Origin of the sequence: Flavobacterium rhizophilum (genome assembly GCF_046000485.1) — a bacterium.
GTDB classification, from domain to species: Bacteria; Bacteroidota; Bacteroidia; order Flavobacteriales; family Flavobacteriaceae; genus Flavobacterium; species Flavobacterium rhizophilum.
Window position 1 is genome coordinate 115,343 of the sequence record NZ_JBELQB010000009.1, and the last position, 57,671, is coordinate 173,013.

Sequence of the window (57,671 nt, forward strand, 5' to 3'; positions counted from 1 at the left end):
TTGCTTTTACGTCCGTCAATATAGTGCGGAACATTACTCATGCTCTCCATGCCTCCGGCAACAACCACATCATTCACGCCTAGCTGTATCTGCTGGGCTCCTGTAATCACTGCCTTTAACCCTGATGCACACACCTTGTTTACGGTAGTAGCATCAGCCTCCACAGGAATTCCTGCAAAAACAGCCGCCTGTCTTGCCGGAGACTGACCCAAATTTGCCGAAAGCACATTACCCATATAGACAGCATCAACTTTATCAGCAGGCAGCCTAACCTCATTCATTACAGCCTCTATGGCTGTTTTTCCTAACTGTGTTGCTCCCAAGCCCGAAAGGCTTCCCAGAAAACCTCCTGTAGGGGTTCTTTTTGCGGCAACTATAAATACATTTTTCATATTTTTATTTATTTTATACCGATCGGTATATTTTATAGTAAAAAAATTTATATCGCTAATTCATCAATAATTTTTTCCGCGTGGCGCATCGCTGCTTTAAGCGTATTTATTTTTCCGGTAACCTTTACAAGCATCACTCCGCCTTCTATAAGTGCCAGTAATGTCCAGGCAAAAGCATCGGTATCCACATCAGGGCTTATCTTTCCTTCTTCCTTACCTGTATTTACAATTCTCACAATACTGCTGTGCCATTTCCTTATGGCTTCAACAACATTTTCACGCAATTCAACATGGGTATCATCTACCTCTGTAGCCGAATTAAGTACAGGGCATCCCCAACGTAAAACAGGATTCTCGGTAAAGTTTGAAAAAATGGTAATGTAGACCTTAAGTTTCTTAATAGGATTGGGTTCGTTGTCGATGCGTTCCTTAACCCAGTCTGACATCAATCCGAAGTTATAATTAAAGGCAGCCACCGCAACTTCATCTTTATTCTTGAAGTTCCCGTATATACTACCTTTAGTAAGACCTGTAGCTTCAGTTAAATCGGCCAGCGACGTACCGGCATAACCTTTCCTGTTAAAAATAGGTGCCGTTTTTTCAATAATAAACTTTCGTGTCCTTTCTGCCTTAGTCATATTAACTTAAAATTGAGAAAACAAAACTATACCAATCGGTATAATCTACCAAATTTTTAACGCTTTTTTTTAGAACCTACACTGCAAAAGCTATTCAATAATTTCGTAAATTGCAGAGACCGCACTACGTTTGATGCGGGTAATTTAAATGGAAAAAACTTAAATTTCAGAATTATGCAAATTAACATAAACACCAACAACCACGTTGAAGGAAGCCAAAGAATGAAAGACTACTTTACAGGTATAGTAGCCGATTCATTAAAACGTTTTGAAGATAAAGTAACCCGAGTAGAAGTTCACGTAGGTGATGAGAACAGCCATAAAGAAGGCGACACTGATAAAAAATGCACCATTGAGGCACGTATCGCGGGCATGCAGCCTGTTGCTGTTACAAACCACTCTAACACAATTGAAAAAGCTGTAGACGGAGCTATTGACAAAATCAAAAAAGTACTCGATACTACTTTTGACAAAATGAGAGCGCACTAATAAGCTAAATAATTTACCATGAAAAAAGCCGCCCGGGATACCGGAGCGGCTTTTTAAGTTAAGTATGTAAAGTATAGTAGTTTTTAATTAAAAAGCGGTACTAAGCGATAGTGAGAAACCGGTACTTTCCGGTACAAAACGACACACACCGCCTACACACACAAGTCCGCCACGTTGTCTACCATAGTTAACTGCAATCCTTGAAGCACCTATACGGTAAGCACCACCAAAGTTGTAATAATGATTTCTTCTTGACTCATCATCATTACCATAGTTAATTATATCCCAAACGTAAAACGAATACTTGTCGTTAAGGTTAAGCTCTACAGTACCACCTGCCCAGTTTTTAAAATCAGCATCGGCCCACATGTGCTCACCTTCCACACGAATAGATTTTGATGGTGAGAAGTTATAAGTAGCCTCAGCAGCAACTATATTGGTATTTACTTTTTCACCACCCTGTAGCCATTGTTTGTTATAAAACTGGTTTACATAATAGAAACCTGTATGCCAGCTTTCAGATAGTTTTTTCTTTACTTCAATGTTATAATCAGAATAGTATTTCTCACCTACACCGAAAAATTTGGTATCATAATCAGAAGGGACGAACCTGTATGAACCCGGAAGGTTATACCAGCTTGAAATATTAACCCCTATGTTAGTACCATATTTACCCCCAAGGGCAGTTTCTGGCGCTATATCATAAAATATATCAATCTGTCCACCGGTCTCGCCCGCCTTCATGATTTCAGACCCCTGAAAATCAACTTTTGCCTGAGCCTGATACACATAAATATTAGCCAGGTTAGAGTGATGTTGCTTTGTTAACGCAGGTACAAAGTTTAATACCTTATCATTAAAATTCAAACTTGTTGATTCAGTATTAACAATAGTTGGCTCTCTTTCAGAAAGGAAACTCATATTCTCAATTCTCCTGAAAGTCGCATCAATACCTAAACCGTTTGCAGAATATCCTAAATTAAGTAATACTGCACTACCCGGTTTGATAAAATCATTGTTTATTTTATTCTGCAGGTCAAGTACAGCATCCTTTTGCTTATAGTTATATTCTCCCGATGCATAAAAAGAACCGTGAATAAAGTTTACCCTACCGGCAAAAGCATTTGTAAGCTCATCAAAATTAGGATCGGTTATATATGTTTTCTCATAACGACCAACATAAGTAAGTCCTACAGAAAGATCTGACTCTTCAAAAGACAGCAACTTATCCAGATTGAAATCAGAGTCAAATCCGTATATTTTGCCTTTAGCTACATCAAAACCTGTTCTTTGCTGACCATAAAGGGCAGTTAACCTAACATTATCACTAGGCCTGTATACAACCCTACCACCCCTAAGGGCAGTATTAATACCTAAAGAACGATCTTCCCAGGCTCTTAAAAGTAATCCGCTACCAAACTGCTCGTAAAAATAACCGGCAGTAGCATCAAATTTTTCTGACTTATAGCTTAGATAATAGATACCTACATTAGTACCTTTAAAACCCGGATTATAGTTTAAGAGTGCATTTGGCTCGTAAGCCTCACCCTGCACACCTGCTGTCCAGTTTTTATACTGATAATTTAAATAAAGGTAGTTGTTAGACCTGATTGGATCTTCAGGGTGATCTATATTTCTTTCCTTATCGTTAAGATACCATTGGGAATTAGATTCAAAACTACCGTAAACCTTACCATAATCTTTTTTCTCCTGTTCTGTATCTTCCTGTGCAAACAAAGATGTTGTACATAACGATAATGGTAATAAAAGTAATAGTGCCTTTTTCATTAGCTTACAGCTCCTTCAGTTTGTTATAAAGTTCTTCTTCTGCTCCCTGGCTGTAACCATTGTGAACATATACCACTTTTTTGTTTTTCACAACTATAGTATATGGTACGTTTGCAATACCTAAAGCTCTTTTTAAGTCCTGATTAGTATCAAGAAGTACCTGATAAGGCCATTTTTTGCCATTAAGCAATGGTTTTACTCTCTTTTGAGTACGGCTATCATCTACAGATACTGCAATAACTTCCATATTAAGCTCTTTAGACCATGCACTATATTTTTCATTTATAGCGTCTAACTCCTTAATACAAGGTGCACACCAGGTAGCCCAAAACGAAAAAACGTAGATTTTATCTTTCTCAGCAAAATCACTTTTTACGTTATAACTCTTATTATCAGATGATTTGATTGTCACATTTGGCATTTCTTTTTGGGCATACATAGCTGTACCCGCCAAAAACAAAAATAACATAAGGATCTTTTTCATTTGTGTTTCAGTTTTATAATTACAGTTTTCCAGTTAGGTCGCAATATTAAAAATTTTTTAACAGTAATCAGCACTTTTTTTCTTAAAAAAATTCTCTAAAAACCTATCGAATTAGTAGAGAAATAGACTGATTAGTAAACTTTTAGTGTTATTTTTACTACTTTATCATAAAAAATCGTTCCAAACGTAACTTTTTTTGGATTTTTTTTTTGACATAAGTTTTTTTTGTATACTTTCGGAAAAAATTTTTCAATTATTTTTTTGTTAAAACTTATTTATTAAAAAGAAAACTCTAACTTAAAACTACCATTTTTCTATGAAAAAATTATTACTTTTAGGGTTAATGCTTGTAGGTGGTCTTACTGCAAATGCGCAGGAAGAAGGTTTACCTGACGGAACTCTGGCTCCGGATTTTACCGCTGAAGACATTAACGGAAACACTCATACCCTTTCTACTTACTTAGAAGAGGGAAAAACTGTTATTCTTTACATCTCTGCTACATGGTGTGGCCCTTGCTGGCAGTTCCACAACACGCACTATCTTGCAGATTTATATGAATCTTACGGACCAGGCGGATCTGATGAAGTTGTTATACTATATGTAGAAGGAGACCCATCTACTACTCTAGCAGACATCCAGGGAACAGGACCTAACACTTGGGGTGACTGGACAGCGGGAAGCCCTTTCCCAATTCTTGATAATGCTGAGATTGCTGACGATTATGAAATTGCCTTCTTCCCAACATTATACATGATTTGCCCAGAAACAGGTACTACAACTCAAATAGACAGAAATACTCCTGCCGGTTTTGTTGAAACTATCGAAGCAACATGTGGAGGTACACTTACAGGTATCCCAAGTCGTGCTGAAGCACGTGGTGTTGACAAAAGATTTTGTTCAAACGCAGGCGAAGCTAGTGCTATTGTACGTAACCTAGGTACAGAAGACATTACTACAGCTACTGTTGTTCTTAAAGAAAACGGTTCTGTAGTTGCTACTGCAACTTACACTGGTGATGCTATTGCTCAGTTTAGCAATGGAGTAGTTACTTTTGATGAATATGAGTTTGACGCTGAGGCTGATTATACTGTAGAAATCACTCAGTACAATGATGTTACAGCTGGCGAGGATGAATTACTTTCTGCAGAACCTACTTTTACTTATAACGCTGCTGATGAAAACCTGTCTGGTATAAACATTAAAGTTGATATCTATACTGACTACTACCCAGGCGAAATGTCTTGGAACCTGTTAAACAGTGCTGGTGAAGTAGTTGCTAGTGGAGGTCCTTACCAACCAGGAACTGAAGACGAGTACGGTGGGGGTGGTCCAGATGCTCTTACTGTTAAAACTGAATATTTCTTATTATCAGAAGATATCGACTGTTACTCAATTGAATTACTTGATGAGTATGGTGACGGATGGTCTGCTTACAACGAAGGTGATTTTGTAGGTGTAAAAATATTCTCTGGTTCTCAAAGCATATTTGAAGCTGCGGTAGGTAACTTCGGTCCTCGTGCTTTTGGAGAAACTATTTTCAAAACTACAGGTCAACTTGACAACCCTACATTCCAAGCTGCTAAATTTGCTGTTTATCCAAACCCAACATCAGGTATCCTAAACTTTACAACAGAAGAAACTGTTAATGTAACTGTAGTAGACCTATCTGGTAAAGTTGTATTTACAGCTAACAATATCAATGATGGTGATTCTATCAACCTAAACTCTCTTCAAACAGGTATGTACATCGCTAAAATTAACGGTGAGACTACTGAAAGAGTAGAGAAAATTGTAATCAAGTAATTTATTACAATAAATAACCTTACAGAAAAGCTATCGGTAATTGTAAAAGATTACCGGTAGCCTTTTTGCTTAAATAGCACACAATACACACTAAATGTTAAAAAAAATACCATGAAAAAAATTATTCTTTTTGCCGGGCTATTATTTTGCTCGTTAATAAATGCACAGGAAGTAACTGTACAGAGTGACGGTGTAGAAATTGAAGAAGGGGAAGTTTTTACTTTCAACCAGCTCCACACACTTTCTGTTCCACAGGAAGTTAAAATTAAAATAACAAATATATCGGAATCAACTCTTAACATACAGATGAGAATTGAATCTATAACAAACAATACAGAAGGACAAAATGTACAGTTTTGCTTAGCAGGCAACTGTTACTTTGAAATTCAGGAAGGAACAACTGTACCAGGTATTACAGGATCAACTCCTAACGGCTACATGCCTTTAGCTTCGGGAGCATCTAATGATGGTAATGTAGACCACTTTGCCAGCGGTTATGCAGGCGATACTACAGATGAACCTGTAGAATACGTTATTGCCGTTATTAAAGTTGATGCTGAAGGAAACCAAATAGGAGATCCTCTACGTACTTTTACTTACAAATATGATGCAAGTGCAATGAGTGTAGATGATTTCAACTCACTACAAAACATGGGTATCGCTGTAAATAATACTGTAGTAAAAGAGCAGCTTAACCTAAACTCAGCATACAATGCTACTATGCAGGTTTATGCTATTAACGGACAGTTAGTTAAAACTGCCAAAATCAGAACTGGAGCTCAGTCTCTTGATTTATCTGATCTAAACGCAGCAGTTTATATTGCTAAGTTTACAACTGAAGAAAACAAAACAGCCCAAATAAGAATTGTAAAAAACTAATTTGAGAAGACATTCTCTGCTAATTTTTGCATAATGAAACGTTTCATACTACTTTTTGCCTTTATTTCAGCACTGCTTTCATCGTGCTCGTCAGACTATACTATCCTAAAATCTGTAGGGTCTGTTATATTAAAACCAGACAGCTCGGTAAAACTGATTGATGGTACAATAACTTTCACAGTAAGCAGTGTAACCAATAACGAAAGTGAGGATATTACCCAGGAAGCCGTTATTTATATAGACGGCGAACCAATTACAGGCAACACTTTTTCTTCGGGAACAGTGGGTACTTTTGAGGCCAAAGCCATATATGCAGGCTTGGAGTCAGACCCTGTAGTTCTTACCTTTCATGATGGTTCTGAAATAAACTTTGAAAAAAGAGTACTTATTGAAGACTATACAGGTACATGGTGCGGATATTGCCCAAGAGTAGCACACGCTATTGAACTGCTAAAAGAAGAAACAGATAACGCTGTAGCCGTAGCAATACACAGGCCAACCTCAAACGAAGCCAGCCTGAACTACGATCCATATAACTATGACGCATCTGAGATTGAAGCCTTGCTAAGCACTGTAGGTTACCCTAAAGGATATCTTAACAGAATGACTTTATGGCAAAGTCCTGAACCAAATAACCTAAGCCAGGCTATAGGTCTTACACAGGGACTAAACCCAAAACTGGGTATAGCAATAACATCAGGTATTGAGGAAACTAATATAAGCCTTGATGTAAACGTTAAATTTGGCAAAGATTTTACAGGAAGCGGAATCAAATTAGTGGTATATATACTTGAAAACGGTTTAATATACGACCAGGTAAACTATACCTCTTATTATGGTGGTGACCATATAGTACACGGTTTTGAGCATAACCATGTGCTTAGGGAGTGCCTTACACCTCTTTTAGGTGAAGCAGTTACCGGAGACATGACTATTGCCAATACTTTTATAAAATCATTTAATGTACCTGTCCCTGCAAATGTAGAAAATGCAGCAAACCTTGAGTTTGTAGCATTTGTAACAGATGCCGATGGTAATGCCCTAAATGTTAGGAGCAATTACCCGGGTGAAGCTCAGGATTTTGAAGAATTATAAAAAATAATTTATATTTTTAAGCCTCCCATAAGGGAGGCTTTTTTATTTCTGCCAATTATGAACAGACGCCATTTTATATCATCTACAGGTAAAGCTGCACTAGCTACAGGAGCACTGTCGGGATTTAGTGCTCCCTTTTTGGAAAGCCTATTAGAAATCAACAATAAAGAACCTTTCTTTAAATTATCGTTGGCTCAATGGTCACTACACAAAGCTATACTGGAAACCAAAACACTTTCCAACCTTGACTTTGCCAAAAAAGCTAAAGAATTAGGGTTTCATGGTATTGAGTATGTATCACAGCTATACAAACTTGATGAGTCTAACCAAATGGCTTCCCTTAAAAAGCTGGTAAAAGAACTTAAACTAAGAAGCAGCGATGAGGGAATTAAAAATGTACTCATAATGGTAGATAATGAGGGAGAACTTGCTGCTGCCAGTAAAAAAGATCGTGATGAAGCCATTGCAAAACATTCAAAATGGGTTGATGCCGCTGCCGAACTGGAGTGCCATTCAATAAGGGTTAACCTTTTTGGTACTGGTACAGAGCAGGATTATAACCTTTGGCTGGAAGCATCGGTAGACGGATTAAGGCGGTTGTCGCAATATGCTGAAAAAAGTAATATCAATGTGATTGTTGAAAATCACGGCGGATTGTCATCCGATAGTAAAAAACTAACTCAGGTAATAAAAGCTATAAACCATCGCAACTGCGGGATACTGCCTGATTTTGGTAACTTCTGTGTAAAAAGACAGGGTGGTGAACGCTGGGGGACACCATGTATCGAAGAGTATGACCGTTACAAAGGCATGCTTGAAATGATGCCTTTTGCTCATGGGGTTAGTGCAAAATCATACGACTTTGACAAAAAGGGTAACGAAACCACTATTGATTACTATAAAATGCTTCAAATAGTAAAAGAGGCAAACTATACTGGCTTTATAGGTGTAGAATATGAAGGAAACCGTTTAAGTGAAGAAGACGGTATTCTTGCTACTAAAGCACTACTTTTAAAAGCGGCAAATCAATTAAAATAAGCTACGTATTCCTGTGGTAATGCTTCAATATTTTTAATTTTTACATCTTTAAAATAGGCTTCGGCTGCCTCGCTTTGCAGTTGTATTTTCCCTTTTGTAAGTGGGTAGTTCCTGCCATCTTCCACATAGCGGGAGTTTTGAAGCACCATCACTACCTTTCCGTTTACGATATGAAGACTTTTATCGCCAAAACATATAAGTTCCATTTGAGTCCACTCCCCTTGCTTACTTTCATTATCAATACTCCTCAGGCAAAAGCCGCCATACTCTGATCCCGTTCCTATAGGCAAAAAAGGCTGCTCATGTCCGGCAACGGCGTTCATCATCCCTTCGGGTAAAAAAGCCCTAATATCAATAGCCGCATTAGCTATGTTCCAGTAATCACCCATGTGTCCTTCCATAATCTGGAATTCCTGCGACAGCATCCAGGCACGCCAGTAATCCTTACCGCTCTCCCCTACCGAATGGTACAGTATACCGGTATCTTTAAGTTTATCTATACGTGGAGTCCATTTCTTATCACCCCATTTCACTTTTACCTTTAAATGATAGTTTTCAAACTCCTCTTTGGTGAACACACAACCATAACGCTCACCGCTAACTCTTAAAACAGGTTCTCCGTTTTCCTCTGTCACAGTAAACACACCTTCGGGATCATTATCATAACCCAATGGTTCAGTAGCATTACCAAGGCTGTCTGTGGGTATACTCCCATTATAATCTGTAGTATGTTTATAGCTAAGGTATTTACCCCATTGAGACATATTGTTATCCAAAAGATATTTCCAGCCCTGTTCTTCCTGTTCCTGTTTACAACTGGTAAAGCAAAGGGCTACTAATAAAAATAGTGTGATAATTTTTGTTTTAAACATATAAGATTGGTTTTACAAACCAGGGAATATACTCTTTATTTTTTTAATATGCTATGCTAAAACTATCATATACTACTACTTAATTTGCAAATCGTGCTCATAACTCTTACTTTTATGGCTTCATTACATTTATTATGCGTTACGTAATCGCTTTTTTCTTTCCGTGGCTTTCCCTGTTCTTTCAGGGTAAAATTCTTTCGGGCATAATATGTCTTATCTTACAGATAACCATAATAGGCTGGCTTCCTGCATTTATATGGGCCTTTACCTCTTTAAACAGAATGTATGCCGACAGGAGAACCCGAAAAATTATAGCGGCGATGCCTAAACGGTAAACTCCGATATTATCCCCTTACCTCAGGGATCAATATATATTCTTTAACTATCATCTATTAATAAAAAATGAAAAAAGTAATTTTCGCCTTATGTTTCTGCCTGGCAGTACTCGCAAATGCCAATGCACAGGAACTTAAATCCCCGAACGGGAATTTTAACCTCAAATTTTTCCTTCAAAACGACGGAACCCCTACCTACTCACTTACTTACAAAGGCAAAGAAGTAGTTAAACAAAGTAAATTGGGACTTGAGCTTAAAGACGATGAAAAATCCTTACTTAACGACTTTACTTTAACTGACACCAAAACCGCAACGTTTGACGAGAACTGGACTCCGGTTTGGGGAGAAGTTAAAACCATTAGAAACCATTATAACGAACTTGCCGTATCACTTAACCAAAAGGGTACCAACAGGCAAATGGTTATACGTTTCCACCTGTTTGACGACGGACTTGGTTTCCGTTATGAGTTCCCGCAGCAAAAAAATCTGGTATACTTTATTATTAAGGAAGAAAGAACACAGTTTGCCATGACGGGTGACCATACCGCTTACTGGATTCCTGGTGATTATGATACTCAGGAGTACGATTATACCATATCCAAGTTAAGTGAAATAAGAGGCCTGATGGAAAAATCGATTACTGCCAATGTATCGCAAAAATCATTCTCTCCTACAGGGGTACAAACCTCACTTATGCTTAAAACTGATGACGGAATTTATATTAACCTTCACGAAGCAGCTCTTATAAATTATGCCTGTATGCACCTTAATCTTGACGATAAGAATATGATATTCGAGTCATGGTTAACTCCCGATGCTCAGGGTAACAAAGGCCATATTCAGGCTCCGTTCAACACACCATGGCGTACTGTTATAGTAAGTGATGATGCTCGTGACATTCTTGCTTCAAAAATCACCCTTAACCTTAACGAGCCTTGTAAACTGGACGATACATCCTGGATAAAACCGGTTAAATACATAGGTGTTTGGTGGGAAATGATTACAGGAAAAAGTACTTGGGCTTATACCGATGATTTACCATCTGTACAGCTTGGCGTGACTGACTTCAGCAAAGTAAAACCAAACGGAAAACACGCTGCAAACACAGCTCATGTTAAAGAATATATAGACTTTGCCGCTAAACACGGTTTTGATGCCGTACTTGTAGAAGGATGGAACGTAGGTTGGGAAGACTGGTTTGGTCACTCTAAAGACTATGTTTTTGACTTTGTAACGCCTTACCCTGATTTTGATGTAACGGGAATTAGGGATTATGCAAAATCAAAAGGTGTAAAAATGATTATGCACCATGAAACCTCATCATCTGTTCGTAACTACGAGCGACACATGGATGCAGCTTATAAATTTATGAAAGACAACGGTTATGATGCCGTAAAAAGCGGATATGTAGGTAATATACTTCCAAGAGGGGAAAACCACTACAGCCAGTGGATAGTAAACCACTACCAATATGCTCTTGAAAAAGCTGCCGAATATAAAATTATGGTTAATGCTCACGAGGCAGTGCGCCCTACAGGTATTTGCCGTACATACCCTAACCTTATAGGTAACGAATCGGCCAGAGGTACAGAATACCAGGCTTTTGGCGGAAGCAAGCCTAATCACGTTGCAATGCTGCCTTTTACCCGTTTAATTGGCGGACCTATGGATTATACTCCCGGTATATTTGAAATGGAAATCAGCAAGTTTAGCCCTAACAACAACTCACATGTAAACAGTACACTGGCTAATCAGCTGGCATTATATGTTACTATGTACAGTCCGTTGCAAATGGCTGCCGATTTACCGGAACACTACAATCAGTTCCTTGATGCTTTCCAGTTTATTAAAGATGTTCCTGTAGAATGGGACGACAGTAAATACATTGAAGCAGAGCCTGCAGAGTACATCACCGCAGCACGTAAGGAAAAAGGTACCAACAACTGGTTTGTAGGTAGCGTAGGCGGATATGATGCCCGTACCTCAACCATTAAACTTGATTTCCTTGATAAAGGAAAAACATACATTGCTACTGTTTATGCCGATGCTGACAATGCACACTACAAAACCAACCCACAGGCGTATACCATTACAAAAGGTATAGTAACCAGCAAAACAAAACTGTCTCAGTTTGTTGCTCCGGGTGGTGGATATGCGATAAGCATTATCGAAGCTACAAAAGCGGAAACAAAAGGTTTAAAGAAGCTGTAATATAGCTCAAATTAATATACAAGAAGCCCTTCCTATACGGAGGGGCTTTTTTAGTTTAAACCTTGTTACAAAAACAACTAAATGTTAAATTTAACTTTTTAATTACACTCCCTTAAAACCCAAAACCTTTCCAGAAATTAGATTTGTGGCTTAATACTACCACTAATTTAATTTTATCATGAAAAAACAATTTAAAAACCTATTAGGTCTTTTCTTTATCGGATTATCAGCTTTAACAGTATCGTGTAGCAGTGACGACAATAACACAACAGAAAGCCAGTATGTAACAGGTGAAAACAAAATTGACCTTACAGGCGAAGACAATATGCGCGACCTTGGCGGATATGTTGGTTTAAACGGAAAAAGAATTTTATACAACAAACTGTACCGTTCGGGCGAGCTTTCTGCCCTTACTCCGGATGATCTTACCATTGTAAATGGTTTTGAGATCAGGAACATTATTGATTTACGTACGGAGTCAGAACGTAACGAAAAACCGGATGTTAGCATACAGGGAACAACTCGTTTTGAAATTTCTCTAATTGAGGATTTGGGGGGAGCTAATACAGGCATGGAAGACGTTATGGGACTAATCCTGCAGGGACAAATGACTGCTGAGGAATTAATGCTTCCTGCTTATGCTATTGATGATACTAAAATTGAGGGTTGGAAAACTATTTTCAACTTACTTGAGGAAGGTAAAACCTCTCTTTGGCACTGTACAGCCGGTAAAGACAGGGCAGGTATGACTACTGCTCTTGTGCTTTCTTCACTGGGTGTAGACAGACAGACTATTATAGACGATTTTATGCTCTCAAACACTTATTTAGCCGATTACAACAATCAGACTATAAGCTATATCAACTCTCAGTACGGAGAAGGTGTTGGCGAGCAGCTTTTACCGCTTTTAGGTGTAGAGGAAGAATATATCCTTGCTTTCTTTAATGATATAGAAACTAACTACGGTAGCGTAGAGAACTTCCTGCAGGTACTGGAAGTTGATGTTACTGCTATGAGAAATAACTATCTTGAAAAATAGTAATACACACATATTAATAACAAAAAAGCTCCCTAGAAAAGGGAGCTTTTTTGTTATTCTTCTTTTAGTTCATCTATAACTTTTCTTATCTCTTTGGCATACTTACCATAAAAATAATGTACCCATACCTCTAGCATAACTCCCATCATTAAAACAGAAAACACTATAACTATGAACATTGTTATTATAAACGAATCACTTAAATTGTTGATATCAATACCCTGTTCCTTATAAAACAGAAGTCCCACCAAAAAGAGCACCAAAAACGGAGTTATAGCAAAACCGAAGGTTTTGTAAATTTCCATATTGAGGCGAATATCAAAATAAGTTTCATATAAGCTATCTTTAGTTCTAAGATCGGTTTTGTTTATCCTTTTATAAAACATAAATAACTTTACCAGATAATAAATACTTACCGCCGTAAAAAGACTGTATATCAAATAAAATAAGAAAAAAGTTTCTTTTGGAAAATCATATAGAAGAGGTGTAAAAGCCACAAAAACAATAGCGATTATCTGATAGATAAACTCCTTTTTTAAATTTTTCCTGATCTTGTCCAGTGGCGTATTTGCCGACTGTATTTTCTTTAAACTGTCGGGCATTATTACCTCATCGGTTTTTTCATTATCCCAAGCCGATTGTATATCGTTAAAATCCATATCCCTGATTTTTAATAATTTCTTTTAATTTTTCTTTTGCCCTGTTAAGCTTTACCCTGGCATTACCTTCACTAATTCCTAAGTTCTCTCCTATTTCCTTATGCGAAAACCCTTCCAACTGATAAAAAATAATAGCCTTATCAATCTTGTCCAGTTTTTGAACCGCCCGGTAAAAATGCTCCAGCTGACTTTCCTTAATGTCATCTTCGCCTTCTTCCTCCCTTATATCATGCGATACCATACTGTGAGTATCAACCTTTCGTTTTTCCTTCCTAAGGAATACAATCGAAGTATTGATGGCCACACGGTACATCCAGGTGGAAAAACGGCTCTCTCCCCTAAAGGTGCCATAAGCCTTCCAGAGCTGGCAAATAATTTCCTGGAACAAATCCTGCTGATCGTCCGGATTATCCATGTACATTTTAGAGACTTTATATAAAATCCCCTTATGTTCACTTATTTTTGCCAAAAACTCCTTTTCGTTCCCTTTCAAAGCACTACTATTTCAACACAGGTTTTACACTGTATCCGGCATTTCTTAATAAGTTAATAACTCCGTTCTCGCCCGGTAAATGACCTGCTCCTACCGCAAAAAATACCGGTTGTGCCTTCATAAATTCAGGCATTATTGTAACCCAGTTTTTATTACGGTTATCCAGCATTATGGTTTTTGCCTCAGCATCCATAAATTTCTCATCAGTAATCATTTCATATAGTCCGTTAAGATTCTCCTCTTTGTATATGGCAACCATCTCATCAAAGTATGAAATATCATAATATTTTAACTGATCAATAAACTCCTCATCAGTGTACGATTCACTGAACCCTGTAACCTGAGCCTCCACTTTTTCCAGTCCCAGTATCTCCCTTTTGTTAGCCATTGCCTGCTGTATAAACTCTACCTCATACATTTTTGGCGGACAGTTTAAACTTTTAAACATTACTACACTCATAATACCTATTAGCGTATAATTCTCAAACTGACTCGCTTTTACACCAAGTTTGGTTTGTAAAAAATTGTCCAGTGTTGCATAATCCTCTTTACTTAATCTTTCACTAAGAGGTGTGGTTGAAGTAGTCATGCTTTGCATAGCCATTAGTTCAGACGGATCGTCAAAATCGAGTTCCAGTGCCAGCTTATCGGTATTTTCAAACGCTTTTTCTACCTTTTCCTTAATAAGGAAATCGTCTTCACACATCATGTGCATGGTTCCGTACAAATACGAAGACTCGGTTAAACCGTTACCCGATATTTCCCATAAAAGTGAATTCTCTAATTTTACTTTTTTCTCCTGAGCGTGCAAATTGCCCGACAAGACTGCCGCTGCAAAAACTACTGCTAATTTGATTACTTTTTTCATAATTGATTGTTTTGGTTGACTGATGATTAAACTTCCTTATTATTTTTAAAATAATGCGTAACTGTAGGTGTAAGCCCCTTCATTAAAAATATTACTGAAAAGAGGAATAACAGACTCTGAAAATGTTCCTCAAATACAAAATGACTTACTAAAGTATAACTAAGCCCTGCTGCTCCTAAAAAGACAAGCAAAAGGCTAACAATACTATTTTGCTGTGTTACTTGTGACTTATTTTTCATAATTGTTTTGATTGATGTTATATAGAGTAAGTAACAACAAAAAGCAAACGTTACAGAAAAATGTATTATTTTTTTTAAAAAACAGAAAACCCCGATAAATACCGGGGTTTGTGCTTTATTATCTTCTGTTTTTCGCCTGGGCCTTATATTTCATTACGTCTTTTACAATCGACTTATCTTCTTTATTATAATCTATGAGTTCTGAAGTTATAGAGGGATTGGTTTTCATTTCCTGTGAAATCACCTCATAGGCAATATCTCTAATATCCTCTTTAAAATTGTCCCGTTTTCGGTATTCAAGTCTTATGACATTTAAAAAAGGCTGCCTTTGATTGATTTCCAGTCTTTCATAAACCTTATTTATTGCCTTTACCGCATCTTTATCTTCATTTATATTATTAAGATAATTGTTAAGACAATTAAAGGCATCTTTATTATTGTTCCATCCCTCAAGTAACATATCCTGTCCCAGTTCCGGCTGCTGCATTTTATCCCTGTATATGAGTGATGCCTTAACATACATATTATTTTCCTTATAACCATCTGCTACTATAGTATAATAACGATTAGCCTCCTCTTTTTTATTAAGCAGTATATAAACATCGCCTGTTTCTTCATTCATGTTTAAATCCTTGTATATCACAAGTGCTTCGGTATACATTCTCCCTTTTACAAAACATTCGGCTGCTTTTTCTTTTTGCGTGCATTTATCCCTGTAAATTACTCCGGCTTCGGCATAATGCTCTCCTTTTTCAAGAGCTTCTGCTGCTTTAATATTATTTTTAAGCAACTTTAAATATACCTGGGCGGCTTTTTTATATTCCTTTTGATTAATATATTGATTAGCCAGTTCCTCATATTTTTGTTGTAATGTTCTATAACGGTCATTATCAATTTGCGCAATTCCTCCTCCTACTGGAGCAGATGAATCTGAATTGATAAGCCCCCTAAAAATACCGAAAATGATCATGAAAAGCATTATATATACTCCTCCAAAACCTTTTTCTCCTTTACTTTCTAAAACAGAGCCAATAAAAACAATCAGTATTATGGTTATAATAACAGCAACAACATATTTACCTATTCTTGATATCTCAGAAAAACCACCACTAAAACCGCCACCTCTTCCAAAAGTAAAAATTCCACCAAATCCCCCCCGGCCTGTTCCCGCCATACTTAGGGGAACTCCATACTTTAAAGCCAAATCAGGATTTTTTTCAAGAAACTTTAATAATTTATCCATTTCCTTCTGGTTGCCTTTCATTATTTTTTTGAGGTTAAACGGAAGGTCATCTAATTCATCACCCTCTACATCATCAAGTGATTTCAGTAAATCTTCGGCGTTCCCTTCCAGAGAAAGAGAACTTATAAATTTAGGAATCTCTACCCCCTTAAGGGGGGTAATTATGTTTACCTCTCTTTCATGAGGTAACGCAAGTATAGCATTCCAATTAACCTGTTCCACCAGTTCTACCAGCCCGGTTTCCGGATGAAAAAAGTGGTAATTTTCATTAAACAGTTTCTGCCACTCTTCTTCGCTTAACCCAGGCTCTATAGCCGAATATTGAAGAATAAAAAGCTTATCATTTATTAACTGGCAATAAGAAGCACTACCTGCTTCTTTTAACTCATGAGTATCGTTTAACAGCACAACACAGCCATACAGTACATTTGCCTGTCCTGAAGGGATAGGGTATACCTGTACCGTCTCAAGATTTAAATTGACAACTTTAAGTCCTTCTAACCAAACTAATGGAGAGTCACCCTTAATAAGTAATCCCCTTTTAGGATGCTTATTTTCCTGAGACGGTTTTAACTTAAGCTCCATAATCTACTATGGTTTTTATAAATGGCTTTATATATTTACGGTCAAACTCCTCAATATTAATTTCAGTATATAAGCCTTCGTTTTCAGTGTTCAAAAAATACTTATTCCCGGCAAATTCATAATTAGAATATACTCCAAGATTAAACTGTACCGAAGAAGGCATGTATATTTTAGGAATTTCGGAATTACTGCTTATTAGTGTTAAAATTCCCTTTCTGTCTTTTATGATTTTACTGCCGTCCGGGAACAAAAATTCTCCGATGCCTCCTTTTAGGTTAGTATAAGCAGACTCTACCTTTTTCTGCCCATCACTCCTGTTTGCTTCAAGAATTATACGGCTATAGGTATGTGTTTTATTTATATATACCTGAAGGGCATGTTTTTTAGTTAATCGTAAATTACCCTGTCCGTCTATACATACACAATCAAGGTTTTTAATGACGTTGCTGCCATGTTTATACTTCAACATATTCATTTTTTTCTGGAAATGTGTATGAGTCTCTTTTACATTTCCAACGTCGTCGTTATTTTCTATAACAAGGCCACTATCTGTTTTAGTTATTATTGTATGGTTTGTCTTATTTGAATCGTTATTAAAAACAGCTACCCTATTTATATCTAGCCCATTTTTACCCATTACCATCTGAATTTTATAGTTTCCGTTTTGTACCATTACTAAATCGGTTTTATAAAAATCTGCTGTATTCAGGTTATGGTAGCTTACATAACATTCTTTCTCGTAAAACGACACTAATATATAATCATTATCTATTTTACCCAAGGTATGTATACCTCCGGCTTTAACCGAAAGATTTTCAAGAACGATATCACAACCTTTTTCCTCTACATAAGTCCCTTCATGTCTGTAATCACCTCCTCTATCCCTTTCAACAGAATATGTTTTATATAAGCTTCGGTTAGGAGTTAACATATAAATGTGATTATCAAGAAAAAATCTTGCTATTTCCTGCTGTGGCAATGGGAAGAGTAAAGGATAATCAACACTAACTTTCCTTTTTTTCTCCTTTCTTTTCTTATTGTATGAACTGAATTTTGGTTTGTTTTGCCATAGCTCTTCCAAGGGTAATTTTATGTGCTGAATTAATCTCCTGCCCTTATTAGCAATTTTATAAAAATCTACACTCCCGGAAAAATCAGGTTCAACTATAAAATGTAAATTAGAATAATACTCACTTAATACCTGCTGTAGTGCAGGTACTTTTTGCGCATCAGGAGTAGTGATAACAAAAACCTCAGGAGAAAAAGCCATAATATCTGATTCAAAAAAGGCTCTGAATCCGGTTGCTGCCGACATTTCAGGAGAAAGCACTTCTAAACCATCTATAACCTCATCAACCGTTGTATAGAGCACCTCATTAAAAGTATCGCTTATTACAAACAAACGACATTCAATATCGGTTTTGGGGTGTGTTGCAATAGCAAGTCCCATTGCAAAAGACAATACTTTTGGCGTACCCCAGTTCCTTATGGAAGCATCAATAAGTATAGCCCTGAAAAAAGTATCATTTTCGGGCGGTACTTCACGTTCAATGTACAGCGCCTCGTTATTTGCAAGCCTTGACATAAACACATCGTCATCATTAGCAAACTCTGAAAGTAGTAACCTACTGAAGTCTCCTTTATTGGTAAGATCAGATACACCTCCAAGCGGTTGCCTGCCACTGGCATAATGATGCATAGGTATTGTAAGCCCAGACCATAGTGTTTTAATAAGGCTCCCTACAGTAAATGTAGTTTCATTTTGTGTGAGTTGCGTTAACAGGTCGGGCTGTTCTTTAGCTATACCCTTTTCCTCAACATCATTAGCTATCTCATTAACTACAGGCAGGTCTTCTATCGCCCTAAGTATAGTTTGCGTATCAGGAAAGGTATCATTTAGCAACGAAAGCGTCCTGAAGTCTTTTTGAAAGACGGCATAACTTGACGATGTTTTTTGTCCGCACCTCACCAAATGATGCCTGTTTTCTCTATATTCTTTTATAATCCCATGGGCTTTATCTTTAGAAAGCCTGTTGTGGCAACCTGAAAAAACGGTTTGTAGTAACTGTTTTCTCTTACTTCCTGATTTATATAACTGTGGTAAAGCAATGATTTTTTTTAAAAATGTAAAGGCTCCGTTGCTCCATTCTTCTGATACTGCTCCTTTAGTTATACTGAAGGTTTGTGTGACTATATCAGATATTTTTTTCAGCGAATCCACAGGGTCATGGTTAGTAGCAATAATTACTAACAAAAGTGATCCAAAAGGCGGGATACTCTCTTCTGCTAAATACTCTAAAACTTCTATTATATAAGGCTCATAAGCTATGGTACTGCCATCCACTATGGTAACCGATTCAAACACACTGCTCTCAGAATGGATTTCTTTATCCCATCCCCAAAAGTAATGATCAAATGACTGGAAATATTCCTGTAAATCCATTGTTAATAATCTGAATACGTTAAACGGAATGAACTTACACTAAGTGGCATAAATTCGGTTTTTGGCAGCAAAGCATAGGTATTTTCCTTATCCCATAAAATGATATTATCACCATTAGGATCTATTGCCTTTTTAGCAAAAGCATATAACTGCGGAAACTCAAAATCATAACCTGTAGGCAACAGCATATCGCCTCCCATCCAATAGGTTTGTCCTTCCAAAGGGAGCAATGGTGCACCCGCCAGTAAAACGGAATCGTTAATAACTACCCACGACAAAACTCTTAAACGAATTGCCGGGGCAGTAGTGATATATTGCCCTGCTTTTTTAGCCTTTACCAGTAAAGCAACCGGTTCACGCTCTGTCTCTGCAGGAACTATCCTTACATCTACCTTTTGGGAAATACCAAAATAATTATGATTAAAAGACGGAAGTTCTACAGATAAAATTCTTGAAAGTGAAGACCACAGCAGTGTACCGTCCATCTTTTTTTCAGGAAGAGCATTACCTTTTAAAAACAAAAGATTATCCCTTTGATAGTATAGTTTTTTATACGGAATACTTTGTATTTCAACACTATCCACCTGCTTGGCAGTAATATCTTTAATCCATAAAACATTGTTACCTGGTGCAGCCTTCAGGTTTTCCCAATGACGGATATTGCTTAAAAAACTCTTGTCCTTTAAAGCAATTTCCATCAGGTAGGTATTTACACCGTTTGAAGTATTTTCTGCCATAACGCTTCTATTTCCTCATGGATATATTGTTTTTTCTCTCCGTTTTTAATCCAGTCGCAACGTGACTGTAAATACCTTAGTTTATCCTTTATTATATTTCTTTCGTCGTAAGAAAGATTTTCCTCTCCCCATTTTTTAGAGAGTTCATTAATATCTTTCAATACCTCTTCGGCATTAGGTACCTTATTGAACATAGCCTGCGGATGGGTCCTGTCATGGCTTTCGTCTTTCTCAATAATTGCATTTATTATACCCTCCAGGACTTCAACCTGTTCTTCGGTATCCCAAATGTATTTTAAAACCCACATATCTGAAGTTACTGCTTTATCCCTGCCACAAACCAATGCGCTTGCAGCAATAAGGTTTTGCAGTTTTACCGCACGCCTGTCTGACACCTTAATACCAGTATTACGCAGGTTATGCACTATATTTACATATTGTTCACGTATTCCCGAAAGGTCTACCCCCTTACATTCGGTTTGCAGGATTTTTGCATCTTCAATAGAAATTAACGATCCCTGTCCCTTTTCCCTTTTTTCCAGTTCCCTTCCTGCAAGGAGTACCTCATGCAGTAAATCAGGCTCTACATAATCACATTGAATGCGTACTAAAAAACGATCTAACAGAGCATTAAGCGCCTCGTCTTCGGGCAGTACATTACTGGCGCCCACAAACATTAAAGCAGGGAGTTTATAGGTTTCCTTACCTCTCCTGAATATTTTTTCGTTAAGCGCCATTAAAAGGCTGTTAAGAATTGCTGAATTGGCATTGAATATCTCATCCAGAAATACCATGCTGGCTTCGGGCATCATTCCCTGAATATTAGTTACAAGCTCACCTTCTTTTAGTTTCCTGATATCAAACGGACCGAAAATCTCATTTGGCTCTGTAAAACGTGTTAGCAGGTATTCAAAATTATTACCTCCTTCTATCTTATCAGAAAGGGCTCTTACAATAGCACTTTTAGCAGTACCGGGAGGCCCCAGCAAAAAAGCATTTTCTTTTGCTACAAGGCTAATTCCTAAAAGATCTATAATTTCATCTTTGCCAACAAAGGCACTTTTTAGCTCGGCTAAAACGGCATTTAGTTTTTGTATGCTTGTCATGGTATAAAGGTGTGTTAATCGTAGTGATAAATATAGTTATATGGTAAGTTGTTCCCAAAAGATTTTTTTATGATCTCCCAGGCATTCATTAAGCCATTGCTTAACCTGATCGTTTCCGGCAAAAGCAATATCCCTTCTTTCTATAATCCTATCAAGGTATAATTGCTTAAAACACTGATTGGTATTGAGTATAGAAAAATTAAAATTGCCCAGGTTTGCATCAAACCCTATAACTGAATAATGAAATTTTTCCAGATGTTTGTTTAAAACAGGTATAAGCAAATCTTCGGGATCTGCAGCTTTTAACATTGCAACTATCTGTGGCAGGAATCTCAGGCATAAATCGGCCGAAAGTAAAGCTGAAGCATTAGGTTCTTTAGAATAATCAGGAAGAATTGTGGTGAGTTGCGAGGTTTCATCCTTTCTGTACAGGTATAGCTGTGCAGCATAATATAATGTGGTAGCTCCCCATAATGCAGCTTCATCATCAAAGACAGGTGCCAAATAGGGATAATCAGTACTTTCCCTTTCATACTCAGATTTTAAAAAATCAAGTGCAGCTGCTTTTTCACTACGCGGAATATCACTGCGCTCATTATAAAGCACAATCTCTCCTATTGTACGTGTTTTGTATAAGGTTTCTAAGAATGGTTGTTTTGGTTGCTGCATGTCACTGCATTAAAAAAACAAAAGAAATGATTTATACAGAAATATGAAAGTAAAATCTTTATAATTAATTAGTTTTCCCTAGCCAGTACAACATGCAATGCACAGATCCAATTTTTATTATTCACTCGATAGAAATTATAAACAAAATAAAAAAGCCCAGTGATTACTGGGCTTTTTTATTTTAGCAGAGAGGAAGGGATTCGAACCCTCGATGCCCTTTTGGAGCATACACACTTTCCAGGCGTGCGCCTTCGACCACTCGGCCACCTCTCTAAATTATTGCGGCTGCAAAAATAGTATTAAATAGTTTATATCAAAAATTATTGTGACAATTCTCCGCAAACAGGAGCTTCAAATATTGTTTTAAAGTCGGCTACAGGTGTACCCTTACCTAACAGGTACATCAATTTGGTTATGGCAGCTTCGGTAGTGATATCAGCCCCCGAGATAACCCCTATTTCCTTTAGCTTGGTACTGGTCTCATAATGCCCCATGTTAACACTACCCCCAGAGCATTGCGTTACATTTACAATGTACAGTCCGCGATTAATGGCATCCTGCAGTATGTTTATAAACCAGTCTTCGGTAGGTGCATTGCCGGAACCATACGTTTCCAGCACTACCCCTTTAAGCTCCGGAGTGTTTAGGATGGAAGTAAGCACCTTTTCGTTAATGCCCGGAAATATTTTTATGATAACCACATTATCATCCAGCTTATAATGCACGTTAAGATCTTTGTTCCCGTCGGCTTTAAGCAGTAATTCCTTATTGATTTTTAGATGCACCCCTGATTCTGCCAGTGGCGGATAGTTAGGCGATGTAAAGGCATTAAAATGCTCGGCACTAATCTTAGTAGTACGGTTACCTCTGTACAGTTTGTATTCAAAATACAATGATACCTCCCTAACACCTGGGTGATTGTTATGTCTTAACGAAGCGATTTGTATAGCCGTGATAAGATTTTCCTTAGCATCGGTACGCAAGTCACCAATAGGAAGCTGAGAACCTGTAAATACAACAGGCTTGTTAAGTCCTTCCAGCATAAAGCTTAATGCAGAAGCCGAGTACGACATAGTATCTGACCCGTGCAGGATAACAAATCCGTCAAAGTCATCATAATGCTCTTCTATCATTTTTGCCATTTGAGCCCATTGGGCCGTGTCCATGTTAGAAGAATCTATAGGAGTTTCAAAAGACACCGTCTCTATGTTACAGTCCAACTGTTTGAGTTCGGGTATCCTTTGTAATAGTTTTTTAAAGTTGAATGCTTTTAATACACCGGTTTCAAAATCCTTAACCATACCAATGGTACCTCCGGTATAAATAAGTAATATAGTAGGTTTAGATTGCATTTTGATATTTCATTTTATTAACCACCGGATTGGCATACATAGCCAGGAACCCTTCTCTTAAAACCTTATTGTCGTTATCAATACGCATTTCAAGGCGTCGTTCAAACAACTGTTTTTCCTTATCGGTATAATATTTTGAAAAACGGGTCGTATCGTTTAGTAAATCGTAAGCAATATAATTTGTAGGCCAAAGCTTGTAAGTGGTAAGTATTGACTCGTCTATTACCTGAGCCAGTGCCTGTATTTGTTTATTCTGGTTATCAAACTCATCGGCAATCTTGTCCAAATCATCCGTAAGCATATCACCCACATGAATATGGATTCTTTTCTTTTGCCCCATGATTCCGCTTAACAGCGTAATGAAATCCTCATTCTTTTCCTTAATGTAAATCTCATCTTTGGCTTTAGCCAAAAGCTGTGGCATTTTCAGCATATCGGTAGGGTCATACTCATACGATATGGAAACCGGAACTATTTTAAGCTTTTTAAAATAATGCATAAGGTTCTTCTCGTCAGACCCCATCGCAAGCATTTTAAGCACTCCCTGCTGGGTAGCATCGTCACCATCTTTAGTCCTACCCTCTCGCTGTGCTATCCAAACCGAACGGTTTTCACGGTTAAGCAACTGGCAAATGTATTCAGACATCAGTTTAGAGCTTTGCAGTAATTCCCTTGGCGGAAGATTACGCTGTACCAAAAAGTTTCGGTTAAGTCGTGAAAGCACATGTAAAAATGTTTTCTGCACCAGGTTATCACCAATGGCAGAAGCCGTCATTACAAGTCCGTGATCGTATAATGAAACATTAAGCAGTGAGGTATCCAGTATTATATCCCTGTGGTTTGAAATAAACAGGTACGGAGTATGCGGTTCCAGTTTTTCGAACCCTGAAGTAGTAAGGCCTTCTGAGCTTTTTTCCAACACCTTTTGTACGGCGTGGTAAATAAAATTAATCTGAAAATCCCTTTTAGAATGCGTCTTTCTCAGTTGCTCTGCCCACACCGTTTCTTCAACATCGGGGAAAGCAAAACTCATAAGCGCTTTCATCATAGGGTGGTGTATAACGCTGCAAATAGCTTCATTCACCTCGGTATCATAAAAGGGCCTGATATGGTCAAATTTCGACATGTACTTCTTTAGGGTTAAAACAGTTTACAAAAAAACAAAAAAAATATCAATTTTACAGGAATTCTGCGTTAAATCCCGAAAATATCTAAAGCATTCTTCGTTGTTATTTCGGCTATTTCAGCTAGATTTTTATTGTAAATAAGCGCCAGTTTTTCAGCTACCAGTTTAGTATAACTACTCTCGTTTCGCTTACCTCTGTGAGGTACAGGCGAAAGATAAGGCGAATCGGTTTCCAACACTATGTTACTGATTGGTATATCATTAAGAAACTGATCTATCTTACCATTCTTAAAAGTTACTACACCACCAATACCCAATTTCATATTATAGGAAATAGCCTGTTGTGCCTGTTCAAAATTACCGGTAAAACAGTGGAAAATACCAAACAGGTCGTCTCCTTTTTCCGACTCCAGTACTTCAAAAACCTCATCAAACGCATCCCTGCAGTGAATGTTTATTGGCAAATTATATTTTTTAGCCAGTTGTATCTGGTGCTTAAAAGCATACTGCTGCTGCTTTAATGTCGATTTATCCCAATACAAATCTATACCTATTTCCCCCACAGCCGCAAACTTACGTTTGGCAAGCTCGCGTTCCACATGAGCCAGTTCTTCCTCATAATTATCTTTTACATAGGTAGGATGTAGTCCCATCATTAAAAACACATTATCAGGATATTTAGCTTCAAGCTCATACATAGATTGGGTATAAGATGAATCTATAGACGGCACGAACAAACGGGTAACTCCGGCATCAAAGGCACGTTGTATCATCTGGTCGCGGTCTTCGCTAAACTCTTCACTGTATAAATGGGTATGTGTATCTGTCAAAATCATTATAAAAGCTTTTGGGCTGCAAAATTACAAAGCCTTATGGTTTTTTGCCTTAATAATATTATATTTTAAAGTATTTTTGGAATGCAATAAAAAACTATGGAAAACTTACACCTCACACTTAAAGAAAAAGGCTACAAACGCATAAAATTTAAAATATCAAAAACACAGCACCTTTTAATAAAAGGAAAAATAAACGGAATTGAAGGAACTTTTATCCTGGACACAGGAGCTTCAAACAGTTGCGTGGATTTTGAAGGTATTGAACGTTTTGAGCTTAGTGCAGACGATTCTGACACTAAAGCTGCGGGAGCCGGAGGTATAGGTATGACCACACAAACATCGGTTAAAAACACCCTGCGACTGGGACACTGGAAAGACAAAAACCTCGGACTGGTGATTTTTGACATGTCTCACGTTAACGAAGCACTTAGGCAATACAAAGCCAAACCGGTACATGGTATTTTAGGCGCTGACATTTTAATGAAAGGCAAAGCAATTATCGACTACTATAACCACTGCGTTTATCTAAAATAAACAAAGACAATGCTTTACCATGTAGTTTTTTTCCTATATTAGCACTCTAACAAAAAACCACGCTATATGAAAAAATTACTACTATTACTTTTAGGAGGCATCACCTATGCACAGCCCAATATGGGCAACCCAAATGATTTATGGGCTTGTGATACTAATTCAGACGGGTATACTGTATTTGACCTTACTCTAAATGACGCTGCTATCCTTAACGGATTAAACAGTAACGATTATGCCGTTAACTATTATGAAACCAGTATAGATGCAGAAAACGGACTAAACCCCATACCTGGCCCTACAAACTACACTAACAATGTAGCTCCATTACAAAGTATTTATGCAAGGTTAACCGAAAACGGAGACTCTTCTAACTATGCCGTAGCCTATTTTACAATTAGTGCAGCACTACCGCCTGTTATTAATACTCCGGAAGATATAATAGCCTATAGCAACACTATAGACCTTACAGTAAACAATACCCAAATTTTAGGTGACCTTAACAGTGAGGAGTATACCATTACTTTTTACAATACAGAAACCGGTGCATACGTAGCTGCACCGCAAATATCGACTCCCGAAACATATAACGCTCTAAATGGAGAAACCATATGGGTAAGGGTTGAGAGCATCGAAACAGGATGTTTTTCTGTAGCTTCAATGATTATATACATAACTTCGCATGCTCCTACAGGAGTAAACGAGCAGTATTTTAATGAAGGGGAAAACCTTAGCGTTCTGGAAGCTGAAGGTGAGAACATACAGTGGTATGACAGTACGGGGAGTGACACACCACTACCATTAACAACTCTACTTGTAGACAATACAACTTACTATGCTACACAAACTGTAGAAGGAATGGAAAGTATGGAAAGGTTTGCTGTAACTGCACACATGACATTAGGACTGGAAGAGCAATTATTCCAATCACTAACCTATTATCCTAACCCTGTAAGCAACATACTTACACTAAGCAATGCTAATACTATTAGCAATGTGGAAGTATACAATCTGCTAGGACAAAAAGTTTTTGCTAAGGGTTTTAGCAATACCGAAATACAAATAGACCTGTCTAACCTTGAAACCGGAATATACATGGTTAAAGTAAGCTCTCAGGAAGCACAAAAAACAATAAGGATACAAAAACAGTAATCATTGTCTCCTCATAATAAAAAAGACCTCTGTGTTTACAGAGGTCTTTTTTATTTTATGACTCGTAGCTTTTTTCTGTATATTGCGCAACCAAACAACTCAATTTTATGAAAAAAGCACTTTCGCTGATACTTTTCAGCTTTATGGCGGTTGCATTAAATTCATGCACCGGAGAAGACGACACCCCGTCTCAGGGAGGGTCGGTTAAGTTTAAACTTGACGGAACACAAAAGGAACACGTTATCTGTATTATTACCCAAACAGAACCTCAACCGGGAGAAACCGTACTGGTACTTACCTCATCAAATACTGAGGAAACAGGTGTTTTCCGTTACGAAATAGCCTTAGGGGACACTGGTAGCAACATTACACCCGACTTTATTGCTTACCAGCTTTCTAACAAAATGATGGTGGCTAATGAAGGTGAATACCAAACCAACGTATCTGTTAACAGTAACGGACATTTAAAAGGAACGTTCTCAGGTACCTTTAGAAGTAACCTTACCAATGATGATGAATTTATCACCATTACCGATGGTACTTTTGATGTACACTATTAATTTTTGATAAAGCAACAAAAAAGCCCCTGCATTACTGCAGGGGCTTTTTTGTTGTATACTGACTTGTTATTATAGTTCTAACGCTTTTCTTGCATTACCATCCATAAGCAGTTCTACCGGATTTTCTAATCCTTCTTTAACCGCTACAAGGAAACCTACCGACTCACGACCGTCAATAATTCTGTGGTCATAAGAAAGTGCCACATACATCATTGGGTGAATCTCAACCTTACCGTCTACAGCAATAGGACGCTCAATAATGTTGTGCATACCAAGAATACCTGACTGTGGAGGGTTGATAATTGGAGTAGATAACATACTACCGAATACACCACCGTTAGTAATAGTGAATGTACCACCTGTCATATCATCCACAGTGATTTGTCCGTCACGCGCACGAAGGGCAAGACGCTTAATTTCTGCCTCAATACCACGGAAAGTTAATGCCTCAGCATTTCTTACCACCGGTACCATAAGACCTTTAGGACCTGATACTGCAATAGAAACGTCTACAAAGTCATAAGATACTTTGTAATCACCGTCCATCATAGAATTTACATCAGGGTATAGTTGTAATGCTCTAACAACCGCTTTAGTGAAGAATGACATAAAGCCAAGGCTTACACCAGCGTGTTTCGCTTTAAATTCATCTTTAAACTCAGCACGTACTTTGTTTATAGGCGTCATGTTCACCTCGTTGAAGGTAGTAAGCATTGCTGTTTCGTTTTTAGCCGAAACAAGACGCTCTGCCACTTTTCTTCTAAGCATAGAAAGCTTAGTACGCTCACTCGCGCGGTTACCACCTGTAGGAGTACCCATAGAAGCTTTTGCATTTACAGCATCATCTTTAGTTACTCTACCGCCTTTACCTGTACCTGTTACAGTAGCAGGATCAATGTTTTTCTCGTCTAATATTTTTCTTGCCGCAGGCGAAGGTGTTCCTGTAGCATATGTTTTCTCTGCAGGAGCTTCTTTCTTAGGCTCTTCTTTTTTCTCTTCAGCCTTTGGAGCCTCTTCTTTTTTCTCCTCTTTAGCAGGAGCAGATCCTTCCGGTTTTGCCGCACCAGTATCTATAAGGCAAACAACCTGGCCTACAGCTACTGCATCTCCTTCTTCAGCTTTTAGTGTAATGATACCGCTAGCCTCAGCAGGAAGTTCTAGTGTTGCTTTATCTGAATCAACTTCGGCAATTGCCTGGTCTTTTTCTACATAATCTCCGTCACTTACCAGCCATGTTGCAATCTCAACTTCTGTTATTGATTCCCCCGGCGAAGGAACTTTCATTTCTAAAATCATGTCAGTATAATTTTATTTGCGTTGTTGTTAATCTATTGAAAATCAAAAATACGATATTAATTAAATAAATCTTTATCAAAAACCATTGCTATAGCAGTAGCATGACGTTTTTTAGCACGTGTATAACTACCTGCTGCAGGAGCACTATAGGCTTTTAATGATGCCACCCTGAACTTAACCTCGGTAAAGTTCATTAACATATAGCTGTAAGCCCCCATGTTTCTTGGCTCTTCCTGTGCCCACACATAATCGTCGGCGTTAGAATATTTGGCAATCACTTCTTTTAACTGCTCTACCGGTAACGGGAACAGCTGCTCCAGCCTTACAAAAGCCACATCGTCACGGCCCAGGTTTTCTCTTTCGGCTACAAGATCGTAGTAAAACTTACCGGTACAGAATACCAGTGTTTTTACTTTTTTAGCATCTGCTGCCGGATCGTCAATCACCTCGTGGAATGTTCCTTCTGCCAGTTCCTCTACTGTAGAAACCGCCGCAGGATGACGCAGTAAGCTCTTAGGTGTAAACACGATAAGCGGCTTTCTGAACGTGGTTTTCATCTGCCTTCTTAATAAGTGGAAGAAGTTAGCAGGCGTAGTACAGTCGGCTATATACATATTGTGGTTAGCACAAAGCTGCAGGTAACGTTCCATACGTGCAGAAGAGTGTTCTGCACCCTGACCTTCATAACCGTGTGGCAGTAACATTACAAGACCATTTTGGTTATTCCATTTATCTTCGGCAGCCGAAATGTACTGGTCAATCATAATCTGAGCACCGTTTGAGAAATCACCAAACTGTGCTTCCCAAATAGTAAGTGTTCTTGGACTTGCCAGTGCATAACCATAATCAAAACCTACAACACCATACTCTGAAAGCAGTGAGTTGTAAACCTGGAAATTACCATTTTGCTCTTTAAGCCTGTTAAGTAGCACTACCTCTTCTTCAGAGTCTTCTACCTTAACAACAGCATGACGGTGAGAGAAGGTACCCCTCTCCACATCCTGACCGGATAAACGCACGTTATACCCTTCTGTAAGAAGCGAACCGTAAGCTAAAAGCTCACCCATTGCCCAGTCCAGCTTATCGTTCTCGAAGTACATCGCCTTACGGTCGTTGATAAGCTTTTGTATCTTATTAATGAATTTTTTGTCTGTAGGAAGTTGTGTGATAACCTCAGCAATCTCGGTAAGCATCTCTTTAGAGAATGCCGTGTTTACCTTTTGAAGCATTTGCTCTTCTGTAGCCTGAGAGAACCCTTCCCACTCGTTTTGCATAAACGGAGTGATAATGGTAAGGTCTTTTTTCCTTGAAGCCTCAAGGTTTTCCTCAAGCACAGCTTTGTACTGCTGCTCCAGCTCTTTCACAAAACCTTCCTGAATTACACCACTGCTTAAAAGCTCGGCAGCATAAATATCTCTTGGGTTTTTGTGCTTAGCAATTATTTTATAAAGTTTTGGCTGCGTGAAACGAGGCTCATCACCTTCGTTGTGACCGTACTTTCTGTAACCTAAAAGATCGATAAATACGTCTCCGCCAAATTTCATTCTGTAATCAAGTGCAAACAACATAGCATGTACCACTGCCTCTACATCATCGGCATTTACGTGAAGTACCGGAGAAAGGGTAACCTTAGCAATATCTGTACAGTAAGTAGATGTACGTGCATCAAGGTAGTTAGTGGTAAAACCAACCTGATTGTTTACAACAAGGTGAATAGTACCTCCGGTTTTGTAACCGTCAAGACCAGCCATTTGTACAATCTCATACACTATACCCTGACCTGCAATCGCAGCATCACCGTGTAATGCAATAGGAAGTACCTTAGAGTTGTCTTCAGGGTAATACTTATCCTGTTTTGCCCTTGCAATACCTTCAATCACCGCACCTACAGTTTCAAGGTGCGACGGGTTTGGTGCAAGGTTAATGTTTATATTTTTACCTGTTCTTGTTTTCTTGTCGGCAGTAAGACCAAGGTGGTATTTTACGTCACCGTCAAACAGGGCATCATCATCATAATCCTTTCCGTCAAACTCACTAAAGATATCTGAAGTCGACTTACCAAAAATATTAGCAAGTACATTTAGACGTCCCCTGTGTGCCATACCCATTACAAACTGCTCTACTCCTTTCTCGGCAGCAGCCTCAACAAGGGCGTCAAGTGCCGGGATAAGAGCCTCTGCTCCTTCAAGCGAGAAACGTTTTTGACCCACATACTTAGTATGAAGGAAGTTCTCGAAAGCAACAGCTTCGTTAAGTTTTAAAAGGATGTGCTTTTTAGCCTCATCAGAGAAAGCCGGTAAATTTTCATTTACCCCAAGCCTGTCCTGAATCCACCTTCTAACCTCAGGGTTACGAATATACATATACTCAACACCAATGTGCTGGCAGTATACTTTTGTTAAGTGATCGATGATTTGCCTAAGAGTAGACGGCTGTAAATTGATCTCTTTTGCTGCATCAAAAACAGTGTCTAAATCGGCGTTGGAAAGTCCGAAGTTCTCAAGATCTAAGGTTGGAGTGTAAGTCCTTCTGTCCCTAACCGGATTGGTTTTGGTAAAAAGGTGTCCTCTTGTCCTGTAGCCTTCAATAAGGTTAAGCACCTTGAACTCTTTCTGTATCTTTTCAGGAACTCCCGAAAAGTCTGGCGCTGCTGCACCGTTTTGTTGTGGAACGGCTTCAAATAAGCCTGACCCGTAATCCGAAGCTGCAAAGTCAAATCCCTGGAAAAAACTTCTCCAGCTAGGCTCTACACTGTCAGGATTTTCTATATATTGTTCATACAAATCTGCAAAAAAAGCAGTATGTGCTGCGTTTAAAAAGGAAAACCTGTCCATACTAATGTCTTTATGACCTTTGTTTTAAAAAATTTTATGCAAAAGTACAATATTTGTAATAATCTTTCAGTGTTTTTTATATATTTATATTCATAAACCTACAACCTTTACCAACATGAAATCAGGCTTTTTGAGTTTTTTAACAAAAACGGGTATCGCAATAGCTTTTTGCCTTACATGCATAAGCGCCAAAGCCCAAAATAATAGTGATTTTTGGAGGAGGGTACGTTTTGGCGGTGCCATAGGCGCTTCCTTCGGAAATAACTATACCGATGTTACCCTTGCGCCGGGCGCATTATATGAAGTTAACCCGTATTATGGAGTTGGTTTATCCCTGCAGGGAACCTATGTACAGCAAAAAGATTTTTATGAATCGTGGATGTATGGAGGATCAATAATAAACGTTTTTAACCCTATACCGCAAATACAAATTTCTGCTGAACTGGAACAACTAAGGGTAAACCTTGATTTTGACGAGAGATATACCGATTTTTACGGTAATCAGGACAGGGATTTCTGGAATACCGCACTGTTTTTAGGAGCAGGTTATCGCGCACAAAATGTAACCTTTGGTATTCGCTACAATGTGTTGTATAACGACAACGACTACGTTTACAGCGAAGCCTGGATGCCGTTTATAAGGGTTTATTTTTAATCATCTCTTATACAGGCATCATAATGCAAATACAATTTAAATCGTTTTATTTGCAACCGAAAACCAACAAAACCACACCATGATAATATACGGAGCTGCCGGTAAAGAAACCGGAGGAGGCAAAATAAGAACAACCTGCATTAACTGCCAGGAACCAACCACTATTAACATTTTAATAGTACAGCGTTATGCTCATATATATTGGATTCCGTTTTTCCCCTCAGGAAAAAAAGCGGTTTCAGAATGCAGCAACTGTAATCACGTTTTAGAGAAGAAAAACTTCCCTGAAAAATACAAAAACGGCTATGAAGAAATAAAGTCACGCACAAAAACACCTATATGGATGTTTACAGGTGTTGGCATTATTGCTTTGATTATTATTGCACTTTTCATAGTAGGTAGACAAAACGACTCTGAAAACGCCGAACTCGCACTATCACCTCAAAAAGGGGATATTTATGAGATTAAGCTTTCTAACGAACAGTACACCATTTACAAAGTAGACAAAGTAGAAGGCAATACTGTGTATTTTTTTGAAAACGAATACATGACCGATAGGTTAAGCGGAGTTGAAGAACTTTTAGAAAAACCATTTACCACAGAAAGTTATCCGGTTATGAAAACCGACCTAAAAGTGATGCTGGAGAATGGTGAAATTATGGATATAGAAAGACCTGAATAAAAATTTCAATAAAACATAGTGCTACAAACTGATTTATTGAAGAAATAAAAAAACAAAGAATTTACCTGCAAAAATATCGCTTACCCAAAATGAAGAGCAAAGAAACAAAAGAAATTAGCGATGAGAATAAAAAGGCATATACCATTAAATACACCATCCATAAAAGGAAGTTACTATAACAGTTAACATAATGCAGAAACGAAGAAAAAAGCCAGGTAAAAATGACTCCGCTAATACTTACTATAAAAACCTTAGTTAAAAATGATATTTTTTTCTGCATTGTTAAGGTGTGTTATATCAATTAAAACCTGTTTCTAAACCACACCTTCTGCCATTCCCTTTTAAGTATCAAAAAAGCCACCTGCTCGGCCAGTTCGCTTAAATCGCCACCGTTAAGGCTTTTTATTTCTTTTTCTGGAACATCTATTATATAAAGCAGGTTAAGGTATTCGCCAAACTTATACTGTATAAGCTTATACACCTTTTCATGCAGCTCTATTTTAAGGCTTATAGGAGTAATGGCAACATCAAAATCTACCGGTTCATTTGCCAGGGCAAAGTCCTTATTAACCTGCTCAACCAGTTTAACATAAAGCGACTCCTTCTGTGCTTCAGAAAGCAGTAAGTCAGTATTGGCGGGAGCTATGTACATTATACCTTACGTTGCATTAAGTTTTCACCAAAAGCCCTAAGCATGGCTTTCTTACTATCATCAATATCCAGTTTTGCCAGCGTATCAAACGCTTTGTGCGTATATTCCTCTATAGCTTTTTTGGTTTGGGTATCAGCTCCGCTTGTGGTAAAAATATTCTTTACTACCTCTACCTTTTCATCGCTGTTTTCCGGCTGCAGGCAAAACAGTTCTTTAAGCTGCTCTTTGCTAACATCGTCGCCATACTGCAATGCCATTAGATAAAGGTATGTTTTTTTGTTTTCGATAATATCACCGCCTACCTGCTTGCCAAAAGTTTCGGGATCACCAAAAGCATCCAGGTAATCGTCCTGTAACTGGAAGGCAATACCCAGGTTTCGGCCAAAGTCATAAATCAAATCGGCATTCTCCGGAGAGGTTTTTGCCACTATAGCACCCATTTTCATAGCTGCTCCAACCAACACGGCTGTTTTGTATTCAATCATTTTAAGGTATTCGGGAACAGTTACATCATTCCTTTCCTCAAAATCAACATCCCACTGCTGCCCTTCACATACCTCAAGCGCCGTTTTACTGAATAGCTTTGCCAGGTCACGGAAGGTTTCAGGCTCATAAGCCTCAAAATAACGGTAGGCCATTATAAGCATAGCATCACCCGAAAGGATAGCGGTATTGGTATTCCATTTTTCATGCACGGTTTCCTTACCTCTTCTCAGAGGGGCATCGTCCATAATATCGTCATGCACCAGCGAGAAATTATGAAAGATCTCAACCGCTACTGCCGCCGGAAGGGCTTCCTTGCAGTCGGCATTAAAAATTTCGGCAGCCATTAAGGTAAGTACCGGACGCATTCTTTTACCTCCTAACGATAAAATGTATGCTGCGGGCTCATATAAATTAACCGGATCTTTTACTACTGAAAGTGCATTGAAATAATCTGAAATTACCTGCTGATAGTGCGATATAGCTTGCATGAAATATTTTTTTGCTAAAGTAAACCCTTTCAGTTTTTTAACCAAGTATTATTTTTTTGATAAAATTTTACAAAAAAACTACGGAAACTTTTTTGGTTTTAAAAGTTTCCTTTATACATTTGCCCCATCTTAATACATTGAATGAGAGATACTATATTAAAAAAAGCAAACGAAATGTTTCTTGCCTATGGTTTTAAAAGCGTTACCATGGACGATATTGCAACAGAGCTGGGCATATCCAAAAAAACTATATATCAGCACTTTGCAAACAAAAACGACCTGGTAGAAGCAAGTACCGACCATCTGTTTGAAACAGTATCATGCGGTATAGATAACATTAGAGAGCAGGATAAAAACTCTATTGAAGAGATTTTCATCATACGCAGCTTTATGATGCAGCAGTTAAACAACGAGAGTGCCTCTCCGTTTTATCAGTTGCAAAAGTTTTTCCCAAAAATATTCTCATGCCTTCGTGCCAAACAGTTTGAAAAGATGAATGACTGCATGATAGAAAACCAGGCTAAAGGCATAGAACACGGCTTATACAGGCCGGATATTGATGTAAATTTTATATCCAGAATGTATTTTACCGGATTAACCGGTATTAAGGATAGTGATGTTTTCCCTATAGACCAGTTTAATGCATATGAGCTTACACAAAAATTCTTAGAATATCATTTAAGGGCCATAGTCACACCAAAAGGATTAAAAATACTGGAGGGTTTGATAAAAACCGATTAAATAAAATTTAACATAAAAGTTTGTTACAAACAGCCTACTTTTGCGTTAACAAAAATGTCAAACATTAAAGTTAAACAAATATGTCAATACAGGAAATAGACATAGACACCGAAGAGTTGATAAAAGAAACTGCCAAAAGAGTGTTTTTTGGCGAAGGTCGTTTTAAGGCCACAACACAGGAGATTGCCGATGCCGCAGGTGTAAACAGGACGCTAATAAACTACTATTTCAGATCCAGAAATAATCTTTTTGAAATTGTTTTTCAGGATGCCCAAACTAAGGAGAATGCCATAGCAGAACAGATTATTTTTTCTGACCTGCCTTTCCACCAAAAAATAGAGAAATACCTTGACCTGTTTTTTGAGCAGGCAAAAAAGTACCCCTATCTGGAAATATATATGGTTACACAAATGAATCAGGGAAGTTGTTTTAAAGACCCTGATACTATGAACAGAATGCTGGACAAGTTTTACCTTGAAATAGCTTTGGAAATGGAAAAAGGTAATATAGCCAAAATGAGGCCTGAACAGTTTATGCTAAACCTTATATCGCTTACCTCCTTCCCTGTTTCTATGCGACCACTATTACAGGAAAGCATGGGCATGAGTAATGAAGCTTACGATTCACTTATAGAAGAGCGTAAGAAAATAGTAATGGATACCCTTTTTAAATAATAATCATCAAATCAATTAACACAGTTAGTATGGAGAAAATCATCAATTCTTTAAACGGTAAAGCCCTAAGGCGTTTTGCTGCTGCATTGATTCTCTTGTCTGTACTCCCTTCACAGGCACAGGAAGAGCCTCAAAGCTATTCCTTTAGCCTTAACGAGGCAATACAGCACGCCATGGAATATAACTACAAGGTTATAAACTCGGGCAGGGATATAGAAGCGGCAAACAAGAAAAAATGGGAAACCATTGCAACGGGTTTACCACAAATTAGCGCAAGCGGTAATTACCAGTACAATTTCGAGCTGCAAAAATCGGTTGTACCTGCCGAATTCTTCGGTGGTAACCCCGGCGAATTTGTAGAAGTGGCCTTTGGTACAAAGCATTCGGTTGATGCTAAGGCTACACTTAACCAGCTGATTTTTGACGGAACATACATAGTAGGCCTTAAAGCGGCAAGGGTATATCTGGACTACTATCAAAGTTCCAAGCAAAAAACAGACATCGACGTAAAAGAACAGGTTATAAACGCTTATGGCAACGTATTGCTTCTGGAAGAAAGTGTAAGCATACTTGAAAAAAACAAGGAAACACTGGAAAAAAACTACCACGAAACCAATGAGAGCTTTAAAAACGGGCTATCGGAAGAGGAAGATGTGGAGCAAATTTCTATTACACTTGCTACCATTAACAGCTCCCTTAAAAACTCAATAAGAGTAAGGGAAATTTCCTTAAATATGCTTAAAATAATACTAGGCATTGAACTGGACGATCAACTTACACTTACCGATAATCTGGAAGACCTGACCACCGAAAACCTTGATATTACAGTTGCAGCAGAAGGTTTTAATGTAGAGCAGAATATTGACTACAGGCTGGGACAGATAAACACTATCCAGAAAGAGCTTTTAATGAAACAGGAAATGAGCAAGGCACTGCCTACGCTTTCCACAAACCTTGCTTTTGGTTACAACGGGTTTAACAACAACTTTGACTTCTTCCAGAGAAACCAGCAGTGGTTAAACTATTCGTATTTAGGATTAAGCCTTAACGTACCTATTTTTAGTAGCCTTGGTCGTAGTGCCAGGACTCAGCAAGCAAGAATCGCTTTAGAACAGGCAAAAACCCAGCAGGAAGAACTGGAACAAAACCTTAAGCTGGAATACCAGCGCGCAAAAAGTGAATATGAGTATAGTATTGAAGAATACTTTACCTCAAAAAACAACCTGAAGCTTGCAGAACGTATTGAGAACAAACAACAAATAAAATTTAAAGAAGGTTTATCCAGTAGTTTTGAGTTTACAGAAGCACAACGTCAGTTGTACTCGGCACAGCAAAACTTTCTGGAATCGATGACCGAAGTGATAAACAAAAGGGCTGCCCTTGAAAAACTAACCGCACAATAAAGCACCTAAAATTTAAGAGATGAAAAAATTAGCATATATCACTACACTATCCCTTATGATGTTTTCATGCGGGGAAAAGAAATTAAACGTAGACGAAGTCGTTGAGACTAATGATATAAAAAAGATAAGAGAAGTACGCGAACAAGTACAAACCGAATATGATAAACTGACTGCCGATCTTGCCAAAATAGACAAGGCAATCGATTCGCTTGACCCTAACAGAAGCCGTGTACTGGTTAGAACTATAACCGTGAAAGATACATCATTTGTACACTACATAGAGATACAGGGTAATGTAGACACTAAGCAAAACATCCTTATTTACCCTGAAATATCAGGTATACTACAACAGCTTAATGTAAAAGCCGGACAAAAAGTATCTAAAGGACAGGTACTTGCAAGAATAGACGATGGTGGTGTTAGCGCACAACTGGCTCAGGCTCAGGCGCAGTTAAGTCTGTCGCAAACTACTTTTGACAGACAGAAAAGGCTTTGGGACCAAAAAATAGGTAGTGAAATACAATACCTACAGGCTAAAACGTCACTGGAAAGTCAGCAAAAGGTGGTAGACCAGCTTCAGTCACAATTAAACAAATCGGTAGTAAGAGCTCCGTTCACAGGAACTATAGACGAGGTAATGACCGAAAGAGGTAAAGTTGTAGCTCCGGGTCAGGAACTATTCAGAATAGTAAACCTAGGTGATATGTATGTTTCGGCTACCGTGCCTGAAACCTATTTAAGTCAGCTAAAACTTGGTGCACCTGTAGAGGTACATCTTAACGCTATAGGTAAAACCTACAAAGGTAAAGTACGTCAGGTGGGTAACTACATCAACCCTAATAACAGAACTTTTGGTATTGAAGTAGCACTTCCAAACCCTGATAACCTTTTACGCCCTAACCAGGTAGCAGTACTTAAAATTGAAGATTACAAAACCGATACTGCACTATTGCTTCCTGAAACAATCATTCAGCAAAAAGCAGGAGGAAGACTTGTGGTATACGGCTTAGACAAATCGAATAAAGAAGAAATCAAAGCTGTTGAAAAAACCATTGAAACCGGTTATACTTCTAAAGGTTATGTTGAGATCAAATCAGGTATCAAAAAAGGCGACGAAATTGTTACCGATGGTGCTAAGAGTATTAAAGAAGGCTCAACTGTAGAAATCATTAAATAAAACAAACTCATAACACAACCAAAATGAGTAAAAAAATAGAGAAAAGTTTCGGTATTTCCACCTGGGCCATTAACAACAAGATGACAGTTTATGTTATCACGGCCATTTTATTTTTAGGCGGACTTATCTCCTACTATTCCATGCCAAGGGAAAGCTTCCCTGAAATTAAGGAGACTAAGATATATGTAAGCTCCATAAATCCCGGCAACTCTGCTGAGGATGTGGAGAAACTGATAACCAAACCCCTTGAAGACGAGTTTAACAACATATCGGGGGTTACAAAAATAACCTCAAACACGCTGGAAGACTATTCCATGGTACTGGTGGAGTTTGATGAGGATATTACTGTTGAAGATGCCAAACAAAAGGTAAAAGATAAGGTAGATAAAGTAAAGGCAGATACCGAATGGCCAACCCTTGACGGCGGTGCTAAAGTAGAACCTAACGTATTTGACCTAAATATTGCCGAGGAGACTCCTATACTAAACGTTAACCTTACGGGTGACTTTACATCGGAAAAACTAAAGGAGTTTGCCGAATATCTTGAAGACCACATAGAAAGGCTTCCGCAAATTAAAGAAGCTGCCATTCGTGGTGCAGAAGACAAAGAGGTCGAAATTGCTGTAGACATCTACAAAATGGCTTCGGCTAAAGTAAGCTTTGAAGATATTATTAATGCCGTAAAATATGAGAACAAAACCATATCAGGTGGTAGTGTAACGTTAGACGGTATCAAGAAAAATATTAGGGTAATTGGTGAAATCAGCGATCCGGCACAGCTTAACAACATTATCGTTAAACATCAGGACGGTAAAGTATACCTTAAGGATATAGCAAAAATTACCTTTAAAGAAAAAGAAAGAACCACTTATGCCAGGGAATATGGTAACCCTGTAGTTATGCTTGATATTAAAAAGCGTAGTGGTAAAAACATGGTTGAAGCTGTAGATGGCGTTAAGGAGATAATCAGCAAGGCACAGGAAAACTATTTCCCTAAAGGACTTAATATTACCTATGCTAACGACCAGTCTACAAGAACAATTGCACAGGTAGACGACCTTGTAAACAACATCATTTTTGGTGTGGTACTGGTAGTTGTGGTACTTATGTTTTTTCTTGGGTTACGCAATGCTCTCTTCGTAGGTATAGCTATCCCGCTATCGATGTTCATGTCATACATGATACTGGCAGCACTGGGCATTACCCTTAACACCATGGTACTTTTTGCCCTTGTAATGGGACTGGGTATGCTGGTAGATAATGGTATTGTGGTTGTAGAAAACGTATACTCACTTATGAGTCAGGGTATGTCGCGCAAAAAAGCGGCTATCGAAGGTATTGGTGAAATTGCATGGCCTATTATAGCCTCTACCGCTACTACACTGGCGGCCTTCTTCCCGCTTGGTTTGTGGCCGGGTACTATGGGTAAATTTATGATTTATTTCCCAATGACACTTTCTATCGTACTGGGCTCATCGCTGTTTGTAGCACTGGTTATCAATGCCATGTTCACTTCAGACTTCATGAGGCTTGAGGAGAAAGAGATGCCTAAAAAGAAAATGATATTGCTTAGTGCCATTATTGGGGGTATAGGGTTAATAACTCTTGTTATAGGTTTCTCCAGTGGATCGGGAGCTGCAAAAGGTATGGGTAACCTTATGCTTTTCTTTGTAATCATGATGTGGGTATACAAGTACTTCCTGCTTAAACGTATGGACAAGTTCCAGAGAAACAGTTTGGTTTGGCTTGAAAACAAATACCAAAACTTCCTTGATTTTGCACTTACCGGTTACAGACCACGCTTGTTCTTTCTAGGTACTTTTGGTATACTTATCGCATCGTTTATTGCTGTTGGTGTAAGTCAGCCTAACGTATTATTCTTCCCGGAAAACCAGCCTAACCAGATTATGGTTTATATAGAATTCCCGGAAGGTACAGATATTAAGAAAACCGATGCCTTTACCAAAATCATTGAAGAAAAGGTATATAAAATTGCCAAACAATATGTGGAAGACGGCAGCAATTACATGGTTGAAAGTGCCATTGCACAGGTAGGACAGGGTGCCGGAAACCCGCAAACCGACGGCGGATCTGAAAACGACATGCCTCACAGAGGTAAGGTTACACTTACCATGACTGAGTTTAAATACCGTAAAGGTATAAACAGTCAGGATGTGATGGATAAAATCAGGGAAGCAGTAAAAGGTTATGCAGGAGTATCGGTAATTGTAGAAAAGGAACAAAACGGTCCGCCGGCAGGTTATCCGGTTAATATAGAAATTACCGGAGAGGATTATGACCAGATGCTTGCTGAGGCAGAACAACTGAAAGCCTTTATTAATACCAAAAACATCGCTGGTATTGAAGAACTTAAAATAGATGTAAACAAACAAAAACCGGGAGTAGATATCACGGTAGATATTGATAAGGCGGGTCAGCTTGGTATTACATCAAGCCAGGTAGGACAAACCCTTAGACGATCTATTTATGGTGAAAAAATATCGACTTACAAGGAAGGGAAAGATGACTATGAAATTAATGTAAGGCTGGAAGAAGATCAGCGAAATGACAACGCTGTTCTTTACAATCAGCCGGTAACATTCAGAAATCAGGCAAACGGGCAGCTGGTACAGGTACCAATATCTGCCATAACCGATGCTAAGAACTCTGTTACCTTTAATACTATAAAAAGAAAAAACCTTAAAAGGGTAATCACGGTTTACTCTAACGTTACCACAGGCTATAACGGTAACGACATTGTAGCACGAATCAAAAAGGAACTGGTAAACTACAAAATGCCAAGCGATATTACTTATGCCTTTACAGGAGAGCAGGAAGAGCAGTCTAAAAACATGGGCTTCCTTGTTAAGGCACTACTTATTGCACTGGGCGGTATTGTACTTATCCTTGTGGCACAGTTTAACTCGGTTTCCAAACCTATTATCATCATGACATCGGTATTACTGAGTTTTGGTGGCGTATTCTTCGGTATGGTATTTCTTGGCGATGACTTCGTGATTATCATGACCATGATGGGTATTATATCGCTTGCAGGTATTGTGGTAAACAACGCCATTGTACTTATTGACTATACCCAGCTCCTTATTGACCGTAAACTGGCCGAAAAAGGAATGGATAAAGACGAATTACTTACTAAAGAAGAGTATAAACAACTTATTGTAGAAGGTGGCCGCAGCCGTTTAAGGCCGGTACTTTTAACGGCAATTACAACCGTACTGGGACTTGTACCACTGGCAATAGGTCTTAACATTGACTTCTTTAACCTGTTTATTGAGTACAATCCAAAAATATACCTGGGTGGTGATAACGTAATCTTTTGGGGACCACTGGCTAAAACTGTAATTTACGGTTTGATATTTGCCACGTTCCTTACCCTGGTTATTGTACCGGTTATGTTCTTTATGCTGCAGAAAATTAAAATCTGGCTTAAGAAAAAACCTGCCGAACCTACCCTTCATTAATACTCAATTATATAATTTGTAAATAGCCAAGCAATCTTGTTTGGCTATTTTTTTTGGTTTTGCGCTTCAAAAAAGCCGCTATATCACTGTTAATATTTAACTCATGACCTGATTTTTTTTCACTCCTTTCAAAAAAAAGACTAATTTTTTAATTATAATAAATCTAAATAAACGATTTTTAAGTTTATTTAGAATAATTAAAAATAATTTGGCTGATTGTTTATTGCCCTGTACTTTTGTGCCCATAACAAATACCCATTACAAACAATGAACAACTCAATATTAAAGCAATTACTGTTTTGCTTCTTTTTAATGTGTTCGGTAACTGTATCGGCACAGGAAAGAGCCAAAATAAACGGTACAGTAACTTTAAGCGGAAACACACCGGCCGAAAACATTTCGGTTGTGCTTAAAGGTTCTTCATTTTCTGCTGTAACCAACTCGGCAGGTAGATATGAAATCAAAAATATTAAACCGGGTACTTATGTACTTCGTGTTTCTGCCATCGGTATTACTCCGGTAGAGGAGAACATTACCCTTGAGGCAGGACAAACCATAACAAAAAGCTTTACCCTTTCGGAAAGCCTTGAAGAGCTTAACGAAGTGGTGATAGACGGTAAAGGAAATAAGTTTACCAGAACACAAAGCAGAGTAGTTTCTAAAATGCCGTTAAAGGATATAGAAAATCCACAGGTATACAACGTTATTACAAGCGAGCTTTTAAAAGAGCAGGTAGTTACTAATTTTGACGACGCTCTTAGAAACGCTCCCGGTATAGATAAACTATGGGAATCTACAGGTCGTGGTGGTGATGGTGCCGGTTATTTCTCTTTAAGAGGATTTGCTGTACAGCCAACAATGGTTAATGGTTTACCTAGTATTACAAACGGTAGCCCTGATCCCGCTAACATGGAAAGCATTGAGGTTATAAAAGGCCCGTCAGGCACTTTATTTGGTAGCTCACTGGTTTCTTACGGTGGTTTAATTAACGTAAACACTAAAAAGCCATACAATTACTTTGGCGGAAACATGTCGTACACAGCGGGTACTTACGGATTAAACCGTTTCACTGTAGATGTTAACACTCCGCTTAACGATAGTAAAAATGCTCTTTTCCGCTTAAACGCGGCTTATCATACAGAGAACAGCTTCCAGGATGCAGGGTTCAAAAAATCGCTTTTTGTAGCGCCATCTATCTCTTACAAAGTGAACGACAAATTGTCTTTCCTTGTTAATACTGAATTTTACAACGGTAAAAGCACTAACCAAACAATGCTTTTCCTTGACAGAGGTGCTGAACTTAGAGTTCACGACATGAACGAATTAAAATACGACAGCTACCGTTCTTACACAGGTAACGACCTATACATTGAAACGCCTACTTTCAGTATCCAGGGACAAATGTTCTATAAAATATCTGAACAATGGACATCTCAAACCGTGTTCTCAAGAACATCAGCTAAATCAGACGGATACTACTCATACCTATATGAAGGTACACAATACACTCCTGTAACCGAAGGTATCGTACTAAGTCGCTACATCAGCAAACAAAATTCTGAAACATACGGTACAGATATTCAGCAAAACTTTATTGGTGACTTTAATATCGCCGGCCTTAGAAACAGAATGGTTGTAGGTTTTGACTACTTTAACAGAAACGTAACAAACAACAGCAGCCCTTATGTAACAAATGGTGCAATTTACATAGGTGACAACCTACAACAGTTTAATGAACTTGTATTAGGCATAACAGATCCTGCTGCTTATACAGATGAAACCGGTGTGCTTACTCAGGCAGGTACTGATGCTCTTTTAGGGAACAGTCAAATAAACCCTGTAAAAACTAGTCAGGAAATATTCAGTGCTTATGCTTCTGATGTGATTAACATTACTCCTTCCCTATCAGCTATGTTAAGTTTAAGAGTAGACCGTTTTGCAAACAAAGGTAACCTTAGCACTAAGGCAGACGATTATAACCAAACGGCACTTTCTCCAAAATTTGGATTAGTATACCAGCCTATTCTTGACAAAGTATCGGTTTTCGCTAACTATATGAACGGATTTAGCAATGTGGCTCCAATTGTTTCGGGTACAGGAGAGGAAACTTTCACATTTGACCCTGAGCAGGCTGATCAGTTTGAAGTAGGTACTAAATTAAACCTAATAAACAATAAAGTAACAGCTACATTAAGCTACTACGATATCAAAGTAACGAATACTGTACTTCAGGTAGCTCCAAATGAGTATACTCAGGGTGGTGAGCGCACAAGCAAAGGTTTTGAAGCCAGTGTAGTGGCAAGCCCGGTAACCGGACTTAACATTATAGCAGGTTACAGCTACAACGACAGCCGTCTTGATAAAGCTGCAGAAGGTGATGACTTTGTAGGCAGAAGACCGGAGAGTGCAGGTCCGCAAAACATGGCAAACCTTTGGGCCAGCTATAAGTTTACTACAGGTAAACTAAACGGTTTCGGTCTTGGATTTGGTGGTAACTACGGTAGTGAAAACAAAATATTTAACCGTAATGTTGCAGGTACATTCACACTTCCTGAATACACTGTGTTAAATGCATCTGTTTTCTATAATGCAGAAGCCTTTAGCATCACCCTTAAAATGGATAATATTACAAATAAGGAATACTTTAAAGGTTGGTCTACAATCAGCCCGCAAAAACCAAGAATTTTTGCTGCTAACCTAACGTATAACTTCTAACAAATAATAACAAAACAATCCCCTTCCTGTAATCGAAGGGGATGTTTTAATTTACATAAACACCATGAAAAAATCAGTTTTATTATTGTTATTGCTTTTGGTTTCGGCAAACTCTTTCGCACACTTTATGTGGGTAGAAACCGCTATGACAGGTAAAGTAAACCAAAAACAGGAAGTAAAGGTTTATTTTGGCGAATATACCTATGGCGTAATTGAGGAAGTGAACGGCGAGGCATTTAACAAAATGAAAAAGTTTACGGTATGGGTTGTAGCTCCAAACGGAGAAAAACAACAGCTTGAAATGAAAGCCGGAGTAACTTTTTACAGCGGTTACTTTACGCCAAAAACAAATGGTACACATACCGTAGTGCTTAATAATAATGAAATTGATGTGATAGATTACACTCAGTATGATTTTGGGATATTCAAAACCCATTACCATTCTGTAGCAAAAGTAGAGGTAGGCAATAAAACTGCCGAAACTGCCGCTATAAATCCTGAAGGACTTACCATTGTAGACCTTTCTAAAAAAGTACATACTGAAAAAGGGGAAACTGTTTTAAAGGTGTTATACAAAGGCCAGCCGGTAAAAGAGCAGGAAGTAACTGTTTTCATTTCTGACCTATGGTCTAAAAAAGTATATACTGATGAAAAGGGAGAAATCCGTTTTACATTACCATGGAACACAAAGTATATTCTTGAGGTAACCCGTAAAGAAGAAGTGCCGGGGAACTACAACGGGCAGGACTATCAATTTATATGGCACTGTGCCACTTATGCTATTCCCCTTGGATAAAAATAAAGCCTGATGAGCAAACAGAAAGGTAAAAAGAAAAAAGGTTTCAAACACTGGGTTGGTAAAGCCCATTTATGGCTCGGATTAGCATCCGGGCTCATTGTTTTATTGCTGTCGGTAACAGGATGTATTTATGTTTTTAGTCAGGAGATAAACGGAGCCATAAGAAAAGATGAGATCTATGTTCCTGAGGTAAAGGAAACACGCCTGCCTGTAAGCCAGCTATGGAATGAGACCCAAAAAACACTGGGCGATTCCATAATAATAAACAGGGTTGATGTGTTTAACAACCCTGAAAAGTCGGTACGTTTTTTCTGTTATAAAGCAGCTGCCCAGAAAAACTCGATATTCTATTTCAGGAATATAGACTACTACTATACGGTATACACCGACCCTTACACAGGTAAAGTACTGGGAATATACGATGAAAAGAAAGACTTTTTCAACACTATTAAAATGCTGCATTGGAGCCTTTTACTTGAAACCGAAATAGGACAGCCTGTGGTAGGTTGGGCTACCTTTATTTTTGTTATAATGCTTATTACAGGTATTATACTATGGTGGCCTAAAAATAAGGCTGCCCGAAAACAGCGTTTTAAATTTCAGTGGAAAGACACTACGCAATGGCGCCGCAAAAACTACGACATCCATAATATACTGGGCTTTTATATATCTACCATAGCCGTGATAATTGCCTTTACAGGTATGGTTTGGGCATTTACCTGGTTTCAGGCTATAGTATATGTTGCCGGATCACAAAGCATTACTCCTCCCGAGGTTAAAAGGGAACAATCAGTATTCAGGGAAAAAAGTGATAAGGATGCTGCCTTTGATATTGCCAGCCAAATAACACACGAAAGACACAATACTGCCGGTGCTTTCGGACTAAGTAAAGCTACCGACTCCACGGGTGTTATAAGTGCTTATGTGCAGCAGTATGAAGGTACATATTATGTAAACCATCAGTTGCAGTTTGACCAGTATACCGGGAAGTTGTTAAACGAAAGGCTGCATGACGAAAAAAACTTTGGCGAAAAACTTATAACAGCTAATTATGATATCCATGTGGGGGCTATTTTAGGCATCCCCGGTAAAATAATCGCATTTATCGCCAGCTTTATCAGCGGCCTGCTACCTATTACTGGTTTCGTTATATGGTGGGGACGTAAAAACAAAAAAGCTAAGCCTGTAAAAGCTAAAAAATAAAAATACAGCTATAAGGCATATAAAACACAATCTTAATCTTAGATTGATAAGTGATTAGTATATTCTATTTTTACAAAAAAGGCTGTAAGTATTAAACTTACAGCCTTTTTCAAATAAATAAATCAACGACTTATTTATTTATAACTACAGCTTCTTTAGACCACTTTTTAATATCTGCGATCCTGCTGTCTGTATAATCTACCTCATTAAGGATAGACCCGGTCCAAAAGAACCATTTTCCTGTTTTCTTTCCGTTAGTGTACTCACCTATTGCCTGTTTTGTTCCGTCTTCATTATAAGCCACCCATGTTCCGTGAAGCTTACCGTCTTTATTATAAGAACCTTCTTTTTTTATCTGTCCGTTATCATAATAAAAAGTCGCTTTAACTGTTTGGCTTTCTAATTCATATTTTGGCTTTACGTTTTCCTGTGCTGAAATTAAACCTGCTGATAATAGCATCCCGGCAATAATAATCTTTCTCATATCAGTTTTGTGTTTATATTTACTATTATATACACGAATATACAAAATAATTTTACATTAAATATACATTGAGTTAACAATTTGGTAACATTGAGCTAAAATTTAACATACGGGTTATGTGCACATTAGCCAAATCACCTGTAAACACAAGGGTTTATAAAAAGAAAGCTACCTGTAAAAAAATTCGTACAAATAAACACCAATAACCAGTAAAACCGTATTTTTTTAAGTTTTTACTTATCATTTTCATTTTAAAACACCTTTCTCTTAACATTAAATTTACATACCGAAACAATTCATGCAGATAAAGACTTATACCTATATATATACATTTATAATTTTTGCTACTCTAAACACAGGCATTATTCGTAATTGTTTCTAAATTTGCACTCTAAAATTAATTGAGATAATGTATAGAAGTCATAATTGTGGAGAGCTTAACGCTTCACATATCAACCAGGAAGTAACTCTAGCAGGATGGGTACAAAAAACACGTAACAAAGGTTTCCTTATCTGGACCGACCTTAGGGATCGTTATGGCGTAACACAGTTAATATTTGACGAAGCCAGAACCCAGAAAGATGTTTTTGAACTTGCCGAAACCCTTGGCCGTGAATTTGTAATTCAGGTAAAAGGTACAGTTATAGAACGTGAGTCTAAAAACCCTAATATGGCTACGGGAGACATTGAGATCCTGGTTAAAAAACTTACTATACTTAATGCAGCACAGGTACCTCCTTTCACTATTGAGGATGAAACTGATGGTGGCGAGGATATCAGGATGAAATACCGTTACCTGGATATTCGTCGTAATCCGGTTAAAAACAGCCTTCTATTCCGTCATAAAGTAGCAATGGAAGTAAGAAATTACCTTTCTGCGCAAGGCTTTATAGAGGTTGAAACACCTGTACTTATAAAATCAACTCCGGAAGGAGCACGTGACTTCATCGTACCATCAAGAATGAACGAGGGTCAGTTTTATGCACTTCCGCAATCGCCACAAACCTTTAAGCAGCTGCTTATGGTAGGCGGTATGGACAAATATTTCCAGATTGTTAAATGTTTCCGTGATGAAGACCTTCGTGCCGACAGACAGCCGGAATTTACACAAATTGACTGCGAAATGGCATTTGTGGAACAGGAAGACATCATGCAGGCTTTTGAAGGACTTGCAAGTCATCTTTTAAAAGAACTTAAAGGAGTGGAAACAGGTGCGTTCCCAAGAATGACCTATGATGAAGCCATGGAAAAATACGGTAATGATAAACCGGACATCCGTTTCGGAATGGAGTTTGGCGAACTTAATGAAGTGGCACAGCACAAAGATTTCGGGGTATTTAATAACTCTGAACTTGTAGTTGGTATTGCCGTACCGGGCGGAGCAGCTTACACTCGTAAGGAAATCGATGCACTTATTGACTGGGTAAAACGCCCGCAGGTAGGTGCAAGCGGTATGGTATATGTAAAATGCGAAGAAGGCGGAACTTACAAATCATCTGTAGATAAATTTTACGATCAGGAAGACCTTAAAAAATGGGCAGAAATTACCGGAGCTAATGCCGGAGACCTTATATTAGTACTTTCGGGTGATGCCTTTAAAACACGTACACGCCTAAGTGCATTACGTATGGAGCTGGCAACACGATTGGGCTTAAGAAAACCGGATGAGTTTGCACCACTTTGGGTTGTAGACTTCCCGCTATTAGAATGGGACGAGGAAAGCGAAAGATTCCACGCTATGCACCACCCGTTCACATCTCCAAAACCGGAAGACATTCCGTTACTTGAAACCGATCCGGGTAAAGTTAGGGCAAACGCTTATGACCTTGTATTAAACGGTAACGAAATAGGTGGTGGTTCTATAAGGATACACGACAAGGATGTACAGGCACTTATGTTTAAACATCTTGGCTTTACAGATGAAGAAGCCAAGGCACAGTTTGGGTTCCTTATGGACGCTTTCCAGTATGGCGCACCACCACATGGCGGACTTGCATTTGGTTTTGACAGGCTGGTAGCGATACTGGGCGGACAGGAAACAATCAGGGACTTTATTGCATTCCCTAAAAATAATTCAGGCCGTGATGTAATGATTGATGCTCCGTCTGTAATTAACAATGTACAACTGGAAGAGCTTCATATTAAACTGAAGTAATTCCAACACATATAAGCACACAAAATCCGGATTTATTATATGTAATATATACAAATAATAAATCCGGATTTTTGTTTTTTCAGAAAACTTTTCAGAGTAGGAACTACCCTACCATTATCACAAAAAACAAAACCTCAATATTAAAATAAGGCACAATAACGACCTTAGCAATATTAACAATTCCGCAAACAATACCATAAAGACTAACGCATTTAACTTAATACTTAACTGTAATTTTCAACTTTAATTTTAAAATTTCTTAACAAAGGAGTATAAATAAAAAAAACTTCAAACTTTTTTAACATTTTTTCTTTGTCATATCATAATTAAGATTACCTTTGGGTTATTATTAATTTTTTTTTATATTACCCTTATGCGCACAGGCAAAGTAAAATTTTTCAATGAATCTAAAGGTTACGGTTTCATTGTAGACGACGAAACAGGCAATGACATTTTTGTTCATGCTACCGGAATCAACGTAGAAAATCTTCGTGAAGGAGATAAAGTAAGCTACGAAGAAGAAGAAGGAAGAAAAGGTAAAGTAGCAGCTAAAGTTGCTATTATTTAATATAGTAAATTATTAAATTACCTCTTACAAAGGCTAAAAGCTGCTCTGGTGAGCAGCTTTTTTTTATTGCATAATTCCCAGTAAAAACACAGTTTTTTAATCCTTTCTTTAAGATATAATTAACATAAAAACCCTGTTTTTGGTAATTCGGCATACATACCAAAAATAGTCTTTTATTATTTTTATTAGTTCTAAATAAAAATTAACCATCTTCAACTCCATCAATCGGCAAATCCTTTAAATAGTTCACACAGGACATGTATATTTGTGAATTGATTTAATAAAAAGACCCGATTATGCAATCTTCAACTCAGGTAGATTTCTATCCTATATTAATGCAAACCCTACTGGCGGTAGGCTTTGTGGCTACAACCATTGCTGTATCAAACTTTTTAGGTCCTAAAAGGCACTCCATAAACAAAGACAAAAACTTTGAGTGTGGTGTAGAGTCTGTAGGTAATGCACGTATTCCTTTCTCGGTAAAGTACTTTCTGGTAGCTATATTGTTTGTCTTGTTTGACGTAGAGGTAATATTTATGTATCCTTGGGCTGTAAACTTCCGCGAAATGGGGTTTGAAGGCTTCTACAAAATGGGTATCTTTATGACCCTCCTTGTAGTAGGGTTCTTTTACGTTATCAAGAAAAAAGGATTGGAATGGGAATAGTATCAGGTATGCTTTTTGCGGTATAATAACCTGATAATCAAAATTAAATTACTATGAGCAATTCATCAGATATAAAATTAGTAGACGCTCCTGAAGGAGTTCAGGGCGAAGGATTTTTTGCAACCAAACTAGACTCTGTAGTAGGTTTGGCACGTGCTAACTCATTGTGGCCTTTACCATTTGCAACTTCTTGTTGCGGTATTGAATTTATGGCAACAATGGCATCACATTATGATGTGGCACGTTTCGGGTCTGAGCGTATGAGTTTCTCTCCGCGTCAGGCAGACATGCTACTGGTTATGGGTACCATTGCTAAAAAAATGGCACCTATATTACGTCAGGTTTATGAGCAAATGAGTGAGCCAAGATGGGTAATTGCAGTAGGTGCATGCGCATCGTCAGGCGGAGTATTCGATACTTACTCAGTACTACAGGGTATTGACAAAGTAATTCCGGTAGACGTATATGTACCGGGATGCCCTCCAAGACCGGAACAGATTCTTGAAGGTATTATGAGCCTACAGGAGATTGTAAAATCAGAATCGGTTAGACGAAGAAACTCTCCTGAATATAAAGAATTATTAGCTTCTTATAATATTTCATAAAGTAATATGCCTTTAGAAACAACTGTTATACAGGACAAGCTTACAGATAAATTTGGTGACAAGGTAACCGGATTTGTTCAGCAACACGATATATTTTCCTTTGAGGTTGACTCCAACTCAATGAACGATGTAATGCGTTTTCTTAAAGAAGACGAGACTTTACGCTTTAACTTCCTAACCGATATTTGTGGTGTACACTATCCTGACTTTGAGAAGGACAGACAGCTTGCAGTGGTTTACCACATGCACAACTGGATGGACAATGTGCGCATTAGGTTTAAATGTTTCCTAAACGGTGACAAACCTGAGGTAGACACTGCTACAAACCTCTTTTTAGGAGCTAACTGGCAGGAGCGCGAAACGTATGACTTTTATGGTATTATATTTAAAGGTCATCCGCAGCTTAAAAGGATACTAAATATGGACGAGATGGAATCGTTCCCTATGAGAAAAGAGTTTCCTATGGAAGATGGTGGCCGTACCGATAAGGATGACCGTTTCTTTGGTAGGACAACCGATAATGCTAATAATAACCTGAAATAATTTTTGATATAAAATGTCAGACCTGTTATTACCACCAGAACATCGCTATGCCAAACAGATTGAGGAAAGGCGTAATGAAGACGGCAGCGAACTATCTGTACTAAACCTCGGGCCTACACACCCTGCCACACACGGTATTTTCCAAAATATCCTTTTAATGGATGGTGAAAGAATCCTTGATGGCGAAGGTACAGTAGGATACATACACCGTGCTTTTGAAAAAATTGCCGAAAACAGGCCATTCTATCAAATTACTCCGCTAACAGACAGGATGAACTACTGTTCTGCCCCAATTAACAATATGGGTTGGTGGATGACATTAGAAAAAGCATTAGGTATAGAAATACCTAAAAGGGTACAGTACCTAAGGGTTATTATTATGGAACTTGCCCGTATTGCAGACCATATTATATGTAACTCGGTACTTGGTGTAGATACCGGAGCCCTTACAGGTTTCCTTTATGTATTCCAGTACAGGGAAAAAATATACGAGATATACGAAGAAATATGCGGAGCCCGACTTACTACAAACATGGGACGCATTGGCGGATTTGAAAGGGACTGGAGTCCTGCCGCTTTTAGAAAAATCAACGAGTTTATGGACGAATTCCCTAAAATTTGGGAAGACTTTGAAAACCTGCTTACACGTAACAGGATTTTTATGGACCGTACCATTAACGTTGGCCCTATCTCTGCCGAAAAGGCAATGAGCTATGGTTTTACAGGCCCTAACCTTAGGGCAGCGGGTGTAGATTATGACATTCGTGTAATGCAGCCATACAGCTCTTACGAAGACTTTGAATTTAATGTACCGGTTGGTAAATCAGGAGATACTTACGACAGATTTTGTGTGCGTAATGCAGAGGTTTGGGAAAGCCTTAAAATTATACGCCAGGCACTTGATAAGCTTCCTGAAGGACCTTACCATGCCGATGTGCCTGACTATTACCTTCCTCCAAAAGAAGACGTTTACACTAACATGGAAGCGCTTATTTATCACTTTAAAATCGTTATGGGTGAAGTACCTGTACCGGTTACAGAAGTGTACCACCCTGTGGAAGGCGGTAACGGAGAACTTGGTTTCTACCTTATTACCGATGGTAGCCGTACACCATACAGATTACATTTCAGAAGGCCGTGTTTTATATACTACCAGGCTTTTAACGACATGATAAAAGGACAAATGCTGTCTGACGCAATTGCAACACTATCAAGCCTCAATGTTATTGCAGGCGAATTAGACGCTTAAGGATTATGGAAATTTCAAACGCAAAACAGGTTATCAATATAGATGCGAAACTTATGGAACGCATCAACGAACTATTAAGCCACTACCCTGCCGATAAGAAAAAATCGGCACTGCTTCCGGTACTTCACGAAGTGCAGGATGCCCACGATAACTGGCTTAGTATAGAACTTCAGGACAAGGTGGCCGAAATACTGGAAATTAAACCTATTGAGGTTTATGAAGTAGTTTCTTTTTACACCATGTACAACCAAAAGCCTATAGGCAAATACATGTTTGAATTTTGCAGGACTTCATGCTGTGCCATTCGCGGTGCCGAAAACCTTATGGATTACACCTGCGAAAAACTGGGCATTAAAGAAGGTGAAACCACTCCCGACGGTATGTTTACCGTAGTAGGTGTTGAGTGCCTTGGAGCATGTGGTTATGCACCAATGATGCAGTTGGGCGACTACTACAAGGAAAACCTTACCAAAGAGAAGGTAGACCAGATTATTGAAGATTGCAGGAACGGCAAAGTTAATTTACACTAGGACCATTATACCAAAGTAACAATGGGAATGAAAATATTATTAGAACACGCAAACGTACCGGGTATTAAAACCTACGAAGTATACCGCCAAAACGGAGGGTACCGCTCTGTAGAGAAAGCCATAAAAAGCATGACCCCGGATGAAGTTGTGGAACAGGTTAAAGCTTCCGGATTAAGAGGACGTGGAGGAGCTGGTTTCCCTACCGGACTTAAATGGAGCTTTATTGATAAAAAATCAGGAAAACCAAGACACCTGGTATGTAATGCCGATGAGTCTGAGCCGGGAACCTTTAAGGACCGTTACCTGATGGAATACATCCCTCACCTGCTTATTGAAGGTATGATTACCTCAAGTTATGCACTGGGCTGTAACCTTTCTTACATCTATATACGTGGCGAGTATATGTGGGTATTCCGCATATTGGAAAAAGCAATCAAAGAAGCCTATGCTGCAGGTTGGCTGGGTAAAAACATATTAGGTTCTGGCTACGACCTTGACCTGCACGTACACTGTGGTGCCGGAGCATACATTTGTGGTGAGGAAACTGCACTTATCGAATCGCTAGAAGGTAAAAGAGGTAATCCAAGAATCAAACCTCCATTCCCTGCTGTAAGCGGTTTATGGTCTAACCCAACAGTGGTAAACAATGTAGAGTCTATCTCTGTTGTGCCATGGATTGTAAACAATACCGGTGAAGAATATGCTAAAATAGGTATTGGACGATCTACAGGAACAAAACTTATATCTGCTTCAGGTCACATTAAAAACCCTGGGGTATATGAAATAGAACTTGGCTTAAGTGTGGATGAGTTTATGAACTCTGACGAGTACTTAGGCGGTATGATGGATGACAGGCCGTTAAAAGCCTTGGTTCCGGGAGGTTCGTCGGTACCAATTTTACCGGCAAACCTTATTTTTAAAAATGCCGAAGGCGGTGATCGTTTAATGAGTTACGAGTCGTTAAGCGAAGGCGGATTCCAATCGGGCTCTATGCTTGGTTCGGGTGGTTTTATCGTGTATAACGATACTACCTGTATTGTTCGCAACACATGGAACTTCTCTCGTTTTTACCACCACGAAAGCTGCGGACAGTGTTCGCCATGCCGTGAAGGTACAGGATGGATGGAAAAAGTACTTCACAGAATCGAAACCGGTTACGGTCGTGAAGAAGATATTGAGCTGCTATGGGATATCCAGAGAAAAATTGAAGGTAATACCATTTGTCCGTTAGGAGATGCGGCAGCATGGCCGGTAGCGGCAGCTATACGCCACTTTAGGGAAGAGTTTGAGTACCACGTTCGTTTCCCTGAAAAAATTAAAAACAGAGATCACTTTGTTGCCGAACCTTTTGAAAAGGTAAGACATTTGGTAGCAAAGCAGGAAATATAACTGAGTTATTAAGTTAAAGTCGAAAGTCAAAAAGTACCAGTAAACTTTCAAACCAAGGATACAAAATGAAAGTAACAATAGACGGTCAGGAAATAAATGTAGAACCGGGGACCACCATCCTGCAGGCTGCAAGAATGATAGGCGGAGAATCTGTGCCGCCGGCAATGTGCTACTACTCTAAACTAAAAGGTAGCGGTGGTAAATGCCGTTGCTGTTTAGTAGAGGTTTCTAAAGGTAGTGAAGCCGATCCAAGACCTATGCCTAAACTAATGGCATCGTGCGTAACCGGTGTTATGGACGGTATGGAGGTAAAAAGCATCTCTTCTGAAAGGGTGCTTGATGCCAGAAAATCGGTAACCGAATTCTTATTGATAAACCACCCGCTGGATTGTCCTATTTGTGATCAGGCAGGTGAATGTGACCTACAGAACCTAAGCTTTAAGCACGGTTCGGCTAAAACACGTTACATTGAGGAAAGAAGAACGTTTGAACCGGAAAACATTGGTGACAAAATTCAGCTTCACATGAACCGCTGTATTCTTTGCTACCGTTGTGTTATGACTGCCGATCAGCTTACTGATAATAGGGTACACGGTGTTGTAAACCGTGGTGACCATGCTCAGATTTCTACCTGTATCTCTAAAGCTATTGATAATGAGTTCTCAGGAAACATGATTGATGTTTGTCCTGTAGGAGCACTTACAGATAAAACATTCCGCTTTAAGCAAAGGGTATGGTTTAACAAGCCGTATAATGCTCACAGAGACTGTGACAAATGCTGCGGTAAAACTACGCTATGGATGTTTGGTAACGAAATACAAAGGGTTACTGCCCGTAAAGACCAATACCATGAGGTAGAGGAATTTATTTGTAATGAGTGCCGTTTTGACCACAAAGATGTTAACGACTGGGTAATTGAAGGTCCTAGAAAATTCGAGAAAGATTCTGTAATCAACCAGAACAACTATACCCGACAAATTGAACCAGTTAAAATTGATACCGAAAAGAACATTTTATTAGGTAGGGACAAAGACAGGAAGAAAATCAGTATGCCTGACGTGCCGCTTAAGGAAAAAGAAGAAAAGGTATATAAAGAAGGTAACGTATAGATATGGAACAGACAATAGTAATAGAAAAAGGTATTTTTATTGTTATAATATTTGCCATCACCATGTTAATGGCAATGTATGCTACACTAGCCGAAAGAAAAATTGCTGCCTGGCTTCAGGATCGTATAGGGCCTAACCGTGCCGGTAAAGGAGGTATACTACAACCTCTTGCCGATGGTTTAAAACTTTTTGCCAAAGAGGAGTTTTTCCCTAATACACCAAACAAATTCCTGTTTATCGCAGGGCCTGCCATATCTATGAGTACAGCATTAATGACGAGTGCCGTAATTCCGTGGGGCGATAAGCTTCACCTTTTCGGGCGCGACATTATCCTTCAGGCAACCGATATTAACGTTGCCATGCTGTTTATTTTCGCTGTATTATCCATAGGTGTTTATGGTATTATGATAGGCGGATGGGCTTCTAATAATAAGTTCTCTCTTATGAGTGCCATGCGTGCCGCTTCACAGATGATCTCGTATGAGGTTGCTATGGGACTTGCAATCATTGCTCTTGTAATGATGACAGGTACACTAAGCCTACGTGAAATGGCTGCACAACAAAGCGGCATGAACTGGAATGTATTTTACCAGCCGGTAGGATTCCTTATATTCCTTGTATGTTCGTTTGCCGAAACAAACCGTACTCCGTTTGACCTTGCCGAGTGTGAGGCCGAGCTTATTGGTGGTTACCACACCGAGTACTCGTCCATGAAAATGGGATTCTATCTTTTTGCAGAATATGCGAGTATGTTTATCTCCTCTACCATTCTTGCCGTACTTTACTTTGGGGCTTACAACTATCCGGGTATGCAGTGGGCAGAAGAAAACTGGGGTGTTAACATCGCTAACATTATAGGTATAGTGGTATTATTTGCCAAGTTGTGCTTCTTCATATTCTTTTATATGTGGGTGCGCTGGACGATACCAAGATTCCGTTATGACCAGCTAATGCGTTTAGGATGGCAAATGCTAATCCCGCTTGCCATAGCAAACATTGTAATAACGGGAATAGTTATTTTGCTTACTCAGTAAGCTACTGATCTAGAGAAATTAATTGAATACCTCCTGCACAGGACGGATTAATAAAAGATAAAAATGTCTATAGAAACCATATCATTATCGGGAAGAAAAAAAGAGGTTTCCAACAAAAAGATGAGTTTTTGGGAAAGCCTTTATCTTGTGGCGATAGTTAAAGGATTACTTATTACAATCCGACATTTATTTAAAAGAAAGGTAACCATTAAGTACCCTGAACAAACCAGGGAACTTAGCCCGGTGTACCGTGGCCAGCACATGCTTATGCGTGATGAGGAAGGAAGAGAGCGTTGTACTGCCTGCGGGCTTTGTGCGCTATCGTGCCCTGCCGAAGCTATTACCATGAAAGCGGAAGAAAGAAAACCGGAAGAGAAACACCTGTACAG

At 38.5% G+C, this 57,671-nt stretch carries 54 protein-coding genes and 1 tRNA gene (2 of these 55 running past the window's edge); 32 read left to right on the top strand and 23 right to left on the bottom strand.

The window, feature by feature from the left end; all coding sequences use genetic code 11:
* Both ABS768_RS12685 and ABS768_RS12690 read right to left on the bottom strand, forming a co-directional pair.
* Positions 1-392, bottom strand: partial view of an acetyl-CoA C-acyltransferase gene (locus ABS768_RS12685; protein ID WP_408075330.1) — the 5' portion only. The gene continues 772 nt to the left of window position 1, outside the view; only the first 392 of its 1,164 coding nucleotides appear in the window; the start codon lies at positions 390-392; its stop codon lies beyond the left edge, outside the window.
* A gap of 47 nt (positions 393-439) precedes the next feature.
* Positions 440-1,030, bottom strand: coding sequence for a TetR/AcrR family transcriptional regulator (locus ABS768_RS12690; protein ID WP_408075331.1), 591 nt, complete (start codon positions 1,028-1,030; stop codon positions 440-442).
* Positions 1,031-1,204: 174 nt separating this feature from the next.
* Between ABS768_RS12690 and ABS768_RS12695 the strand changes: the two genes are divergently transcribed.
* Entirely contained in the window at positions 1,205-1,519 is a 315-nt protein-coding gene (locus ABS768_RS12695) for an HPF/RaiA family ribosome-associated protein (RefSeq protein WP_408075332.1), read from the top strand.
* A gap of 87 nt (positions 1,520-1,606) precedes the next feature.
* Here the strand turns inward: ABS768_RS12695 and ABS768_RS12700 are convergent, their stop codons facing one another.
* Positions 1,607-3,307 carry a DUF6029 family protein gene (locus ABS768_RS12700; RefSeq protein WP_408075333.1) on the bottom strand — a complete coding sequence of 567 codons (1,701 nt, stop codon included), beginning with the start codon at positions 3,305-3,307 and terminating at the stop codon, positions 1,607-1,609.
* A gap of 4 nt (positions 3,308-3,311) precedes the next feature.
* Positions 3,312-3,791 (bottom strand): TlpA family protein disulfide reductase, encoded by a 480-nt coding sequence (locus ABS768_RS12705; RefSeq protein ID WP_408075334.1) that lies wholly within the window; start codon positions 3,789-3,791, stop codon positions 3,312-3,314.
* A gap of 316 nt (positions 3,792-4,107) precedes the next feature.
* Here ABS768_RS12705 and ABS768_RS12710 point away from each other — a divergent pair, with 316 nt between their 5' ends.
* From ABS768_RS12710 to ABS768_RS12725, 4 genes are all read left to right on the top strand, one after another.
* Entirely contained in the window at positions 4,108-5,595 is a 1,488-nt protein-coding gene (locus tag ABS768_RS12710) for a T9SS type A sorting domain-containing protein (protein WP_408075335.1), read from the top strand.
* A gap of 111 nt (positions 5,596-5,706) precedes the next feature.
* The gene (locus ABS768_RS12715) at positions 5,707-6,474 is read left to right on the top strand and encodes a T9SS type A sorting domain-containing protein (protein ID WP_408075336.1); all 768 of its coding nucleotides are present in this window, start codon (positions 5,707-5,709) and stop codon (positions 6,472-6,474) included.
* Positions 6,475-6,507: 33 nt separating this feature from the next.
* Entirely contained in the window at positions 6,508-7,569 is a 1,062-nt protein-coding gene (locus ABS768_RS12720) for an Omp28-related outer membrane protein (protein WP_408075337.1), read from the top strand.
* 57 nt (positions 7,570-7,626) lie between these two features.
* The gene (locus tag ABS768_RS12725) at positions 7,627-8,607 is read left to right on the top strand and encodes a sugar phosphate isomerase/epimerase family protein (protein WP_408075338.1); all 981 of its coding nucleotides are present in this window, start codon (positions 7,627-7,629) and stop codon (positions 8,605-8,607) included.
* Here the strand turns inward: ABS768_RS12725 and ABS768_RS12730 are convergent.
* A complete protein-coding gene (locus ABS768_RS12730) occupies positions 8,595-9,479 on the bottom strand; it encodes a 3-keto-disaccharide hydrolase (RefSeq protein WP_408075339.1) in 885 nt (294 codons plus the stop codon). The two genes, ABS768_RS12725 and ABS768_RS12730, sit on opposite strands and share 13 nt — an antisense overlap.
* 134 nt (positions 9,480-9,613) lie before the next feature.
* Between ABS768_RS12730 and ABS768_RS12735 the strand changes: the two genes are divergently transcribed.
* The 3 genes from ABS768_RS12735 (at position 9,614) to ABS768_RS12745 (ending at position 13,065) form a co-directional block, all read left to right on the top strand.
* On the top strand, positions 9,614-9,814 hold the full coding sequence (locus tag ABS768_RS12735; RefSeq protein ID WP_408075340.1) for a YqaE/Pmp3 family membrane protein: 201 nt from the start codon (positions 9,614-9,616) through the stop codon (positions 9,812-9,814).
* Positions 9,815-9,881: 67 nt separating this feature from the next.
* Entirely contained in the window at positions 9,882-12,026 is a 2,145-nt protein-coding gene (locus tag ABS768_RS12740) for a glycoside hydrolase family 97 protein (protein ID WP_408075341.1), read from the top strand.
* 178 nt (positions 12,027-12,204) lie between these two features.
* The gene (locus ABS768_RS12745; RefSeq protein WP_408075342.1) at positions 12,205-13,065 is read left to right on the top strand and encodes a tyrosine-protein phosphatase; all 861 of its coding nucleotides are present in this window, start codon (positions 12,205-12,207) and stop codon (positions 13,063-13,065) included.
* A gap of 53 nt (positions 13,066-13,118) precedes the next feature.
* Here the strand turns inward: ABS768_RS12745 and ABS768_RS12750 are convergent, their stop codons facing one another.
* The 13 genes from ABS768_RS12750 to ABS768_RS12810 all read right to left on the bottom strand — a co-directional run bounded on the left by ABS768_RS12750 (position 13,119) and on the right by ABS768_RS12810 (position 25,421).
* A complete protein-coding gene (locus ABS768_RS12750; RefSeq protein WP_408075343.1) occupies positions 13,119-13,724 on the bottom strand; it encodes a hypothetical protein in 606 nt (201 codons plus the stop codon).
* Positions 13,714-14,217 (bottom strand): RNA polymerase sigma factor, encoded by a 504-nt coding sequence (locus ABS768_RS12755; RefSeq protein ID WP_035135259.1) that lies wholly within the window; start codon positions 14,215-14,217, stop codon positions 13,714-13,716. The genes ABS768_RS12750 and ABS768_RS12755 overlap by 11 nt, the downstream gene beginning before the upstream one ends.
* 7 nt (positions 14,218-14,224) lie before the next feature.
* Positions 14,225-15,085 carry a TraB/GumN family protein gene (locus ABS768_RS12760; RefSeq protein ID WP_408075344.1) on the bottom strand — a complete coding sequence of 287 codons (861 nt, stop codon included), beginning with the start codon at positions 15,083-15,085 and terminating at the stop codon, positions 14,225-14,227.
* A 26-nt stretch (positions 15,086-15,111) separates the two neighbouring features.
* Positions 15,112-15,324 (bottom strand): hypothetical protein, encoded by a 213-nt coding sequence (locus ABS768_RS12765; RefSeq protein ID WP_408075345.1) that lies wholly within the window; start codon positions 15,322-15,324, stop codon positions 15,112-15,114.
* A gap of 118 nt (positions 15,325-15,442) precedes the next feature.
* Positions 15,443-17,152 (bottom strand): hypothetical protein, encoded by a 1,710-nt coding sequence (locus ABS768_RS12770; RefSeq protein WP_408075346.1) that lies wholly within the window; start codon positions 17,150-17,152, stop codon positions 15,443-15,445.
* On the bottom strand, positions 17,142-19,595 hold the full coding sequence (locus ABS768_RS12775; protein WP_408075347.1) for a hypothetical protein: 2,454 nt from the start codon (positions 19,593-19,595) through the stop codon (positions 17,142-17,144). The genes ABS768_RS12770 and ABS768_RS12775 overlap by 11 nt, the downstream gene beginning before the upstream one ends.
* A gap of 2 nt (positions 19,596-19,597) precedes the next feature.
* Positions 19,598-20,332, bottom strand: coding sequence for a hypothetical protein (locus tag ABS768_RS12780; protein ID WP_408075348.1), 735 nt, complete (start codon positions 20,330-20,332; stop codon positions 19,598-19,600).
* On the bottom strand, positions 20,305-21,438 hold the full coding sequence (locus ABS768_RS12785) for an AAA family ATPase (protein ID WP_408075349.1): 1,134 nt from the start codon (positions 21,436-21,438) through the stop codon (positions 20,305-20,307). The genes ABS768_RS12780 and ABS768_RS12785 overlap by 28 nt, the downstream gene beginning before the upstream one ends.
* Before the next feature lie 36 nt (positions 21,439-21,474).
* Complete coding sequence (locus ABS768_RS12790; protein ID WP_408075350.1) at positions 21,475-22,107, bottom strand: hypothetical protein; 633 nt, start codon at positions 22,105-22,107, stop codon at positions 21,475-21,477.
* A gap of 185 nt (positions 22,108-22,292) precedes the next feature.
* Positions 22,293-22,380: transfer RNA gene (locus tag ABS768_RS12795), tRNA-Ser, on the bottom strand.
* A 47-nt stretch (positions 22,381-22,427) separates the two neighbouring features.
* A complete protein-coding gene (locus tag ABS768_RS12800) occupies positions 22,428-23,459 on the bottom strand; it encodes an asparaginase (protein WP_408075351.1) in 1,032 nt (343 codons plus the stop codon).
* Positions 23,449-24,585, bottom strand: coding sequence for a 1-acyl-sn-glycerol-3-phosphate acyltransferase (locus tag ABS768_RS12805; RefSeq protein ID WP_408075352.1), 1,137 nt, complete (start codon positions 24,583-24,585; stop codon positions 23,449-23,451). The genes ABS768_RS12800 and ABS768_RS12805 overlap by 11 nt, the downstream gene beginning before the upstream one ends.
* A gap of 68 nt (positions 24,586-24,653) precedes the next feature.
* The gene (locus tag ABS768_RS12810; RefSeq protein ID WP_408075353.1) at positions 24,654-25,421 is read right to left on the bottom strand and encodes a TatD family hydrolase; all 768 of its coding nucleotides are present in this window, start codon (positions 25,419-25,421) and stop codon (positions 24,654-24,656) included.
* 96 nt (positions 25,422-25,517) lie between these two features.
* Here ABS768_RS12810 and ABS768_RS12815 point away from each other — a divergent pair, with 96 nt between their 5' ends.
* From ABS768_RS12815 to ABS768_RS12825, 3 genes are all read left to right on the top strand, one after another.
* On the top strand, positions 25,518-25,955 hold the full coding sequence (locus ABS768_RS12815) for a retropepsin-like aspartic protease (protein WP_408075354.1): 438 nt from the start codon (positions 25,518-25,520) through the stop codon (positions 25,953-25,955).
* A gap of 66 nt (positions 25,956-26,021) precedes the next feature.
* Complete coding sequence (locus ABS768_RS12820; protein WP_408075355.1) at positions 26,022-27,104, top strand: T9SS type A sorting domain-containing protein; 1,083 nt, start codon at positions 26,022-26,024, stop codon at positions 27,102-27,104.
* 107 nt (positions 27,105-27,211) lie between these two features.
* Positions 27,212-27,664 (top strand): hypothetical protein, encoded by a 453-nt coding sequence (locus tag ABS768_RS12825; protein ID WP_408075356.1) that lies wholly within the window; start codon positions 27,212-27,214, stop codon positions 27,662-27,664.
* A 69-nt stretch (positions 27,665-27,733) separates the two neighbouring features.
* Here ABS768_RS12825 and odhB read toward each other — a convergent pair whose 3' ends face one another.
* Both odhB and ABS768_RS12835 read right to left on the bottom strand, forming a co-directional pair.
* Complete coding sequence (odhB, locus tag ABS768_RS12830) at positions 27,734-28,960, bottom strand: 2-oxoglutarate dehydrogenase complex dihydrolipoyllysine-residue succinyltransferase (RefSeq protein ID WP_157484154.1); 1,227 nt, start codon at positions 28,958-28,960, stop codon at positions 27,734-27,736.
* Positions 28,961-29,016: 56 nt separating this feature from the next.
* Entirely contained in the window at positions 29,017-31,794 is a 2,778-nt protein-coding gene (locus tag ABS768_RS12835) for a 2-oxoglutarate dehydrogenase E1 component (protein WP_408075357.1), read from the bottom strand.
* A gap of 115 nt (positions 31,795-31,909) precedes the next feature.
* Here ABS768_RS12835 and ABS768_RS12840 point away from each other — a divergent pair, with 115 nt between their 5' ends.
* Both ABS768_RS12840 and ABS768_RS12845 read left to right on the top strand, forming a co-directional pair.
* The gene (locus ABS768_RS12840) at positions 31,910-32,449 is read left to right on the top strand and encodes a hypothetical protein (RefSeq protein ID WP_408075358.1); all 540 of its coding nucleotides are present in this window, start codon (positions 31,910-31,912) and stop codon (positions 32,447-32,449) included.
* 79 nt (positions 32,450-32,528) lie between these two features.
* Positions 32,529-33,131 (top strand): hypothetical protein, encoded by a 603-nt coding sequence (locus ABS768_RS12845; RefSeq protein ID WP_408075359.1) that lies wholly within the window; start codon positions 32,529-32,531, stop codon positions 33,129-33,131.
* A gap of 301 nt (positions 33,132-33,432) precedes the next feature.
* Here the strand turns inward: ABS768_RS12845 and ABS768_RS12850 are convergent, their stop codons facing one another.
* The gene (locus tag ABS768_RS12850; RefSeq protein ID WP_408075360.1) at positions 33,433-33,783 is read right to left on the bottom strand and encodes a hypothetical protein; all 351 of its coding nucleotides are present in this window, start codon (positions 33,781-33,783) and stop codon (positions 33,433-33,435) included.
* A complete protein-coding gene (locus tag ABS768_RS12855) occupies positions 33,783-34,757 on the bottom strand; it encodes a polyprenyl synthetase family protein (RefSeq protein ID WP_408075361.1) in 975 nt (324 codons plus the stop codon). The genes ABS768_RS12850 and ABS768_RS12855 overlap by 1 nt, the downstream gene beginning before the upstream one ends.
* Positions 34,758-34,898: 141 nt before the next feature.
* Between ABS768_RS12855 and ABS768_RS12860 the strand changes: the two genes are divergently transcribed.
* The 8 genes from ABS768_RS12860 to ABS768_RS12895 all read left to right on the top strand — a co-directional run bounded on the left by ABS768_RS12860 (position 34,899) and on the right by ABS768_RS12895 (position 46,951).
* Positions 34,899-35,498, top strand: coding sequence for a TetR/AcrR family transcriptional regulator (locus ABS768_RS12860; RefSeq protein ID WP_408075362.1), 600 nt, complete (start codon positions 34,899-34,901; stop codon positions 35,496-35,498).
* Between the two features lie 80 nt (positions 35,499-35,578).
* Complete coding sequence (locus ABS768_RS12865) at positions 35,579-36,172, top strand: TetR/AcrR family transcriptional regulator (RefSeq protein ID WP_408075363.1); 594 nt, start codon at positions 35,579-35,581, stop codon at positions 36,170-36,172.
* Between the two features lie 29 nt (positions 36,173-36,201).
* Positions 36,202-37,575, top strand: a complete 1,374-nt coding sequence (locus tag ABS768_RS12870; RefSeq protein WP_408075364.1) for a TolC family protein — start codon at positions 36,202-36,204, stop codon at positions 37,573-37,575.
* 19 nt (positions 37,576-37,594) lie between these two features.
* Positions 37,595-38,752 (top strand): efflux RND transporter periplasmic adaptor subunit, encoded by a 1,158-nt coding sequence (locus ABS768_RS12875; protein WP_408075365.1) that lies wholly within the window; start codon positions 37,595-37,597, stop codon positions 38,750-38,752.
* Positions 38,753-38,775: 23 nt separating this feature from the next.
* Positions 38,776-42,234, top strand: a complete 3,459-nt coding sequence (locus ABS768_RS12880) for an efflux RND transporter permease subunit (RefSeq protein ID WP_408075366.1) — start codon at positions 38,776-38,778, stop codon at positions 42,232-42,234.
* A gap of 267 nt (positions 42,235-42,501) precedes the next feature.
* Entirely contained in the window at positions 42,502-44,949 is a 2,448-nt protein-coding gene (locus ABS768_RS12885) for a TonB-dependent siderophore receptor (RefSeq protein ID WP_408075367.1), read from the top strand.
* 64 nt (positions 44,950-45,013) lie between these two features.
* The gene (locus tag ABS768_RS12890) at positions 45,014-45,745 is read left to right on the top strand and encodes a DUF4198 domain-containing protein (protein ID WP_408075368.1); all 732 of its coding nucleotides are present in this window, start codon (positions 45,014-45,016) and stop codon (positions 45,743-45,745) included.
* Positions 45,746-45,757: 12 nt separating this feature from the next.
* Positions 45,758-46,951, top strand: coding sequence for a PepSY-associated TM helix domain-containing protein (locus ABS768_RS12895; RefSeq protein ID WP_408075369.1), 1,194 nt, complete (start codon positions 45,758-45,760; stop codon positions 46,949-46,951).
* 130 nt (positions 46,952-47,081) lie between these two features.
* Here the strand turns inward: ABS768_RS12895 and ABS768_RS12900 are convergent, their stop codons facing one another.
* On the bottom strand, positions 47,082-47,435 hold the full coding sequence (locus ABS768_RS12900; protein ID WP_408075370.1) for a toxin-antitoxin system YwqK family antitoxin: 354 nt from the start codon (positions 47,433-47,435) through the stop codon (positions 47,082-47,084).
* A gap of 409 nt (positions 47,436-47,844) precedes the next feature.
* Here ABS768_RS12900 and aspS point away from each other — a divergent pair, with 409 nt between their 5' ends.
* From aspS to ABS768_RS12955, 11 genes are all read left to right on the top strand, one after another.
* Entirely contained in the window at positions 47,845-49,590 is a 1,746-nt protein-coding gene (gene aspS / locus ABS768_RS12905) for an aspartate--tRNA ligase (RefSeq protein ID WP_408075371.1), read from the top strand.
* Between the two features lie 373 nt (positions 49,591-49,963).
* Complete coding sequence (locus ABS768_RS12910; protein ID WP_408075372.1) at positions 49,964-50,158, top strand: cold-shock protein; 195 nt, start codon at positions 49,964-49,966, stop codon at positions 50,156-50,158.
* Positions 50,159-50,454: 296 nt separating this feature from the next.
* Positions 50,455-50,823, top strand: coding sequence for an NADH-quinone oxidoreductase subunit A (locus ABS768_RS12915; protein WP_408075373.1), 369 nt, complete (start codon positions 50,455-50,457; stop codon positions 50,821-50,823).
* Positions 50,824-50,876: 53 nt separating this feature from the next.
* Positions 50,877-51,428: an NADH-quinone oxidoreductase subunit B gene (locus tag ABS768_RS12920; protein ID WP_035135315.1), complete on the top strand. Its 552-nt coding sequence runs from the start codon at positions 50,877-50,879 to the stop codon at positions 51,426-51,428.
* A gap of 6 nt (positions 51,429-51,434) precedes the next feature.
* Positions 51,435-51,971, top strand: a complete 537-nt coding sequence (locus ABS768_RS12925; protein WP_408075374.1) for an NADH-quinone oxidoreductase subunit C — start codon at positions 51,435-51,437, stop codon at positions 51,969-51,971.
* A gap of 13 nt (positions 51,972-51,984) precedes the next feature.
* On the top strand, positions 51,985-53,220 hold the full coding sequence (locus ABS768_RS12930; RefSeq protein WP_408075375.1) for an NADH-quinone oxidoreductase subunit D: 1,236 nt from the start codon (positions 51,985-51,987) through the stop codon (positions 53,218-53,220).
* A gap of 5 nt (positions 53,221-53,225) precedes the next feature.
* Positions 53,226-53,750, top strand: coding sequence for an NADH-quinone oxidoreductase subunit NuoE family protein (locus ABS768_RS12935; RefSeq protein WP_408075376.1), 525 nt, complete (start codon positions 53,226-53,228; stop codon positions 53,748-53,750).
* Between the two features lie 21 nt (positions 53,751-53,771).
* Positions 53,772-55,139 carry an NADH-quinone oxidoreductase subunit NuoF gene (gene nuoF / locus ABS768_RS12940; protein ID WP_408075377.1) on the top strand — a complete coding sequence of 456 codons (1,368 nt, stop codon included), beginning with the start codon at positions 53,772-53,774 and terminating at the stop codon, positions 55,137-55,139.
* Positions 55,140-55,204: 65 nt separating this feature from the next.
* Complete coding sequence (locus ABS768_RS12945; protein WP_408075378.1) at positions 55,205-56,248, top strand: 2Fe-2S iron-sulfur cluster-binding protein; 1,044 nt, start codon at positions 55,205-55,207, stop codon at positions 56,246-56,248.
* A gap of 2 nt (positions 56,249-56,250) precedes the next feature.
* Entirely contained in the window at positions 56,251-57,282 is a 1,032-nt protein-coding gene (nuoH, locus tag ABS768_RS12950) for an NADH-quinone oxidoreductase subunit NuoH (RefSeq protein WP_408075379.1), read from the top strand.
* A 63-nt stretch (positions 57,283-57,345) separates the two neighbouring features.
* Positions 57,346-57,671: the 5' portion of a NuoI/complex I 23 kDa subunit family protein gene (locus ABS768_RS12955; protein ID WP_330442315.1), read on the top strand. 220 nt of this gene lie beyond the right edge of the window; only the first 326 of its 546 coding nucleotides appear in the window; the start codon lies at positions 57,346-57,348; its stop codon lies off the right edge, out of view.

Excerpts from the sequence above, each read along its gene's own strand:
- ABS768_RS12810 (WP_408075353.1), bottom strand. The coding sequence starts at position 25,421 with ATGATTTTGACAGATACACATACCCATTTATACAGTGAAGAGTTTAGC.
- ABS768_RS12820 (WP_408075355.1), top strand. The coding sequence starts at position 26,022 with ATGAAAAAATTACTACTATTACTTTTAGGAGGCATCACCTATGCACAG.
- ABS768_RS12850 (WP_408075360.1), bottom strand. The coding sequence starts at position 33,783 with ATGTACATAGCTCCCGCCAATACTGACTTACTGCTTTCTGAAGCACAG.
- nuoF (WP_408075377.1), top strand. The coding sequence starts at position 53,772 with ATGGGAATGAAAATATTATTAGAACACGCAAACGTACCGGGTATTAAA.
- ABS768_RS12845 (WP_408075359.1), top strand. The coding sequence starts at position 32,529 with ATGATAATATACGGAGCTGCCGGTAAAGAAACCGGAGGAGGCAAAATA.
- aspS (WP_408075371.1), top strand. The coding sequence starts at position 47,845 with ATGTATAGAAGTCATAATTGTGGAGAGCTTAACGCTTCACATATCAAC.
- ABS768_RS12790 (WP_408075350.1), bottom strand. The coding sequence starts at position 22,107 with ATGCAGCAACCAAAACAACCATTCTTAGAAACCTTATACAAAACACGT.
- ABS768_RS12920 (WP_035135315.1), top strand. The coding sequence starts at position 50,877 with ATGAGCAATTCATCAGATATAAAATTAGTAGACGCTCCTGAAGGAGTT.
- ABS768_RS12875 (WP_408075365.1), top strand. The coding sequence starts at position 37,595 with ATGAAAAAATTAGCATATATCACTACACTATCCCTTATGATGTTTTCA.
- ABS768_RS12715 (WP_408075336.1), top strand. The coding sequence starts at position 5,707 with ATGAAAAAAATTATTCTTTTTGCCGGGCTATTATTTTGCTCGTTAATA.
- ABS768_RS12735 (WP_408075340.1), top strand. The coding sequence starts at position 9,614 with ATGCGTTACGTAATCGCTTTTTTCTTTCCGTGGCTTTCCCTGTTCTTT.
- ABS768_RS12765 (WP_408075345.1), bottom strand. The coding sequence starts at position 15,324 with ATGAAAAATAAGTCACAAGTAACACAGCAAAATAGTATTGTTAGCCTT.
- ABS768_RS12690 (WP_408075331.1), bottom strand. The coding sequence starts at position 1,030 with ATGACTAAGGCAGAAAGGACACGAAAGTTTATTATTGAAAAAACGGCA.
- ABS768_RS12705 (WP_408075334.1), bottom strand. The coding sequence starts at position 3,791 with ATGAAAAAGATCCTTATGTTATTTTTGTTTTTGGCGGGTACAGCTATG.
- ABS768_RS12870 (WP_408075364.1), top strand. The coding sequence starts at position 36,202 with ATGGAGAAAATCATCAATTCTTTAAACGGTAAAGCCCTAAGGCGTTTT.
- ABS768_RS12730 (WP_408075339.1), bottom strand. The coding sequence starts at position 9,479 with ATGTTTAAAACAAAAATTATCACACTATTTTTATTAGTAGCCCTTTGC.
- ABS768_RS12695 (WP_408075332.1), top strand. The coding sequence starts at position 1,205 with ATGCAAATTAACATAAACACCAACAACCACGTTGAAGGAAGCCAAAGA.
- ABS768_RS12785 (WP_408075349.1), bottom strand. The coding sequence starts at position 21,438 with ATGACAAGCATACAAAAACTAAATGCCGTTTTAGCCGAGCTAAAAAGT.
- ABS768_RS12805 (WP_408075352.1), bottom strand. The coding sequence starts at position 24,585 with ATGTCGAAATTTGACCATATCAGGCCCTTTTATGATACCGAGGTGAAT.
- ABS768_RS12915 (WP_408075373.1), top strand. The coding sequence starts at position 50,455 with ATGCAATCTTCAACTCAGGTAGATTTCTATCCTATATTAATGCAAACC.
- ABS768_RS12710 (WP_408075335.1), top strand. The coding sequence starts at position 4,108 with ATGAAAAAATTATTACTTTTAGGGTTAATGCTTGTAGGTGGTCTTACT.
- nuoH (WP_408075379.1), top strand. The coding sequence starts at position 56,251 with ATGGAACAGACAATAGTAATAGAAAAAGGTATTTTTATTGTTATAATA.
- ABS768_RS12935 (WP_408075376.1), top strand. The coding sequence starts at position 53,226 with ATGGAAATTTCAAACGCAAAACAGGTTATCAATATAGATGCGAAACTT.
- ABS768_RS12865 (WP_408075363.1), top strand. The coding sequence starts at position 35,579 with ATGTCAATACAGGAAATAGACATAGACACCGAAGAGTTGATAAAAGAA.
- ABS768_RS12860 (WP_408075362.1), top strand. The coding sequence starts at position 34,899 with ATGAGAGATACTATATTAAAAAAAGCAAACGAAATGTTTCTTGCCTAT.
- ABS768_RS12880 (WP_408075366.1), top strand. The coding sequence starts at position 38,776 with ATGAGTAAAAAAATAGAGAAAAGTTTCGGTATTTCCACCTGGGCCATT.
- ABS768_RS12760 (WP_408075344.1), bottom strand. The coding sequence starts at position 15,085 with ATGAAAAAAGTAATCAAATTAGCAGTAGTTTTTGCAGCGGCAGTCTTG.
- ABS768_RS12890 (WP_408075368.1), top strand. The coding sequence starts at position 45,014 with ATGAAAAAATCAGTTTTATTATTGTTATTGCTTTTGGTTTCGGCAAAC.
- odhB (WP_157484154.1), bottom strand. The coding sequence starts at position 28,960 with ATGATTTTAGAAATGAAAGTTCCTTCGCCGGGGGAATCAATAACAGAA.
- ABS768_RS12770 (WP_408075346.1), bottom strand. The coding sequence starts at position 17,152 with ATGGAGCTTAAGTTAAAACCGTCTCAGGAAAATAAGCATCCTAAAAGG.
- ABS768_RS12740 (WP_408075341.1), top strand. The coding sequence starts at position 9,882 with ATGAAAAAAGTAATTTTCGCCTTATGTTTCTGCCTGGCAGTACTCGCA.
- ABS768_RS12855 (WP_408075361.1), bottom strand. The coding sequence starts at position 34,757 with ATGCAAGCTATATCGCACTATCAGCAGGTAATTTCAGATTATTTCAAT.
- ABS768_RS12815 (WP_408075354.1), top strand. The coding sequence starts at position 25,518 with ATGGAAAACTTACACCTCACACTTAAAGAAAAAGGCTACAAACGCATA.
- ABS768_RS12775 (WP_408075347.1), bottom strand. The coding sequence starts at position 19,595 with ATGGATTTACAGGAATATTTCCAGTCATTTGATCATTACTTTTGGGGA.
- ABS768_RS12895 (WP_408075369.1), top strand. The coding sequence starts at position 45,758 with ATGAGCAAACAGAAAGGTAAAAAGAAAAAAGGTTTCAAACACTGGGTT.
- ABS768_RS12745 (WP_408075342.1), top strand. The coding sequence starts at position 12,205 with ATGAAAAAACAATTTAAAAACCTATTAGGTCTTTTCTTTATCGGATTA.
- ABS768_RS12725 (WP_408075338.1), top strand. The coding sequence starts at position 7,627 with ATGAACAGACGCCATTTTATATCATCTACAGGTAAAGCTGCACTAGCT.
- ABS768_RS12720 (WP_408075337.1), top strand. The coding sequence starts at position 6,508 with ATGAAACGTTTCATACTACTTTTTGCCTTTATTTCAGCACTGCTTTCA.
- ABS768_RS12885 (WP_408075367.1), top strand. The coding sequence starts at position 42,502 with ATGAACAACTCAATATTAAAGCAATTACTGTTTTGCTTCTTTTTAATG.
- ABS768_RS12840 (WP_408075358.1), top strand. The coding sequence starts at position 31,910 with ATGAAATCAGGCTTTTTGAGTTTTTTAACAAAAACGGGTATCGCAATA.
- ABS768_RS12930 (WP_408075375.1), top strand. The coding sequence starts at position 51,985 with ATGTCAGACCTGTTATTACCACCAGAACATCGCTATGCCAAACAGATT.
- ABS768_RS12910 (WP_408075372.1), top strand. The coding sequence starts at position 49,964 with ATGCGCACAGGCAAAGTAAAATTTTTCAATGAATCTAAAGGTTACGGT.
- ABS768_RS12700 (WP_408075333.1), bottom strand. The coding sequence starts at position 3,307 with ATGAAAAAGGCACTATTACTTTTATTACCATTATCGTTATGTACAACA.
- ABS768_RS12825 (WP_408075356.1), top strand. The coding sequence starts at position 27,212 with ATGAAAAAAGCACTTTCGCTGATACTTTTCAGCTTTATGGCGGTTGCA.
- ABS768_RS12945 (WP_408075378.1), top strand. The coding sequence starts at position 55,205 with ATGAAAGTAACAATAGACGGTCAGGAAATAAATGTAGAACCGGGGACC.
- ABS768_RS12835 (WP_408075357.1), bottom strand. The coding sequence starts at position 31,794 with ATGGACAGGTTTTCCTTTTTAAACGCAGCACATACTGCTTTTTTTGCA.
- ABS768_RS12925 (WP_408075374.1), top strand. The coding sequence starts at position 51,435 with ATGCCTTTAGAAACAACTGTTATACAGGACAAGCTTACAGATAAATTT.
- ABS768_RS12900 (WP_408075370.1), bottom strand. The coding sequence starts at position 47,435 with ATGAGAAAGATTATTATTGCCGGGATGCTATTATCAGCAGGTTTAATT.
- ABS768_RS12780 (WP_408075348.1), bottom strand. The coding sequence starts at position 20,332 with ATGGCAGAAAATACTTCAAACGGTGTAAATACCTACCTGATGGAAATT.
- ABS768_RS12800 (WP_408075351.1), bottom strand. The coding sequence starts at position 23,459 with ATGCAATCTAAACCTACTATATTACTTATTTATACCGGAGGTACCATT.
- ABS768_RS12750 (WP_408075343.1), bottom strand. The coding sequence starts at position 13,724 with ATGGATTTTAACGATATACAATCGGCTTGGGATAATGAAAAAACCGAT.